At 45.9% G+C, this 57,671-nt stretch carries 52 protein-coding genes and 1 pseudogene (2 of these 53 only partly in view); 32 read left to right on the top strand and 21 right to left on the bottom strand.

Annotated features, from left to right (window positions below; genetic code table 11):
• Positions 1-209, top strand: partial view of a cupin domain-containing protein gene (locus SHAL_RS05015; protein WP_012276108.1) — the 3' portion only. 163 nt of this gene lie to the left of the window's left edge; 209 of the gene's 372 nt are visible here — the last part of the coding sequence; the start codon falls outside the window, past its left edge; its stop codon occupies positions 207-209.
• Positions 210-375: 166 nt separating this feature from the next.
• Entirely contained in the window at positions 376-1,110 is a 735-nt protein-coding gene (locus SHAL_RS05010) for a TorF family putative porin (RefSeq protein WP_012276107.1), read from the top strand.
• Between the two features lie 77 nt (positions 1,111-1,187).
• On the opposite strand, the gene SHAL_RS05005 is transcribed toward SHAL_RS05010, so the two are convergent.
• Positions 1,188-1,370, bottom strand: coding sequence for a hypothetical protein (locus SHAL_RS05005; RefSeq protein ID WP_041415852.1), 183 nt, complete (start codon positions 1,368-1,370; stop codon positions 1,188-1,190).
• A 182-nt stretch (positions 1,371-1,552) separates the two neighbouring features.
• On the opposite strand from SHAL_RS05005, the gene SHAL_RS05000 reads away from it, so the two are divergent.
• The gene (locus SHAL_RS05000; RefSeq protein ID WP_012276106.1) at positions 1,553-1,897 is read left to right on the top strand and encodes a DUF3634 family protein; all 345 of its coding nucleotides are present in this window, start codon (positions 1,553-1,555) and stop codon (positions 1,895-1,897) included.
• 142 nt (positions 1,898-2,039) lie between these two features.
• Here the strand turns inward: SHAL_RS05000 and SHAL_RS04995 are convergent, their stop codons facing one another.
• On the bottom strand, positions 2,040-2,957 hold the full coding sequence (locus SHAL_RS04995) for a polyprenyl-phosphate transporter (RefSeq protein ID WP_012276105.1): 918 nt from the start codon (positions 2,955-2,957) through the stop codon (positions 2,040-2,042).
• A 167-nt stretch (positions 2,958-3,124) separates the two neighbouring features.
• Between SHAL_RS04995 and SHAL_RS04990 the strand changes: the two genes are divergently transcribed.
• The 3 genes from SHAL_RS04990 (at position 3,125) to SHAL_RS04985 (ending at position 4,767) form a co-directional block, all read left to right on the top strand.
• Entirely contained in the window at positions 3,125-3,616 is a 492-nt protein-coding gene (locus SHAL_RS04990) for a hotdog fold domain-containing protein (RefSeq protein ID WP_012276104.1), read from the top strand.
• A 111-nt stretch (positions 3,617-3,727) separates the two neighbouring features.
• Positions 3,728-4,021 carry an ArsR/SmtB family transcription factor gene (locus SHAL_RS22520; RefSeq protein WP_012276103.1) on the top strand — a complete coding sequence of 98 codons (294 nt, stop codon included), beginning with the start codon at positions 3,728-3,730 and terminating at the stop codon, positions 4,019-4,021.
• Positions 4,022-4,137: 116 nt separating this feature from the next.
• Positions 4,138-4,767, top strand: coding sequence for a DUF1294 domain-containing protein (locus SHAL_RS04985; RefSeq protein ID WP_012276102.1), 630 nt, complete (start codon positions 4,138-4,140; stop codon positions 4,765-4,767).
• Between the two features lie 88 nt (positions 4,768-4,855).
• Here SHAL_RS04985 and SHAL_RS04980 read toward each other — a convergent pair whose 3' ends face one another.
• Both SHAL_RS04980 and SHAL_RS04975 read right to left on the bottom strand, forming a co-directional pair.
• On the bottom strand, positions 4,856-9,880 hold the full coding sequence (locus tag SHAL_RS04980) for an Ig-like domain-containing protein (RefSeq protein ID WP_012276101.1): 5,025 nt from the start codon (positions 9,878-9,880) through the stop codon (positions 4,856-4,858).
• A 2-nt stretch (positions 9,881-9,882) separates the two neighbouring features.
• The gene (locus SHAL_RS04975) at positions 9,883-10,953 is read right to left on the bottom strand and encodes an OmpA family protein (protein ID WP_012276100.1); all 1,071 of its coding nucleotides are present in this window, start codon (positions 10,951-10,953) and stop codon (positions 9,883-9,885) included.
• A 297-nt stretch (positions 10,954-11,250) separates the two neighbouring features.
• Between SHAL_RS04975 and bamJ the strand changes: the two genes are divergently transcribed.
• Positions 11,251-11,721 carry a BamJ family beta-barrel-assembly machinery protein gene (gene bamJ / locus SHAL_RS04970; protein WP_012276099.1) on the top strand — a complete coding sequence of 157 codons (471 nt, stop codon included), beginning with the start codon at positions 11,251-11,253 and terminating at the stop codon, positions 11,719-11,721.
• 267 nt (positions 11,722-11,988) lie between these two features.
• Here bamJ and SHAL_RS04965 read toward each other — a convergent pair whose 3' ends face one another.
• Both SHAL_RS04965 and SHAL_RS23025 read right to left on the bottom strand, forming a co-directional pair.
• Positions 11,989-13,206 (bottom strand): M24 family metallopeptidase, encoded by a 1,218-nt coding sequence (locus SHAL_RS04965; RefSeq protein ID WP_012276098.1) that lies wholly within the window; start codon positions 13,204-13,206, stop codon positions 11,989-11,991.
• A 185-nt stretch (positions 13,207-13,391) separates the two neighbouring features.
• Positions 13,392-13,511, bottom strand: a pseudogene (locus SHAL_RS23025) (MFS transporter); the annotation flags it as partial.
• Positions 13,512-13,717: 206 nt separating this feature from the next.
• Here SHAL_RS23025 and SHAL_RS04960 point away from each other — a divergent pair.
• The 3 genes from SHAL_RS04960 to SHAL_RS04950 all read left to right on the top strand — a co-directional run bounded on the left by SHAL_RS04960 (position 13,718) and on the right by SHAL_RS04950 (position 17,853).
• Complete coding sequence (locus tag SHAL_RS04960) at positions 13,718-15,505, top strand: aminopeptidase P family protein (protein WP_012276097.1); 1,788 nt, start codon at positions 13,718-13,720, stop codon at positions 15,503-15,505.
• 195 nt (positions 15,506-15,700) lie between these two features.
• Complete coding sequence (locus tag SHAL_RS04955; RefSeq protein WP_012276096.1) at positions 15,701-16,999, top strand: DEAD/DEAH box helicase; 1,299 nt, start codon at positions 15,701-15,703, stop codon at positions 16,997-16,999.
• Between the two features lie 215 nt (positions 17,000-17,214).
• Complete coding sequence (locus SHAL_RS04950; protein ID WP_012276095.1) at positions 17,215-17,853, top strand: DUF2913 family protein; 639 nt, start codon at positions 17,215-17,217, stop codon at positions 17,851-17,853.
• Between the two features lie 110 nt (positions 17,854-17,963).
• Here SHAL_RS04950 and SHAL_RS04945 read toward each other — a convergent pair whose 3' ends face one another.
• A complete protein-coding gene (locus SHAL_RS04945; RefSeq protein WP_012276094.1) occupies positions 17,964-19,787 on the bottom strand; it encodes a S8 family serine peptidase in 1,824 nt (607 codons plus the stop codon).
• Positions 19,788-20,292: 505 nt separating this feature from the next.
• On the opposite strand from SHAL_RS04945, the gene SHAL_RS04940 reads away from it, so the two are divergent.
• The 4 genes from SHAL_RS04940 (at position 20,293) to SHAL_RS04925 (ending at position 23,214) form a co-directional block, all read left to right on the top strand.
• Entirely contained in the window at positions 20,293-21,783 is a 1,491-nt protein-coding gene (locus SHAL_RS04940; RefSeq protein ID WP_012276093.1) for a carboxypeptidase M32, read from the top strand.
• A gap of 69 nt (positions 21,784-21,852) precedes the next feature.
• Positions 21,853-22,332 carry a GNAT family N-acetyltransferase gene (locus SHAL_RS04935; protein ID WP_012276092.1) on the top strand — a complete coding sequence of 160 codons (480 nt, stop codon included), beginning with the start codon at positions 21,853-21,855 and terminating at the stop codon, positions 22,330-22,332.
• 45 nt (positions 22,333-22,377) lie between these two features.
• Positions 22,378-22,632, top strand: coding sequence for a DUF2960 domain-containing protein (locus tag SHAL_RS04930; protein ID WP_012276091.1), 255 nt, complete (start codon positions 22,378-22,380; stop codon positions 22,630-22,632).
• 72 nt (positions 22,633-22,704) lie between these two features.
• The gene (locus SHAL_RS04925) at positions 22,705-23,214 is read left to right on the top strand and encodes an RDD family protein (RefSeq protein WP_086020047.1); all 510 of its coding nucleotides are present in this window, start codon (positions 22,705-22,707) and stop codon (positions 23,212-23,214) included.
• Positions 23,215-23,366: 152 nt separating this feature from the next.
• Here the strand turns inward: SHAL_RS04925 and lptG are convergent, their stop codons facing one another.
• Positions 23,367-24,425, bottom strand: coding sequence for an LPS export ABC transporter permease LptG (lptG, locus tag SHAL_RS04920; RefSeq protein WP_012276089.1), 1,059 nt, complete (start codon positions 24,423-24,425; stop codon positions 23,367-23,369).
• Entirely contained in the window at positions 24,422-25,537 is a 1,116-nt protein-coding gene (lptF, locus tag SHAL_RS04915) for an LPS export ABC transporter permease LptF (protein WP_012276088.1), read from the bottom strand. The genes lptG and lptF overlap by 4 nt, the downstream gene beginning before the upstream one ends.
• A gap of 222 nt (positions 25,538-25,759) precedes the next feature.
• On the opposite strand from lptF, the gene pepA reads away from it, so the two are divergent.
• Positions 25,760-27,268, top strand: coding sequence for a leucyl aminopeptidase (pepA, locus tag SHAL_RS04910; RefSeq protein WP_012276087.1), 1,509 nt, complete (start codon positions 25,760-25,762; stop codon positions 27,266-27,268).
• Between the two features lie 294 nt (positions 27,269-27,562).
• On the opposite strand, the gene paeA is transcribed toward pepA, so the two are convergent.
• Entirely contained in the window at positions 27,563-28,885 is a 1,323-nt protein-coding gene (gene paeA / locus SHAL_RS04905; RefSeq protein WP_012276086.1) for a polyamine export protein PaeA, read from the bottom strand.
• A gap of 314 nt (positions 28,886-29,199) precedes the next feature.
• Between paeA and SHAL_RS04900 the strand changes: the two genes are divergently transcribed.
• The 3 genes from SHAL_RS04900 (at position 29,200) to SHAL_RS04890 (ending at position 30,890) form a co-directional block, all read left to right on the top strand.
• Positions 29,200-29,469, top strand: a complete 270-nt coding sequence (locus SHAL_RS04900) for a hypothetical protein (protein WP_012276085.1) — start codon at positions 29,200-29,202, stop codon at positions 29,467-29,469.
• Between the two features lie 248 nt (positions 29,470-29,717).
• On the top strand, positions 29,718-30,254 hold the full coding sequence (locus SHAL_RS04895) for a nuclear transport factor 2 family protein (protein WP_012276084.1): 537 nt from the start codon (positions 29,718-29,720) through the stop codon (positions 30,252-30,254).
• 102 nt (positions 30,255-30,356) lie between these two features.
• Positions 30,357-30,890: a redoxin domain-containing protein gene (locus tag SHAL_RS04890; protein WP_012276083.1), complete on the top strand. Its 534-nt coding sequence runs from the start codon at positions 30,357-30,359 to the stop codon at positions 30,888-30,890.
• Between the two features lie 83 nt (positions 30,891-30,973).
• On the opposite strand, the gene SHAL_RS04885 is transcribed toward SHAL_RS04890, so the two are convergent.
• Positions 30,974-31,882, bottom strand: a complete 909-nt coding sequence (locus SHAL_RS04885) for a LysR family transcriptional regulator (RefSeq protein WP_012276082.1) — start codon at positions 31,880-31,882, stop codon at positions 30,974-30,976.
• A gap of 184 nt (positions 31,883-32,066) precedes the next feature.
• Here SHAL_RS04885 and SHAL_RS04880 point away from each other — a divergent pair, with 184 nt between their 5' ends.
• Positions 32,067-33,104, top strand: coding sequence for an alkene reductase (locus tag SHAL_RS04880; RefSeq protein ID WP_012276081.1), 1,038 nt, complete (start codon positions 32,067-32,069; stop codon positions 33,102-33,104).
• A gap of 73 nt (positions 33,105-33,177) precedes the next feature.
• On the opposite strand, the gene SHAL_RS04875 is transcribed toward SHAL_RS04880, so the two are convergent.
• Positions 33,178-34,419: a DEAD/DEAH box helicase gene (locus tag SHAL_RS04875; RefSeq protein WP_012276080.1), complete on the bottom strand. Its 1,242-nt coding sequence runs from the start codon at positions 34,417-34,419 to the stop codon at positions 33,178-33,180.
• A 228-nt stretch (positions 34,420-34,647) separates the two neighbouring features.
• On the opposite strand from SHAL_RS04875, the gene SHAL_RS04870 reads away from it, so the two are divergent.
• The gene (locus tag SHAL_RS04870; protein WP_012276079.1) at positions 34,648-35,151 is read left to right on the top strand and encodes a DNA polymerase III subunit chi; all 504 of its coding nucleotides are present in this window, start codon (positions 34,648-34,650) and stop codon (positions 35,149-35,151) included.
• Positions 35,152-35,170: 19 nt separating this feature from the next.
• Positions 35,171-38,086: a valine--tRNA ligase gene (locus SHAL_RS04865; protein ID WP_012276078.1), complete on the top strand. Its 2,916-nt coding sequence runs from the start codon at positions 35,171-35,173 to the stop codon at positions 38,084-38,086.
• Positions 38,087-38,221: 135 nt separating this feature from the next.
• Here the strand turns inward: SHAL_RS04865 and SHAL_RS04860 are convergent, their stop codons facing one another.
• Positions 38,222-39,943, bottom strand: coding sequence for a methyl-accepting chemotaxis protein (locus tag SHAL_RS04860; protein ID WP_012276077.1), 1,722 nt, complete (start codon positions 39,941-39,943; stop codon positions 38,222-38,224).
• 397 nt (positions 39,944-40,340) lie between these two features.
• Between SHAL_RS04860 and SHAL_RS04855 the strand changes: the two genes are divergently transcribed.
• The gene (locus SHAL_RS04855; RefSeq protein ID WP_012276076.1) at positions 40,341-43,304 is read left to right on the top strand and encodes an ImpA family metalloprotease; all 2,964 of its coding nucleotides are present in this window, start codon (positions 40,341-40,343) and stop codon (positions 43,302-43,304) included.
• A 129-nt stretch (positions 43,305-43,433) separates the two neighbouring features.
• Here the strand turns inward: SHAL_RS04855 and amrS are convergent, their stop codons facing one another.
• Entirely contained in the window at positions 43,434-44,543 is a 1,110-nt protein-coding gene (gene amrS, locus SHAL_RS04850; protein ID WP_012276075.1) for an AmmeMemoRadiSam system radical SAM enzyme, read from the bottom strand.
• A gap of 73 nt (positions 44,544-44,616) precedes the next feature.
• On the opposite strand from amrS, the gene amrB reads away from it, so the two are divergent.
• The 3 genes from amrB (at position 44,617) to SHAL_RS22515 (ending at position 46,322) form a co-directional block, all read left to right on the top strand.
• Entirely contained in the window at positions 44,617-45,426 is an 810-nt protein-coding gene (gene amrB, locus SHAL_RS04845; RefSeq protein WP_012276074.1) for an AmmeMemoRadiSam system protein B, read from the top strand.
• On the top strand, positions 45,404-45,997 hold the full coding sequence (amrA, locus tag SHAL_RS04840) for an AmmeMemoRadiSam system protein A (RefSeq protein WP_012276073.1): 594 nt from the start codon (positions 45,404-45,406) through the stop codon (positions 45,995-45,997). The genes amrB and amrA overlap by 23 nt, the downstream gene beginning before the upstream one ends.
• 160 nt (positions 45,998-46,157) lie before the next feature.
• Positions 46,158-46,322 carry a YqaE/Pmp3 family membrane protein gene (locus tag SHAL_RS22515; protein ID WP_012276072.1) on the top strand — a complete coding sequence of 55 codons (165 nt, stop codon included), beginning with the start codon at positions 46,158-46,160 and terminating at the stop codon, positions 46,320-46,322.
• Positions 46,323-46,550: 228 nt separating this feature from the next.
• Here SHAL_RS22515 and SHAL_RS04830 read toward each other — a convergent pair whose 3' ends face one another.
• On the bottom strand, positions 46,551-47,453 hold the full coding sequence (locus tag SHAL_RS04830; RefSeq protein WP_012276071.1) for a LysR family transcriptional regulator: 903 nt from the start codon (positions 47,451-47,453) through the stop codon (positions 46,551-46,553).
• 108 nt (positions 47,454-47,561) lie between these two features.
• On the opposite strand from SHAL_RS04830, the gene SHAL_RS04825 reads away from it, so the two are divergent.
• The 3 genes from SHAL_RS04825 to SHAL_RS04815 all read left to right on the top strand — a co-directional run bounded on the left by SHAL_RS04825 (position 47,562) and on the right by SHAL_RS04815 (position 50,692).
• On the top strand, positions 47,562-48,047 hold the full coding sequence (locus tag SHAL_RS04825) for a CidA/LrgA family protein (protein ID WP_012276070.1): 486 nt from the start codon (positions 47,562-47,564) through the stop codon (positions 48,045-48,047).
• Positions 48,044-48,733: an LrgB family protein gene (locus SHAL_RS04820; protein WP_012276069.1), complete on the top strand. Its 690-nt coding sequence runs from the start codon at positions 48,044-48,046 to the stop codon at positions 48,731-48,733. The genes SHAL_RS04825 and SHAL_RS04820 overlap by 4 nt, the downstream gene beginning before the upstream one ends.
• A gap of 426 nt (positions 48,734-49,159) precedes the next feature.
• Positions 49,160-50,692 carry an MFS transporter gene (locus SHAL_RS04815; protein WP_012276068.1) on the top strand — a complete coding sequence of 511 codons (1,533 nt, stop codon included), beginning with the start codon at positions 49,160-49,162 and terminating at the stop codon, positions 50,690-50,692.
• A 110-nt stretch (positions 50,693-50,802) separates the two neighbouring features.
• Here the strand turns inward: SHAL_RS04815 and SHAL_RS04810 are convergent, their stop codons facing one another.
• The 3 genes from SHAL_RS04810 to SHAL_RS04795 all read right to left on the bottom strand — a co-directional run bounded on the left by SHAL_RS04810 (position 50,803) and on the right by SHAL_RS04795 (position 53,244).
• On the bottom strand, positions 50,803-51,405 hold the full coding sequence (locus SHAL_RS04810) for an acetate uptake transporter (RefSeq protein WP_012276067.1): 603 nt from the start codon (positions 51,403-51,405) through the stop codon (positions 50,803-50,805).
• Between the two features lie 498 nt (positions 51,406-51,903).
• On the bottom strand, positions 51,904-52,608 hold the full coding sequence (locus SHAL_RS04800; RefSeq protein WP_012276066.1) for a 16S rRNA pseudouridine(516) synthase: 705 nt from the start codon (positions 52,606-52,608) through the stop codon (positions 51,904-51,906).
• A gap of 6 nt (positions 52,609-52,614) precedes the next feature.
• Positions 52,615-53,244 carry a helix-turn-helix transcriptional regulator gene (locus SHAL_RS04795; protein WP_012276065.1) on the bottom strand — a complete coding sequence of 210 codons (630 nt, stop codon included), beginning with the start codon at positions 53,242-53,244 and terminating at the stop codon, positions 52,615-52,617.
• A gap of 137 nt (positions 53,245-53,381) precedes the next feature.
• Here SHAL_RS04795 and SHAL_RS04790 point away from each other — a divergent pair, with 137 nt between their 5' ends.
• Positions 53,382-53,990: an NAD(P)H-dependent oxidoreductase gene (locus SHAL_RS04790; RefSeq protein WP_012276064.1), complete on the top strand. Its 609-nt coding sequence runs from the start codon at positions 53,382-53,384 to the stop codon at positions 53,988-53,990.
• Between the two features lie 91 nt (positions 53,991-54,081).
• The gene (locus tag SHAL_RS04785; protein WP_012276063.1) at positions 54,082-54,501 is read left to right on the top strand and encodes a VOC family protein; all 420 of its coding nucleotides are present in this window, start codon (positions 54,082-54,084) and stop codon (positions 54,499-54,501) included.
• 505 nt (positions 54,502-55,006) lie between these two features.
• On the opposite strand, the gene SHAL_RS23205 is transcribed toward SHAL_RS04785, so the two are convergent.
• Entirely contained in the window at positions 55,007-55,204 is a 198-nt protein-coding gene (locus tag SHAL_RS23205; protein ID WP_041415849.1) for a hypothetical protein, read from the bottom strand.
• 353 nt (positions 55,205-55,557) lie between these two features.
• Between SHAL_RS23205 and SHAL_RS04775 the strand changes: the two genes are divergently transcribed.
• The gene (locus tag SHAL_RS04775; RefSeq protein ID WP_012276062.1) at positions 55,558-56,442 is read left to right on the top strand and encodes a universal stress protein; all 885 of its coding nucleotides are present in this window, start codon (positions 55,558-55,560) and stop codon (positions 56,440-56,442) included.
• Between the two features lie 43 nt (positions 56,443-56,485).
• Here the strand turns inward: SHAL_RS04775 and SHAL_RS04770 are convergent, their stop codons facing one another.
• Positions 56,486-56,821, bottom strand: coding sequence for a TehB family protein (locus SHAL_RS04770; RefSeq protein WP_012276061.1), 336 nt, complete (start codon positions 56,819-56,821; stop codon positions 56,486-56,488).
• Between the two features lie 136 nt (positions 56,822-56,957).
• On the opposite strand from SHAL_RS04770, the gene SHAL_RS04765 reads away from it, so the two are divergent.
• Positions 56,958-57,443 carry a YcxB family protein gene (locus SHAL_RS04765; protein WP_012276060.1) on the top strand — a complete coding sequence of 162 codons (486 nt, stop codon included), beginning with the start codon at positions 56,958-56,960 and terminating at the stop codon, positions 57,441-57,443.
• On the opposite strand, the gene SHAL_RS04760 is transcribed toward SHAL_RS04765, so the two are convergent.
• Positions 57,440-57,671: the end of a GNAT family N-acetyltransferase gene (locus SHAL_RS04760; RefSeq protein ID WP_012276059.1), read on the bottom strand. The gene runs 305 nt beyond the window's last position; only the last 232 of its 537 coding nucleotides appear in the window; its start codon lies beyond the right edge, outside the window; the stop codon is at positions 57,440-57,442. The two genes, SHAL_RS04765 and SHAL_RS04760, sit on opposite strands and share 4 nt — an antisense overlap.

Here is a 57,671-nt window from a genome sequence, read left to right as displayed (position 1 = left end):
GCGATATAGGTACTTGGAAAGTTAGCTATAGCGAACATGAATATTGTGAAATTTTAGCCGGTGCCAGCAAGGTCACCGATAAAAATGGTCACAGCATAACGGTAAAAACGGGTGACAGGTTTGTCATTCCAGCAGGGTTTGAAGGCACCTGGGAGGTGCTAGATAACTGCCGTAAGGTATATGTGATTTTCGAATCTAACGCGCAGTAATACCGATAGGTATAGGCACTAGAAAATCGCTTATCAGCCATGAGGTCGTAGCAATATGCTGCTGTTTGGCAAAACAAATTGATGCTCAATATCGATGTGCAATATGCCTTGATATTAACAATAACAACCAGCATCAAAGTCAACATAGTAAAATGGAGAAACTACCGTGTATAAAAAACTCAATAAAAAACGGATCGCCCAAGTTGTCGGCCTAACACTTTCAACAGCGCTAATTGCCCCTCTAGCTCAAGCGGAGTTCTCTGGCGAAATAGGTGTTACTAACGATTACCGCTTCCGCGGTGTGTCACAAACAGCGGGAGACTTTGCTGTTCAAGGTAGCTTAGATTACAGCCTGGAAAATGGTCTTTTCTTTGGTGCTTGGGCGAGTAATGTTGATAAAGATAGCTATGATGCCGATGTAGAAGTCGATATTTATGCGGGTTATTGGGGCGCTTTCGGTGCCGATGAAGAGTGGGAATATGACGCAACACTGACCTACTACACCTACCCAGGACAAGATGAAAATACTGGTTATTTAGAAGCGAATGTGGGTCTCTACTATTCAGGCTTCCACCTTGCACAGTGGTATACCAATGACTACGCTAACGCCGATCTTTCACTAAACTACACTGAGCTTAACTACTCTTATGAGATCTTCGAGAACTGGAGCATCGATGCCCATGTGGGTTACAGCTATGGTGAAGGTGTGAATGATCCAGAAATGGGTGACTGGGGTGAGGACTATGTCGATTACTCTATCGGAGTCTCTACTGAACTTGGTGGTGTAGGCCTGTCTCTAGCTTGGCTAGACACGAACTTAAGCGATGACAATATTATCGACTCGAAAGAGCCATGGAGAAACGACGGTACAGTGCTAGCTACCGTAAGCTATGCATTTTAAGCTTGCCTAAATAGTTTCCCTGCCAATAAAAAAACCGCCAACTGGCGGTTTTTTTATTGGCAGCTGTTGTTTGAGCACTATTTTAGCTTGGCCATACTCTCAAACTCCCCTTGCGTAATATGTTCGGCAACTTGCCGCCAGCGTTCGCTCAAGTGCACATGTTGATGGTTACGTTCGGGAAAGGTTTTAGATAAATTTTCAAGTAGTTGAGCCTGTTTCTCACAGAGCTCAAGCCAGCGATCGGTATTTGATATCGACATAGGGTGTTGTCCTTAACAGTAGACAGCTGATTTCAGATGACTAATTCCGCATAAGCAATTCATTCAGGGTAGTTTGAATCTCGTAAAAATTCCAATCTCGTGAGCTAACAAGCTTTTAAATCACCATAGGGAGGAGTATGTTAACTTTAGGGCTATAAGTGATTTACAGAAAAGGAAAGCGCATGACCCCAACCCTACTTAAAATTGTTTTTATTGCTATCGCTATTTTCATTGTCTACAAGCTTATCTTCAGTGGCAAAAAAGGATTAACCCTGTTTGAAATGCATTTTAAAGAAGGCCGCCTGACCTCCCATAAAGGCAAGATCCCCGATAAGTTTGCCAAAGAATGCCGCGCGATTGCAAAATCGGACAAGCTGACTTGCACTGTTAGAGCTGAAAAGCTTGGCGATGTACGCCTACATGTGTCAGCTAACGTCAGCGAGTCGATTACTCAGCGCATTAGAAATGTATTTCCGTTTGAGTATTACGACAAGAAGCAGGTCGATAACAGCCGTAAGATGTCATAACGCCTACTTGGCCTTCACTCTTTAGTCGCTGAAGGCCTAAAACTACAATTACGCATTTCTATCTACAACCTACAGCCAAAAAAATGCCAGCTCGTAAGCTGGCATTGTAAATACGTACTTATACCGACTGGTATAAAAAGTATTAGCGGCTCTTTTGCGCGAAACGCTCTAGGCCCCATACCAATAAAATACCGGCAAACATAGCGATAACCGCATACATCAACAGCGAAGGTTGACCGGTAATATGCTCATACTGCATTGGTGATAGTACACGCTCATCGAGTGGCACCATTTGTCCTTTTGAGTTTTCGCGAAAAGTCATCACCTCTTTCCATGGCCAGATCTTACCTAAAGTGCCGAGCATCAAACCAATTAAAAACATCAGTGTCGCATCATGGTACTTTCTAAGTAATGCCGACAGTACGTGACTAAAACAGAGTATGCCTATTGCTGCACCCGCCGCAAAGGTGGCCATAATGGCGATATCAAAATTCTTAACGGCGCCAATCACTGGCGTGTATAAACCAAGAAGTAGCAAGATAAAGCTACCCGAAATACCCGGTAGGATCATCGCAGTGATCGCAATACAGCCGCCTAAGAACACGTTGAGATAGGTCATCTCAAGCGCTATAGGGTTGAGCATGGTAATCCCCCACGCAAACACCGCCCCCAAGGCAAACAAAACCAAGCGTCCTAAGGTAAAGCCCTTCACTTGCTTGAGCATATGAATCACTGAGATCAAGATCAGGCCGAAAAAGAATGACCACACGGGAATTGGATGAGTGTCCAGTAAATAAGTGATCAATTTGGCCAGACTGAGAATACTGGTCAAGATCCCACCGAATACACAGACTAGGAATGGACCATTAATATGCATGAAAGCCGCTTTAATGCCCTGCTCTTTAATCACGCCCAGTAAAGAGGGTCTAATTTTTTTGATACTTTCCAATAACGGGTCAAGAATCGCCGTAATAAAGGCGATCGTGCCGCCAGATACCCCAGGAACAACATCGGCTGCGCCCATCGCCATTCCCTTGAGGTAAGTCTTTAAATAGTTCACTTTATTCCTTAATTTACTCAAAACTACTCGCCGGCAAAATTATACGTTCCAACCCTATAAGAAAGGAAATGAAGTTTACGTTTATAAAGGTTAATTAACCTACGGCTGGCATTTTATGTTAATTCGATGTTAATCTCATCAGGCCAGTTACACAAACAGGTAAGAAGATGAGACACCCCGATCAAAACAACAGACCGACAAAGGTCATGTCACTCTATAATCGAGTCACCCGACTGCCCTTTGGAAACAAACTCTTTTCCTTGATGGTTAGCCGTATGGCACCTTATTTTGGCACAGTAAAGCCCATCATAAGTGAATTAAATGTGAACCGCTGTATCTGCCAGATAAAAAAGCGCAAAGCCGTGCACAATCATATTCAAACTGTGCACGTTATCGCGATCTGTAATGGGCTAGAGATGGCGATGGGGGTGATGGCAGAGGCCTCTATACCACATCACTTAAGATGGATCCCAAAAGGAATGAGCGTGGACTACACCGCCAAGGCTGGCAGCGATATAACCTGTGTTGCCGAGGTGAAGCCAGAGCAGTGGGTACCCGGTGATATGTTAGTACCGGTAACGGCCTATGACACCGAAGGCGTCGTAGTAGTACAAGGTACAATCAAGCTATGGATCTCAGAAAAGCCAATAAAAAACTAATCCACATCAAGCCTTACTCAATGGGTGAGAAAAATTATCGTTTGATAGAAGGTTTTTCCCTGCTACTATTTCCAAAACTACCGAAACATATTTTTCTTTGTGAGTAAGCGTATGGACACTGAAGTTGCAGCAAAAGCACTGAAAGAGCTAGGTCACCCTACTCGGTTAACTCTATTTCGATGCTTAGTCAAAGCAGGGCGTAAGGGTCTGCCAGTAGGCCACCTACAAGAAAGGCTACAGATCCCAAACTCGACACTATCACATCATCTCTCAAGTTTAATGTCTGCTGGGCTGGTCAAACAGCACAGAGAGGGACGTGTGCTTCACTGTATTCCTCAATTTGACTGCTTGGAAGGACTTATACAGTTTTTACAAGAAGAGTGCTGCTCTGAAGAGTCTTGCTGACTCTGTTGCAATCGCCCCTCTATTCACTAACTGCGATTAAGTACACTGATATAAGCAGTGATGTTATCAATAATATTACAGTACGTAATGCTGCGAATAAATACAGATAAACCTCGATGACAAAAAAAGTAGTGGTATCAAGCGGTGTAATAGACAGTTGGGATGATGCTAAGGGCTTCGGTTTTATCCAAATAGCGAAACAAAAACAGCAGGTCTTTTTACACATTTCAGCCTTTGCCAGCAAAGGAATACATCCACAAGCGGGCAACCGAGTTCAATTTCATCTCGTTAAGGATAAGCAGGGTAAATGGCGCGCCGACAATGCGCAGTTGCTAAGTGGCGGCGCAATAAAGTCGAGTCGAAAAATTAGCTGCTCACCGAGCCGGTTTAGTATCGCTATTGCGTTGAGCTTTATCGCCATTTTGGCCATTAGCTACTCACTACAACATATCCCTCTTTGGCTGTTACTCTATTTTATCTCTGCTAGCCTAGTGACATTTATCGCCTATGGCTGGGATAAACACTCGGCACGTAACAATCGCTGGCGAGTGAGTGAATTAAAGCTTCACCTATTAAGCTTGGCTGGAGGCTGGCCTGGTGCCCTACTTGCTCAGCAGTGGCTCAGGCATAAATCGGCCAAGGGCCGTTTCAAATTCATCTTATGGTTAACGGTGCTTTGTAATCTGTCACTGATTTATCTGCTGCATAGACCGGAGCTTGACGTGCTGTTTATACAACCAAAATAATCTTTATTAATCAGTAGGTAATAATAAAAACGCAGCTTATTAATCGGCTGCGTTTTTCATTTTAACTGAGTCTATCCTTTTAAAAACCTTAAGGTGTCACGGTCACCTCTGCCGAACCAGACACCATACCCATAGTCGCGGTCACGGTGGCGTTACCGACACCTTCGGCGCGAACCACCTCTTGATGACCATAGGCGACGCTATCATCAGTTGAGCTCCAATCGACATATTTAGCGTAGTCATACACATCGCCATTGCTATAGGTCACCATCACCTGAACAATTTGATAATCTCCATTATTAAGTGTCAGTACATTTGGAATGATTTCAATAAGCTCTGGCATATTGGGTTTAACACTTAACAACAAGCTATCAGTAAGCCCCGCGTAAGACACAGAAATAGTTGCAGAGCCATCCTGCCCGACTCCCATGGCCTCGCCAGCACGGGAGTTCCCCGTTTGGATTGATATTGTATAGATGTCGTCACTTTTCCAATCCGCATCTAAGGTAATATCGACCACAGTGGCATCAGAAAAATACGCATTGGCATAAAACTGCTGCATATTTTCAGAGTAAATCGTATCGACTCTAGGGGTGATCTCTATGCGCTCTATCACGGCGGCAGTAACTTGCGCACTGACACTATCGACAGCGCCATCAAATTGAGCAGTGATCTCACTCATGCCCACGGCTTTAGCCGTTGCCGTGCCGCCATCGCTTCCCGAGGTAACGATATGTACCACATCTGAATGACTCGAAGACCAGGTGGCTAGCTCTGTCACATCCTCATCGGGCCTATCGATATAAGTTGCAACCGCTTTATAGCGTCCCTTAGTACCAATGGGCGCCGACAGGTTATCGGGGCTGATAGTCAGCCCAACAAGCTCACTATCATACACAGTAATTCTGCCTTGCCCCTGAACACCTTGATAAATCGCAAAGGTATCCGTTGCCCCCACTTCTATACCGTATGCAAGCCCTTTATCATCAATAGAGACTTTACTCGCATCTCCTGGTCGCCAATCACTGATATTTGTAACGTCTTTTTGAGTTATCGCTCCGCTATCATTTCTATAAACAGCAAATGCCTGTAACGGGGTCGTTTTATTCACGATAACATGAGTATCGGCAGGCTCGACTTGCACACCTAAGTATTCTAAATCACTGACTATAACTTGAGCCTGAGCGTCCATACCGTAGTAATGCGTTTTTACACTCGTCTGTCCGTGAACATCCCCAGTGACCTGACCTGCAGAGAACCCAGATGGAACAACATGTGCTATAGAGTCATCCGCTAAGGTCCATGTTGATACCGTCGATACATCATTTGAATAACCGTCAGAATAGAACGCCCTCGCGACATATTGCTGACTTTCATTAATATTTATCGTCGAGCTTACTGGCGTAACCTGAAGATCCACTAAAACGGGTTCATTAACTAAGAGTGAAGCCTTAGCCGTGAGTGATTTATAACTCGCTTGGATCTCTGTGTTACCCGCCAATAAAGTATGTGCGACACCTTGAGAGTCAACAGTGGCAATATCGGTTTCGCTGCTCTGCCAACTCGACGCTAACGTCACCTCTTTACTGCTGCCGTCGGAGAAGCGAGCAAAGGCTTGATAGGCTTGATCTAGCCCGGCTGCAACCGATGCATCCGGTGGGGATACGGTCAATTCGACTAATTCGGCTGGCGTTACCTTTACCACTGCGGTATCAGTTGCCGTTAAATATTGAGCCGTGATGAAAGTCTGCCCTAGTCCCATGGCGCTGGCAAAACCGCTGTTCGGTGCACCAGTACCAATATGCACTATCGCATCATCATTCGATGTCCAAGTTGCAACCTTAGTGATACCTTCTGAGCTGTTGTCGCTATAGAAGGCACGGGCAGTAAACTGGCCTTCAGTCCCTAACGGCACACTGATTAAGCTTGGTGTGACACGAATATAGCTCAGTTGTGCATCGGTCACATTCAGTTCAGCCGTTGCCTTAAAGCCTATATAGCTGGCACTGACGACAATATTGCCAGCCTTATAGCTTTGAGCAACGCCCAATCGATTAAGGGTTGCAACCTCACTATCTGAGCTGTTCCAACTGACAACGTCTGTAAGGGATTTATTGCTACCATCAGAGAACACGCCTGTCGCTTGATAGGGCTGATTGAGTCCTGCTGCAATACTGCTATAGGCTGGTGAGATCACAAGCTTTTCGAGTATGGCATCGGTTACCTTCACATTGACCTTATCGCTCTGCCCTTCAAAATCGGCTTGAACTTTTGTCATCCCAACCGCAATAGCTTCAGCAAAGCCCGCATCGCTTCCCGTTGCCGCAATATTAACTAGGCTTGGATCAATTACACTCCAAGTTGCTAAATGGGTGACGTCACTCGTGTGGCCATCGGAATAAAATGCATCGGCGCTATACTGCCCCGTCGTCCCCAACGGAACCGAGAGGTTTGCAGGAGAGACTTGAAGACTAGTCACTTCGGCATCGGTCACCTTAAGCTCTGCAACCGCAGAGAAACCGATATAACTCGCCTGGATCTGACTCGTCCCCTGCTGGTAACTTTGCGCTAAGCCATATTTATCAATCGTCGCAATCGCTAATGCGCTAGATTGCCAACTTGCCACATAGGTTAACTCTTTATGACTACCGTCAGAAAATATGCCAAACAGTCGATATTGTTGAGTATTACCTGCAGCCACCGTTGCCGTTGCAGGCGTTAAAGTAACCGACTCGAGTATTGCACTGGTGACATTAACATTGGCGCTTGCTTGCATGCCTTGATAGCTGGCCTCAACGGTCGAGCTTCCTTGAGCCACTCCTTCGGCAAGACCGGTGGCGTCAACTTGAACAATAGAGGACGACAGCGAACCCCAATTGGCTAAGCTAGAGACATCGCTACTATGACCATCTGAGTAATAGGCCGTTGCAATCAGTTGCTGGCTATAACCTACCGCGATGTTGCTCTCTGCGGGTGAGACCTGCAACTGAGTGATCACCGCATCAGTCACCACTAAATCGGCACTGACCTGCATGCCAAGATAACTGGCAACAATCTTTACCTGTCCCTCAACAAGACTATGCGCTAAGCCGAAGCGGTCAATGGTGGCGATGGCTGCATCACTGGTTTGCCAATAGGCGTAAGGCGTCACCTCTTTACTGCTACCATCAGAAAAGAGCGCGAACAATTGATAAGGCTGATTATTACCTGCTGCGATGCTCGCGCTAACAGGTGAGATAATCAGGCTCTGTAAAATTGCAGGGGTGACCTTGGCCGTCGTTTTACTGCTAATAGTTGACGATGCCCCAGTCTCAGCTACGGCTTGTGAATCACGTGGCGTCAATGCTGAGCTTTTTACTGAACTGACTCCTGAACTGAATCCAGAGCTTAGCCCTGCATAGGTCGCAGAGATCTCTACTAGTCCCTCGGTTAGTCCCATGGCATAACCGCCATCGACTCCTGAATTAACAATACTCACAACCTTTCGATTACTCGACAGCCAACTCGCCTGCTGAGTAACATCATTGCTATGCCCATCGGAATAATAGGCTATTGCAATATATTGGCCCTGTGTGCCTATAGGCACCTGCAGATCTATCGGTGAGATCTGTAAATTAACCACATTCGCTTGTGTAACGGTTAACTCTGTTGCCTGATTCTGCCCCAGATAATCGAAGCGGATCTCTGTAACTCCCGCTTGATAGGTATCAGCGATGCCTGAAAGCCCACCCGTTAAGCCAACTGAAGCGATTTGTGGCTCACTACTTTGCCAATACCCCAAACTCGTGACATCTTTGATGCTACCATCACTAAAACTTGCATGGGCATGATATTGAACCTGAGTGCCAGCCGGTACCTGAGTATTTACAGGAGAGACCTGCAGCGAGGTTAACACCGCATTGGTAACTTCTAACTGCGCATTTGCGCTTAGCTCTTGATAGGTGGCGGTAATGCTTGAGCTACCAAGCGCTTTTGCGGTGGCATCGCCAGCATTTTGCCCTTGTGCTGTGATGTCGACAACATCCGTCTGCGATGCAGACCAGAGTGCATCACGGCTCACATCTTTCACCTGACCATCTGAAAAATAGGCCGTTGCAACATAACTGCCTTTGGTTCCCACAGGAAATATCCCTTGGGCGGGAGTCACGATTAAGTTACTGACCTTTGCATCGACAACCGTTGCACTGGTTGTATCTAACAAGCTAATACCAGCAAATGAAAGTGTCGCCGTCACTCGTGTTTGCCCTAGTGTCTTAGCGACTAAAAAGCCTTGATTATCGATAGACGCAATATCGACAGAAGAAGAGTGCCACGCCGACTGCGTCGTCACATCTATACTCAAACCGTCTTCTAAGATAAGGTGCGCTTGGTACTGCAGACTGGTGCCATTAGGTAATACTTCATCTACGGGGTTAATCAATAACTGACTTGGTTTGGTCGCTAGCACAACTAATGTTGCTAATGCCTCTTGAGCAGAAAAATTCGCTTTCACCTGCGTCACACCAACAGTAACCCCTGTTGCGAGTCCGATTGATTCTCCAGCGGACTCTATTGTTGCGGTAGCAGTGTCTAAACTTGTCCAACTCGCATCGTTAGTCACATCTTGTTGATGGCCGTCTGCAAACAAAGCCAAGGCGCGATAACTCTGACTCATTCCAACCAATATCTGCGCCTGTCCAGGTTCAATATTCAGCGCCATCAGAGCGGCATCCGTCACTTTAAGTGCCGCGCTATCGGTTAATACCATGCCTCCTTCCTGCACGGGTGGGAGACTAGCAGTTATCTGCACCTCTCCTGCTAAGGCTCCCATAGCGACACCATTTGTAGAAATAGTGGCAAGTGTTGGCTCACTGCTCGACCAACTAACTTCTTGGCTGACATCTTTCGTTGCGCCGTCACTGTACGTCGCGAATGCTTGGTAGATTTGATGAGTGCTTACAGCGATAACACTGTTGCTTGGAGTAATATCAAGAGCGACCGCATAGGCAGGGCATGGATTATCGGGTCCACCGCAGGCCCCCGTTGGAAAGCCATCGTCATCGCCGCCACAACCAGCAAGAATCAATAAGGTCAGCAAAATCAACTGGCGATATACTTGTTTAAATATGGACATGTTTAGATCTCCGGCTTCATTTCTGATGTCGTTGATTGGATGTGTATTAACACCCGGCGGTTTTCATGGCGATGCTCAGGGGTGTCATTTTTCATTAGCGGGAACTGCTCACCATAACCATGGACCTCTATCTGCTCAGGTTTAATACCCGCTGCAATTAAGTAGTCGGCCACAGCTTGAGCCCTACGCTCCGACAGGGCTTGGTTGTATGTAGCGTTGCCTTTGGAGTCTGTATAGCCCTTTATGTTCGCTATAGCCTCTGGTGATTGTTTCAGTCGCTCAATCACCGGCGCTAAAGAACCAGAATGGGTTAACTCGCTGCTATCAAAATCAAATAAGCTGATTACCGTTAATGCTGGTAATACAATCTGTTTTGGTGTTACAGGGATAATTTTTTCAGGTAAGGTTACCGGAGTTTCTTTAACGGGCGGCTGAGCTTTAGTCGCTGATTGACCAAAACGATAACTAATACCTAAAGTCGTTAGGTGGCCGTTACTACCACCAATCAGATCACTGCCTAAGCTATCGATATATTGATATTCGAGTCGTGCGACCCAAGAAGGCGATAACTGATATTCTACCCCAGCCCCGAGCATAGGAGCCCAGTCTGAATCTGAGTTACGACTCTGAGGGCCGCGGTTGTCACCATCCCAATAGACGCTACCCGCCTTGGCAAATAGCTCAAAACTTTCACTTAAACTAAACCGGGTCACCGCCGAAATTTCCCAACCTTTCATGCTACCAGTATAAGTGTTATTTACACCGCTCTCTGAGTAATGCGCCACCGCCTCCCCCAAGTCGAGGTAAGCGGTCTCAAAACCTAAATATTGCCACGCTTGATAACCGACAAAACCGCCAAAACCTACATCGTTACCATCACAACTTATGCTCCAGCTTTCACAAGCATTTTGATAATGCATCTGACCAGCCTTTGCCCCAAGATAAAAGTAAGGATCAAACTCATTTGCAGCTTCAGAGTTGTCAGTTTCTGCCGCATAAACTGCGCCTAAAGACAGATATAGCAAAGTTGAAAAAACAATTGAGACATTCGCTATTGATCTCAGTTTAACCATGACTTACTCCTTGATAATGACGCGTTACAAACAGAGGCATAACTAAACACAATAACCCTAACGCGCTACAACACTCCATTGCCCGTAACAATAATCCGTATTAGCAGTGCTTATCAATCATTTATTCAATAACTTGATTAATACTTGATTAAACACTTGATTTCCTCACAAACCAAGTTCATATCATCAAGATGCCAAGCTCTATAAACTGCACTCTTAAAGAGAAGTACTGAGATTTACCTCTAGAGAGGGATTAGTTATCATGGGCAGTCGAATCAAAACAAGGTGACTCAAAAAATGAAGATGGTTTTAGCTGTTGTGGTAATTGCTTGTGTTGTGTTTTACTTTTTTTCGTCGATGAACAACCAAAAAGCGGCCAAAGAAAACATCGCGATAGGCAGTGCTTATTTAGCTGATAACAAACTAAAAGATGGCGTAACAACCACAGCTTCAGGTCTACAATATCAGGTACTAGAACCGGGTACAGGCACTGTGCACCCGAAAGCAAGCGATACCGTTACCGTGCATTATCATGGCACTTTGATTGACGGCACCGTTTTCGACAGCTCAGTTGAGCGGGGTGAGCCAATAGCATTTCCACTTAATCGCGTGATTAAAGGCTGGACCGAAGGTGTACAGTTGATGGTTGTGGGTGAGAAAGCGCGTTTCTTTATACCAAGTGAGTTGGCATACGGTAATCGTAGTGCAGGTAAAATCTCTGGTGGTTCAACCCTGATTTTTGATGTTGAGCTAATCAGTATCGATTAAGAAAGAACTAATAAGTCATAAAAAAGCCCGAATACGTAAACATTCGGGCTTTTTTTATTTGGCATAAAATTAGAAGCGTTACGCTTCGTAGCCAAATGGGTCATCAATTGAGTGCGCTGGCTTTGTAAACCACACAGGACCTTGTTCAGTCATATACTCTTGTTTAGAGAAATGATCTTCATTACGTACACCAAACTAACCCTATACACATAGCCCTTTCTACACAAAAATAGATGTCTCATTGCTTATGACGAGATATAACAATTATTACGCTTCATATCCAAACGGATCGTCAATTGAGTGCGCAGGCTTAGTGAACCAAACTGGTCCTTGCTCAGTCATGTAGAAGTGGTCTTCATGACGTACACCGAACTCGCCCGGTACACACAACATAGGTTCATTACTGAAACACATACCCGCCTCAAGGGGAGTATGATCGTTTAGCACTAAGTATGGCCATTCATGGATATCTAGACCAACACCGTGACCAGTTCTATGTGGTAGACCTGGTACATCATAACCTGGGCCAAAACCTGCCGCTTCGAGTACATCACGGGCAGCGCGATCAACACTGGCACAGGTTGCGCCAATTTGCGCCGCTTCAAATCCAGCGATTTGTGCGTCTTGCTCAAACTGCCACAACTCACGTTGGCGTGGGCTAGGCTCACCATATACATAAGTACGGGTGATATCTGAGTTATAGCCATATAACTGACAGCCGGTATCGATTAATACGGTATCATTAAGCTCTAACGCTTTGGGTGATTTAACCCCATGTGGATAAGCACTGTCTTCACCAAAGAGTACGATACAGAAGTATGAACCTGCTGGAATACCCACTTTAATGTGAGCCGCGTTGATAAAGGCTTCCACTTCGCTGGTGGTAATGCCTTCATGCAAGATGCGCGCTACGGCTTTATGCACCTCAAGAGTCATATCTTTAGCACGCTGTAGCAGGCTCAGTTCAACAGCCGACTTAATCATGCGACAACCGGCGGTGACGGGTTTAGCATTTATATAGTTATATTGAGGATGCGCTTGGCGAACGCCATCGAAAATAAAGAAAGCGGCAGACTCATCGATACCGATATCACCAGAGGCAATCCCCATATTAGCCAGCACTGCGCCAAACAATGCAAAAGGGCTTTCATCTTCTTGCCAAGTATTGACCTTACCTTCGATAACCATATAGCCGTTTAAGGTATCAACTTCGAACGCAGGCGCGATATATTCAACATCGCCATTAGCAGGAAGAATTGCGCCAACCATACGCTCGCTGGCATACCAACGAGTACCGGTGTAGTAGTAAAGGTTAGTGCCGGCGTTAAGGTAAATAGCAGCAATCCCCTGCTCACTCATGATGCCTTGCGCCTTAGCGATTCGAGCTTGATACTCTTCACGACTGATAGGCTCTACGCCTTGAGTCATATCGGTTAGTTTTGCTAATTCCTGCTCTGCGGTAGAACCGCCAACACCTAAGGTCATATGCTTACCCTTTACATTTAATTATTTATACTTAAATACAATAAAACCTTAAACAAGGCTCTATGGTTTGACTCAATCACAACGGCACACTTATCAGCCCCACTTTCTAGCATAAAATATACAAAACGTCAGTAACTAATAATCTAAAGTGCAAATAATTACTGACTAAATAACAGTAAAACTTACGTCGCCAATTCAGGAGATGGCGCAATTTCGGCACCAATCAAGCCTCCGAGTAGCATCATAAAAGTGGCACTCATCGCAAACGCCTGTGCTAACGTTAGCACCCAAACATTAAATGGCATAAATAAGCCTAGCCATAGTGGCCTGTTCACTTAGATGGAAAACCATTCCCCATTCTGCTTCCCTCCCTCATTAATGGTTCCTGAATAATTTCGGTCGCTAGCCTCCCAAGCAAATGCGCTTTATGGTAATCTCCGCGCTAAATTCGTACAAAAATAAACTGCCTCTAGTGAGTACAACAAGCTTTTGCGCAGATAACGGAGTTTGAATGTCAAATACAATTGCAGCACGTCTCAATGCCATCCGCACAGAAATGGCTAAATCAAATCTCGATGCTTTTATTATTCCTCGTGCCGATGAATACTTGGGCGAGTATGTCCCCGAGCATAATGAGCGCATGTTATGGGCCAGTGGATTTACCGGTTCTGCGGGAACAATTATCGTATTGAAGGACAGTGCCGCAATTTTTGTCGATGGCCGTTATACCGTGCAAGTGCGTCAACAAGTCGATCCGAGTCTATTTGAATACTTAAGCTTACACGATACCCCTCAAGCTCCGTGGTTAATTGAACAACTTGGCGCAAATGCAAAAGTCGGCTTCGATGCTCGCCTGCATACATTAGCTTGGTTTAACCAAACCGAAGCTGAACTTAATAAAGCGCAAATAGAGTTAACTCAAGTCGAGCAAAACCCCATTGACGTGCACTGGACTGACAGGCCTTCTCCAGCAAGTAGCCCGATTATGCTGTTTAGCGAGCAAAGCGCGGGGAGAACTAGCCTTGAGAAACGCAAAACTATTGGCTTAGAGATCAAAAAACAGGGCGCCGACATTGCGATTATCTCGGCCTTAGATTCTTTCTGCTGGTTACTCAATATTCGCGGCAAAGATATTCCATGCCTGCCCATAGTATTAGGCACTGCGCTACTGCGCACCAATGGCGATATGCTGTTATTTACTGACACTAAAAAGTTACCGGAAAACATCCTCGAGCATGTAGGTGAAGGCGTCAGCTTTAAAGCGGAATCTGAGCTCGCCGCAGAACTCGTCAGCTTAAACGGCTGTAAAGTGTTAGCAAGCCCAGAGAGCTGCAACGCTTGGCTGCAACTAACCGCTCAAGATGCTGGTGCACAGCTTATTGCAGGTAGCGATCCGGTCGCCTTACCTAAGGCGCAGAAGAATGAAGCTGAACTTACAGGCATGAAAGCCTGCCATATTCGTGACGGCGTGGCAGTAAGCCGCTTTCTTGCTTGGTTAGACCGCGAAGTTGCCGCTAACCGCCTATATGATGAAGCCGTACTTGCAGATAAACTAGAAAGCTTCCGCTTAGCCGATCCACGGTATCAAGAACCAAGCTTCGACACCATTTCAGCAACTGGCGCAAATGCCGCCATGTGTCACTATAACCACAATAACGGCACACCTGCACAGATGACGATGAACAGCATCTACCTTGTCGACTCTGGCGCACAATATCTAGATGGCACCACAGATGTGACCCGTACTGTTGCCATTGGTGACGTTACCGATGAGCAGAGAAAGATGGTGACCTTAGTACTAAAAGGCCATATAGCAATCGATCAAGCCAAGTTCCCCAAAGGCACTAGCGGTATGCAGCTAGACTCCTTTGCCCGCCAATATTTATGGCAGCATGGTTTCGACTTTGACCACGGTACAGGCCATGGCGTGGGCCACTATTTAAGTGTGCATGAAGGTCCACAGGGTATCGCAAAAGGCCGTTCAAACGTGGCTCTTCTCGAAGGTATGGTGCTGTCAAATGAGCCCGGTTACTACCGCGCCAATGAGTTCGGTATTCGATTAGAGAACTTAATCGCCGTACGTCCTTGTAAAGCCTTAGCTAATAGCGAACGGGAAATGTTGGAATTTGAGGCATTAACCTTTATTCCAATGGATGCTCGCTTGATCGATAAAAGCTATTTAACTGATGCAGAAGTTAGCTGGTTTAACCAATATCATCAGCAGGTTAGAGAAAAACTCTCACCATTTATGCGGGGCGATGATTTAACTTGGCTAAATAAAGTGACCGCAGCGATTTAACTCTGCCATAAACCGCTTCAATAACAGCAGCGCCCCGGCGCTGCTTTTTAATGGAAATTACCCAGAGTCTCCAACAAAAAGTGCAGGTTTTAAGCTAAAAGTTTGCTATACTCCGCCACCGCCATTTTAATGGTGTCGATAGATGCTAGCTTTACCTGTTAGCAATTGAATTGTTGAACATAGGACTCCTCAATCATGAGATTTGAATCTTTTAGTTTTGCTCCTGAGATTTTGCGCGCAATCTCTGAATGTGGTTATGAAAAAATGACACCAATTCAGCAGCAAGCGATCCCTGCCGTTCGCCGCGGTCAAGATGTACTTGCTAGTGCCCAAACAGGTACCGGTAAAACAGCCGCTTTTGCACTGCCAATCTTGCAAAAGATGCTAGATAACCCAAGCACGACGGGTCGCTCAAATGCTCGCGCATTGATCTTAACTCCAACTCGTGAGCTTGCAGCGCAAATTGCCGATAACATCAATGACTACGCTAAATACCTCGACATGAAAGTCGTAACAGTATTGGGCGGCGTAAAAATGGATAGTCAGGCAACTAAATTAAAGCGTGGCGCCGATATTATTATCGCAACACCGGGTCGCCTGCTTGAGCATATTGTGGCCTGTAACTTAAGCTTGTCGAATGTTGACTTTTTAGTACTCGATGAAGCTGACCGCATGTTAGATATGGGCTTTAGTGCCGATATTCAAAAAATTCTGCAGGCTGTAAACAAGAAGCGTCAAAACTTACTGTTCTCAGCGACCTTCTCTACCGCAGTAAAACAACTTGCCAACGTAATGATGGTTAAGCCGAACATTATTGCCGCTGATAAGCAAAACACGACCGCCGTTACGGTAAGCCAAGTGGTTTACCCTGTTGAGCAGCGCCGTAAGCGTGAGCTTTTATCTGAACTCATTGGTAAGAAAAACTGGAAGCAAGTATTGGTCTTTACTGCGACCCGAGATGCCGCTGACAAGCTAGAAAAAGAGCTTAACCTTGATGGTATTCCAACGGCTGTGGTTCACGGCGAAAAAGCCCAAGGCAGCCGTCGCCGTGCATTGCGCGAGTTTAAAGAAGGCAAAATGCGCGTACTAGTGGCAACTGAAGTTGCGGCTCGTGGCCTTGATATTCAAGGTTTAGAGTACGTGGTTAACTACGATCTGCCTTTCTTGGCTGAAGATTATGTTCACCGTATTGGCCGTACTGGCCGTGCTGGTAAGTCTGGGGTGGCGATCTCTTTCGTTAGCCGCGAAGAAGAACGTACCCTTGCCGATATCGAAAAGCTAATTGGCCAACAACTGCGCCGCATTAGCATCCCAGGCTATGAAGTCGGTAGCCGCGATCTTTTGATCAAACAGCTTCAGAAACGTCGTAGCTTTGCCAAGAAACAGCAGCGCGTCGATAATGCTGGTGCACAGGTTATTGCAGAGAAAAATATGCAAGGTCGCCGTGTAAAAGTAAAAAATGCATCACCAGCAAAGATAAAGAAGATAAAATAATCGCAGTACGGACATCGAATTATTTTATAAACAGAAAAGGCACCATTGGGTGCCTTTTTTAATCACAAAGTAGAATCTTTAGACAAATAATTAGTTCTACACATATCGAATTGATCGCGTTTTATATCGGAAACACAAGTTAATTTATACTTACAGCCCCATTAGGTATAATCCGTTTGCCGTCTCCTTTATTACTTCAACACGGCGGAGAGTCCATGCCAGATACCACCTATAACCAAGCTGTTTTAGAGTTCGCGATTGCGGGCCTAGAAGCGCTTTCACAAGCAAGTGCTAAGAGTAGCAGCGTCAGAACACCTACAGCCGAGAGTCACTTCCTTTGCAGCTGGATGGTAACCGCGTTAAAACAACGCACGTTTTCAAAATTAGTCGCCGACGACCTAACGCTGTGGGTCCGTCAAGGTCGCAGCATGGGGGCTGGTGCCGAACTAAAAACACTGCTAGAAAAAATTAAGGCTCAATATAGCTTTATCGCCGATAAGCAAACCGGCCTAGGCCTGTCTCTCAAATCAATGTTAGCGGAGCTTGAGAGCCAAGATTGGATTGTCATCACAGATGAAGAAGTGACTAAGAAGCTAAAGCTTGATAGCGATGGCTGTAATAGCTTAGTCATTTCAGATGAACAGTTTAGTCAGCGCATTGATGGTGATGAGATTATCAAACCTATCACCCTTTACGTTCGTGCCGATGAGATTGAGTTCGCTAAGCTTGCTTATCGCCACAACTTACTGTTAAGCCCTGGTAATAAGAAGAGCTCTTTGATTAAGCACCATAAAGCCTATCAAGTTTGGCCAAAGAACCTTCAGCCTGCACTCACGATACTGCAAACACTTTAAGCCCTATCAGTATCAAGATCAAAATATGCAAACACACATTTAGAACTGACTATAGCTTAAACATAAAAAAGGCCTGCATCAGCAGGCCTTTTGCTACTTGAGGTTAACTCTTAGAAGGTCACGCTGACATCGGCACTACAAGTTGATGTTCCGCTATCACAGGCCTTGTAGGTATAGGTACCACCACCTTTACTGGTAATGGTATCGGTATAGGTCGCGGCACTAGAAGCACTATCGATTTGCGTACCGTTACGGTAAACATCGATACTACTACCCGCTGCGCCACTGAAGCTAAGCTCCACAATCTTAACACCTTTTTGCTTATAGTGGTTGGTGGTTACGCTCAGGCCATCGCCCGTACTAGGCTCACCACCATCGCCACCAGAACAACCGTTTGTCGTTAGGTAGGTATCGGCGGCAGCCGCATCAGCAATACCGTGCCCAAAGTAGACATCGTGTCCGCTAGCACCAGAGTCTCTAGCACTCGCATTTAGCGCCGCACGGATCTCTTCACCTGTACATTGGTTATGGTTAGACCAAACGCGCGCGGCAATGCCCGATACAGCCGGAGTCGCCATTGATGTACCACTCATAAAGCCGTAATCAGAGGTACCAATTGAGAGGTTCGCACTGCTTGCTGCAATGATAGCAGTTCGGTCTTCAAATGTAGCACCGGCTGCAGGGATCGTCGTAGCATTGGTATCACCTAGCGTGCCATACAGCATACCTGGCTCATTGTTGATGATAATGGCACCGATCCCCCCCGAGTTCTCACAATTAAGTACCTTGTCATGGAATGAGATTGCGCCGCGATCAATCACACACACCTTACCATTGGCCGACGAATCTTGCGCTTCAGCGGTGCCCATATGATAAGTACTGCCGTTGACTGAACCCGAGTTCTCCATCGCTGAGCTGGCTAGCGGGTTACCATCGGCACTCATATTAGAGGCCGTCGCCATACCCGCAGGATAAGTCGAGAGGGTATCTACGCCACCTGCGGCGATCTCGACACAGATACTAGTGTCTGTGCGTTGCTTCTTGCCTCGGCCAGTCGTACAGCCTGGGTATTGTGAGAAGTCTGCAATCGTATCCGTCGCATCATTTGCCCCCACCATCATCACAGACGGATAACCTGCTGGATATGAACGTACGCTATTACCATCATTACCCGCAGCAGCCACGACTAGACCACCTGCATCACTGAATGACTGGAAAGCGTTAGACTCGGTAGAGTTAGAGCCTCCGCCACCTAAGCTCATACTAATAATATTCGCCCCCGCATCACTACATAGATTGGCTGCATGGGCGAGATCCGATGAGTAGCCCCAACCATCGGCATTGAATACTTTAATGATATGCATATCGACGCCAGGAGCCATACCCACAACGCCGATATTGTTGTCAGCCGCACCAATTGTACCCGCGACATGTGTACCGTGTGGCCCACCATTTTCGTCCCAATTACCGGTGCCACCATCGTTGTCACCACTAATATTGTTCCAAACAAAATCACCGTTACTTCTATCTAAACCTGAGTCGATTATACAGACCTTCATACCTGCGCTGGCATTGAAGCCTATATCATTAACGTTTGATTGATAAACAGCATAAGGGGTGATTTGCTGCGTCATTGGGTTACCCGCATCATCGCTAAATGACATTAAGAAACGAGGCTGATCCACTTCAACTAATTTTGCATGAGGGTTATTCAATAGGCCTTTAACCTGAGCTAAATCTTTACCCGAAAAGGTCGCAGCGATAAATCCATTACCATCCAAATTAAGCTCACCACCGACCTTCTTAGCAAGCGCCTTAATCACGCCTTTGTTATCATTATCAACCTGAATGACATACCTTTCGCTAGCCGAAGCGCCTGCTGATACGCCTAGAGACAAGGCGACTAGGGCCGTAGCTATTTTTGTTAATCTCATATTTATTCGCTCCAAAATCTTGATATTAGGCCGTAAACCCAAGCCAATTTATTGTTAGTTTTTTAAACTTAATTTTAGTGGTTTATTGGTTAAAAAAACCAGAACACGAAAATCAACCTAGCACAGCCCACAACTGATAACAATTTATTAACACACGTAAAGACCGATTGTTACATTTGAGTTGAATAATAGTTCAAAAGTATTCGTTAGGAGCCCAATAGGACAAGGGCAATACAAATTCATCTATTTAACGGTAAAAATAAATCAGCTCAAGCGAGCTCACCTTGAATTTAAATGCTGACAGTACGAATAAAAACTCAGTAATTTATTTTGCTTTAATTCTGGCTGGCTCGCAGCAGTAAAACCCGTTTTTAGCAGTGCTTTGCATCAATCCCGCGAGCCCATCAAGCTGAGCTGCAGCTCGGTTAGCGCTGGGGAAATAACCATTGGAAAACAAAATTGTGTGCTAGCATAATGGCAAATTCTCGGATTGAATTCAGACACTATGAGCACGAAAAGCAACCGGCATTACGATACCTTAGTTAAACACTTTCAAAGCATTAGCCACTTCGAGCACCTGAGCGCACTAGGTGATTGGGATCAGGCCACCATGATGCCGATGGGAGGTGGTGAAGCACGCGGCGCGGCAATGGCTGAACTTGCTAAACATATTCACTCCCTAAAGACAGCCCCCATGTTGGCGCAGACAATTAATGACGCAAAAGAGTTGCCACTGACAAATCATCAACAAGCTAACCTTGCCGAGATGCGTTACCAATATCTTCAGGCGAATCTTGTACCTGGCGATCTTGTTGAGGCTAAGACGAAGGCTGCCTATCACTGTGAGCAAGCTTGGCGGCAGCAGCGCAGAAATAATGACTGGCAAGGTTTTAAGCCAAACCTCGAAAACCTAATGCTGCTCGTCAAAGAGGAGGCCAATATCCGCGCCGAGGCGCAAAATGTCTCCCCTTACGATGCGCTACTCGATAAGTTCGAGCCTGGCATGACGACTGCTAGCCTTGAGCAGATCTTTGGCAACCTAAAAAGCTGGTTACCACAGTTGATCCTGCAGGTGCAAGAAAAGCAGAAATCAGAAGCTAACTTCACTATCCCTAACACCTGCGCAGAGAGTCAGGCCAAGCTGGGGCGTGAGATCATGAATATCCTCGGTTTCGATTTTAACCACGGTCGACTCGATATCAGTAGCCATCCTTTCTGTGGCGGTGTTGCCAGTGACGTTCGTTTAACCACCCGTTACGATGAAGCTGACTTTACCAGTGGTTTGATGGGAATTGTCCATGAAACGGGCCACGCTAAATATGAGCAGGGCTTACCCCTAGCATGGCGCGGACAACCTGCCGGTGTCGCTCGTTCGATGGCGCTGCACGAGAGTCAGAGCCTATTTTGCGAGATGCAAATTGGCCGCGGCCCCGCTTTTCTCAAGCTGATTGAGCCCCATTTAACCTCTACATTGGGCAGCCAATTGACTCATAGTCAATTGGCCAACATCTACACTCGAGTCAATCCAGGGCATATTCGAGTCGATGCCGATGAGGTGACCTACCCTTGTCATATCCTCCTGCGATTTGAGGCGGAAAAAGCACTGGTTAGTGGCAAGCTGGCCGTTGCTGATCTACCCGACTTTTGGTCGTCGCAGATGCAGTCACTACTGGGGATCAATACCGATGGTGATTACAGGAATGGTTGTATGCAAGATATCCATTGGGCGGTGGGCGAACTCGGTTATTTCCCCAGTTATACCTTAGGCGCCATGTATGCGGCGCAGTTTAGAAGTGCGATGGAAACAGAGCTAGGCTGCGTAGAAAGTTTGATTAACACTGGTAAACTGTCGAGCGTTATGGACTGGCTAAACGATAAAGTCTGGTCTCAGGGCTGCTTACTCAGTATCGATGAGCTAATGTGTCAATCAACAGGTGAGACTCTCAATCCTGCTCACTTCAAAAAACACCTAGAAACCCGTTACTTGTCGCGCTAGAGTATCAATATTCCCATTAGCAGCTCTCTGTTAATGGGAATAATAAGCGCCCCTATTTAGGATCTTTTTATGCAATTACGCACTATCGGGCCATCTGATTGGCCACACATTTTGCAAATCCAACTCGAGTGCTATCCACAGATAGAACCCGAGTCACTTGAAGTGCTGCAGAGTAAATGGCAAGCCTCACCTCAAAGCTGTTTTGTACTTGAGTCGCAAGATGACGTGATAGGTTATTGCCTTGCTCACCCCTGGGTTCAAGATAGCCCGCCGTCTCTCGAGCAAATGCTGGCTAAGGTAGATAAGCCTAATACTCTCTACTTACATGATATCGCTCTGTCTTCAAAGGCGCAGGGGAAAGGAGCTGGCCGCGCAGCATTAGCGATCTTGATTGAGTTTGCCCGCTGTCATCATTACCCCAATATCTCTCTAGTGGCAGTGCAAGGGGCACACCATTATTGGGCTAAGCAAGGCTTTAAAGCGAAAAGCATAAACAAGGACCTTTCATGTTACCCAGAGGACGCTTGCTATATGGTTTATACCTTATAGCCAAGATTTGCTATCATAGAGGCAATTTCATTAGAGAAGCTAAAAATGGCAACCAGAATTACCTATAAATTTAAGAACCAAGCAAAAGAGATTAACTTTGCTTACGACAAGTTTCACGACATCTACGAGGCCGTTGCCGCTGCAGAAGGGGTTGATTTAACACAATACCTGATGATGGAGCAGCAAGTTGCTATGACCTCGAAAGGCTCTTCTGCTGTTAAAGACTTTCGCGCTAAAGAGTTCGCTCGATTTGGCTTTAGCGACATCTACTACCATAAAGATGAACCGAAAAAGTCATAACGTTTAAGCCGATAACTGTTTATCACCATCCAATAAACCTAATAAAAAGTGATATTGATGACGACTTCTTATATGCCCAATAACGAACACGCTAACTTCCCACGCGCAAGCTTTATTAAGCGCTGTGGTGCAGGTGTTTATGACCTTCTTCTCGCTGTTGCCGTTTATATGGTTGCGGGCGCGATTGGCTTCGGTATCTTTACTGGATTGACTGCAAGTGGTCTAATCGATATGGCCGGATTTGAGCATGTCTCAGATCTGCTCAATGGTACTGCGCTATATAAAGGCATTTATCAGTTTTGGATTGTGCTGTGTGTGGGTCTGTTTTATATCAGTTTTTGGAGCAAGGGGGGGCAAACATTAGGTATGCGAGCTTGGCGACTTAAGATCCAGCATCCTAATGGGCAAAACCTCAGCATGGTGACTGCAGCAGCTAGACTTATTTGGTCACTGCTTGGAATTGGTAATTTATGGATCCTTATCAATGGCGATAAGCTTGCGCTGCAGGATATGATGACCCGCTCAGAAGTCGTCGAGTTGTCTAAAGAAGCTAATCAGATGCGTAACTGGCACGGTGTTTAACCTACAAGCCAGCGCCTCTAGTAAGACTTCTAGCTTAGCGGCTTAATGCGACAAAAAAGCCAATCGACAGTAATCTGTTGATTGGCTTTTTTAATGACCGCTTTTTCTGCACGCAAACTCAATCACGATTAAGCCGTGCAACTTAGGAAGCACTACTTCCTAATAAAGTAGAGCGCGCCGACACTGAAGATGAGCGCTGGCATCCCAGCACTAATAAAGGCGGGTAAACCGTAAACAATGCTTAATGGTCCGAAAATTTCGCTGCAGATATAGAAGCTAAACCCGGCAACGACCCCTAGCAATACTCTAGCGCCCATAGTGACCGTTCGCAGCGGCCCGAATACAAATGACAAAGCCACTAACATCATGACAGCGACTGTGACGGGTTGTAGCAGCTTACGCCACAAGGCAAGCTCATATCGCTCTGATGCCTGATTATTGCTCTTTAAATAGTCTAAATAATCGAGTAACCCTTCAATCGATAACGCTTCAGGCTTAACCGACACCACGCTCAGTTTTTCAGGTGTCAACGACGAGACCCACTTTTCCTCTTTAAGGTTGGTTAATACCACCCTATCATCAGTCAACGTGGTTCTTCTAACATCATATAGCTGCCAATATTTATCTTTATATTCAGCGGAATCGGCATGTATGGTGCTTGTTAGTGTCGTGGTATCATCAAACTCATACAGGGTAATATCGCGCAGATTATTAATATCGGCGGCACCGCCAATATTAACAAATAGATCGCCATCTTTTGCCCAGATCCCACGGTTTGAGTCGATTAAACTGCCACCAGATATATTGGTTCGTTTGATCTCTTTAGCACGCAGTTCCGCTACTGGAGCCACCCACTCGGTGAGCATCATTACGATGATCATTAGTGGAATAGCGGTTTTCATCGCCGACATGGTGATTTGCAAGCGAGAAAGCCCCGCTGATTGCATCACCACCAGCTCTGAGTTTGACGCTAACATGCCCATACCAATCAAAGCGCCAAGTAACACGGCCATAGGGAAAAATAGCTCAATATCTCTTGGGATCAAAAATAGTACGTATACACCAGCATCCATCATGGTGTAAGTGCCGCGGCCAACAAGACGAAGTTGGTCAACCCACTTGATAATTCCTGATAGCCCAGTTAATACCAATAATGCTAATGATGAAGTGCTAATCAGCGTTCTGGCAATATAGAAGTCTAATATTCTCATGCTCTGGCCGCCTTCTTACGCTTAAACAAACCAGAGACTTTAGCCCCTAACGGTCGCTCTTTCCCAAGCAGCAATATACCAATCGCGAGGGCGGAAGCATGGATCCACCACATCCCTAGATATTGAGGGATCACGCCATCTTCTAACGACTTACGACCAGCAACCATCAAACCAAAATAACCGAGATATAACAAAATAGCCGGGAACATCTTGGCAAACTTACCCTGACGGTTATTCACTCGCGCCATTGGCACCGCAATTAAGGTCATCAATGGAATAGCCAGTGGTATCGCTAAACGCCAGTGGAACTCAGCCGAAGCCTCAGGCGTATCAATATCCATCAGCTCACCAATTGGCATGGCTGATAATTTACGCCGACGCTCGCCAACCTCTTGCTCTTTAATCTGCATCTGGTAGCCGCCAAACTCAACAACCTGATAGTCAACACGCTTAGGACTGCCCTGATATTGCACCCCATCTTCTAGCTGCAAACGTTGACCGCCAGTCTCATCTTCGAGCACTTTGCCTGTGCGTGCCACTACCACGTTGGCGACGCCCGTTTCATCATCGGGCTCAGGTAACTGGGCAACAAAGACTTTATCTAACTGATTATCACGACCAATGCGCTCAACAAACAGCACTGCTCTGCCGTTAGGGCTGGTCTGGAAGCGACCTTGAGTCAATGCCGCCAAGCCAGCTTCAGACTGTGCATGTTCAAGCACTTGGTTTTGTCGTTCCTCTGCCCAAGGGGCGACATAAATAGATAGGAACGCGGTAAACACCATATTCATCACAGCAAGCAAGAGTGTGACTCGGGTGATATACCACTCGCTGATCCCTACGCCATGAAAAATAACCATCTCATTTTCGGCATACATACGTCCATGGGCTAATAAAATGCCCAAAAATAGACTCAGCGGTAAAACTAAAACAGTAAGAAACGGCATGTTAAGACCCAGCAGGGTCATAACTAGCGAGGCAGGAAATTCGCCGTCAGAGGCATCAGCAAGCACGCGTACAAAATGTTGGCTAATAAAAATAGCTAACAACACCAAAAGTACCGCAATTTGCGCTTTAAAAACTTCTCGAATCAGATATCTAAATACAATCACAGTGAGGATCCGGTCTCCAAACTTTCATTTATGCTGGTATCAATACAACTTTCATGTAGACTGTCTACTTTTAGTAGTTTTGTGACCAACAATTACATAACATGGCAAGGAAAACACTCGAAAAGAAAATTCTTGAGAGCGCCATATCTAAGCCCTTTTTGGGCACAAGCAGACATTATCTAATAAATAATAAAATTTGTCTTTAAGAATCTAGGAGAGCTCATGGAGTTTAGCGTAAAGAGCGGTAGTCCAGAGAAACAACGCTCAGCTTGTATCGTCGTAGGTGTATACGAACCAAGACGCTTGTCCGGTATTGCCGAACAGTTAGATAAAATTAGTGAAGGCTATATCAGCAATTTACTTCGTCGTGGTGATTTGGAAGGGAAGCCTGGACAGATGTTATTACTTCATCATGTCCCTAACGTACTCAGTGAACGTGTTTTGCTTGTCGGTTGCGGTAAAGAGCGTGAGCTAGATGAACGCCAGTATAAACAGATCATCACCAAAACAATCAACACCTTGAATGAAACGGGTTCAATGGAAGCGGTTTGCTTCCTTACCGAGTTACATGTCAAAGGACGCGATACTTACTGGAAAGTACGTGAAGCGGTTGAAACTACGCAAAACAGCTTATATAGCTTCGATGCACTCAAAACCCGAAAAGACGAAACCCGTCGCCCACTGCGCAAATTGGTATTTAACGTACCGACACGTCGTGAGCTGACTGTTGGTGAACGCGCTATTGAGCACGGCATGGCGGTTTCAGAAGGAATGCACCTTTGCCGCGACGTGGCAAATATGCCGCCAAACATCTGTAACCCAGCTTACCTTGCCTCACAGGCTCGCCAAATGGCGGAAAACACAGAAAACCTAACGGTGACAACTGTCGGTGAAGAGCAGATGGAAGCGCTAGGCATGAATTCATACCTCGCGGTTGGCCGTGGTAGCGATAATGAGTCAGTAATGACTATTATGGAATACAAGGGCGCTGTTGATAATACTGAAAAGCCAATCGTTTTAGTCGGTAAAGGACTTACTTTTGATTCAGGTGGTATTTCCCTTAAGCCTGGCGAAGCCATGGATGAGATGAAGTACGATATGGGCGGCGCTGCGGGTGTTATCGGTGCGATGAAAGCTCTGTGTGATTTGCAACTCCCTATCAACGTAATTGGTATTTTGGCTGGTTGTGAAAACATGCCATCGAGTAATGCATACCGTCCTGGTGATATCCTCACGACTATGTCAGGTCAAACTGTTGAAGTACTCAATACTGATGCCGAAGGTCGCTTAGTATTATGTGACGTTCTCACCTATGTTGAGCGCTTCGACCCAGAACTGGTTGTTGATACAGCAACACTAACGGGCGCTTGTGTTATTGCACTTGGTAAGCATGCATCAGGTTTGTTCTCTGGCCACAATCCTCTGGCACATGAACTACTCAATGCGGGTGAGCAAAGTGGTGATCGCGCATGGCGCATGCCTTTATGGGATGAGTATCAGGAGCACTTGGAAAGTCCATTTGCCGATATGACAAACCTAGGTGGCCGTGCAGCGGGGTCAATTACCGCTGCTTGCTTCCTGTCTCGCTTTGCTAAGAAGTATAACTGGGCCCATCTAGATGTGGCTGGTACGGCTTGGAACAGCGGAGCGAATAAAGGCTCAACCGGTCGTCCGGTGCCTTTGTTGACTCAATTTTTAATCAATCGCGCTGGAGTTGACCAAGGCGAGTAAGCCAAAGTTAAGTGCCACGACTTTGAAAGGCTAAACCTCATTGGTTTAGCCTTTTTTATTTCAAACTCCCACATAGCGACTCAACCACGATTTCCCGACCATGAACATTCGAAAATAGTTTGTTTAAAAATACTTCAAAAAGATGAGATGACTTGCATAATGTTTGTGATGCGTAGGGGCTAAAAAAGAGCAATTAGCAAGTCAGGAGTAGGTGGATATATGATCGGGAATAAAATAGAGGTGAGTCAAGACTGACTCACCTAGGTTTAAGACTATCGCTACAGCGGATTATCCTTAGGCTTTAAGGTCTAACTCTTCACCCTTACTCGACTCATCGATGCGGGTCACGAGTAACTGATCCACTTTGTAGCTATCCACATCAACGACCTCAAACTTAAAACCAGCATGGTTAACGGAGTCGGTACACTTTGGAATTTTGCGCAGCATAAACATCATAAAGCCAGCAATGGTTTCATAGTTATGGTTTTGTGGGAACTCTTCAATATCTAAGGCTCGCATCACATCGGTAATCGGTGTTACGCCATCCATCAACCATGAATGCTCGTCACGGGCAATAATCTGCTCTTCACACTCAGGTAATGACCAAGCGCCCATCACCGCATCTTGCAGATCTTTGGCCGTCACCACCCCCACAACTAAAGAGTATTCATTCATCACTATTGCGAAATCTGCTCGACTATTCTTAAAGTAATCCATCGATTCAGACAGGCTTAATGTGTCAGGAATGATAAAACAGTTGGTCACCAATTTTTTATCGGTAAGACTTATGCTTTCACCGTTAATTAAGCAAATCAGTAATTTTTTTGCATTAACGATACCCACGACTGTGTCTAACTGCTCATCACAGACAAGAAAGTTTGAGTGAGGCTGTTCTGCGATCTTAGTTCTAATTTCATCTTCACTATCTTGCAGTAAGAAGTAAGCCAAACTCTCACGTGCGGTCATCGCTGCAGTGACAGGAATGGTTTGCATCTCAAACACTTTTTCCATCATCAGCTGATCGCCTTTATCTAATACTCCCGCTTCTGCGCCCGCATCCATAACGGCATAGATATCATCGGAGGTCACCGCATCGTTACGCGCGGTTTGCACTTGAAACACACGAAAAACGAAGTTAGCCGAACCATTAAAGAACCATACCAGCGGTTTAAGCACCACGATGCAGACCATCATAGGGCCAACAAAGGTCATCGCCACCTTTTCAGGAAAGGCCATCGCTAAACGCTTAGGAATTAGGTCGGCAATCAAGATAAATAAGCTGGTCACAATCACAAATGACAACAGGAAGCTCATTTTGTCTAGCCAGGGGCCGGTCAACCAAGACGACAAAAATGCGTGAATATGAGGAGTAAAAGCTGACTCACCCACGATACCGCCCATAATAGCGACGGCATTTAAGCCTATCTGTACCACGGTAAAGAAGTTACCTGGCTGTTCTTGCAGTAACAGCACTTTATTGGCTCGAATATCACCCTCAGCCGCAAGCTGACGCAAACGAATTTTGCGTCCCGCCGCTAAGGCAATTTCAGACATAGAAAAAAAACAACTGACTCCAATTAGGAGCAATATAATCACAGCATTATCAAAGAAGCTCATTTAGCACCTTTCTAAAAACTTAAAACAGACTTATCCCTTTACTGCGTATCATTATTTCTACTTGGTGGTGTTCACCTTTCTCCAAGTAAATCTTTGTATAATGACCAACCACTGTTGGCGCGATCGCGGAGTATATCCGCAATATTGGCTTCTCACCAGCTAATAAATTGACCAATGTGAGCGATTAATTTTTTATCACTTAAACTTACCCCATTTGATGAAAGCAAGTCATTGGCTGTACACAAAATAGTCAACGACCAATATTCAACCGTGATAGTGTATGGCGTTCCACAAAATGAGATTAAGGATAATCTATGAAGTTTATTGCAGGGTTTGTACACACTTTACAATGGCTGGCAATTGCCGCGTCGCCAAGCCTATTAGGGGCAATGATTGGCGTACTGATGAGCTTACAGTCCGAGCAACTGTACTCAAATCTTGTACCACTGTGGACGGTTATCGGCTTTGTTGTTGGTGCATTTTGGGCTGAGCACGTTCGTAAAACCATCGGCCTTTCATCTTTTTTTGGTCGTCTTGTAGGCGCAAGAGACCTTCCAAAAACAACCCCCCTAAAAAGTAAGTAGGCCAAAAAAGTAAATAGCCAAGTAACCTTAGTCTTGGTTGCTATCTGTCCGCGCCGTACATCTCCCTCCCCCAAGTCATTCCAAAATGGAATAGCTACTATCAAGCTAAGCCTTATTATCAAAGGTAAAGCGAATAGTTAATATATCCTCATCGCTTTGAAAGCTCACATAACGATTTAACCGTTAACACAACAATCTTGAGCTAAGCCAAATTTCAGTACATCAAAGATAATATGAGGATTGATACCATGGATATGCAGCAGAAACTTCAGCAGTTATTAGATAAGCAAGAGATGACAGAGCTGATGTATAAGTTCGCTCGCGCACTGGACCGAGTCGATGGCGAACTGATGAAGTCAACCTACTGGGAAGATGCGATTGAAGAGCATCAAGATCCAATCTTCCCGGATCTGTTCTTTTATAATGATAATGCTCATCAATTTGTTGAGCCTGCTATGGAAGGCTTTAGAGCCCTAAAAACAACCCAGCACAGAATTAGCAATCCCTTGATAGAAGTTAATGGAGATGTTGCTACCGCTGAAGCTTACGTATGGGCATACCATGTACATGAGGAAAATGGGGTTGATAAAGAGGGAATTTTAGGCGGCCGCCACCATTTTCGCTTCGAACGTCGAGACGGTATCTGGAAGATTAAACATCGCTCTACCGTGTTTGACTGGAACCAAAACCAGAACGCGACAGCAATTTGGGCCGAAAACTTCAGCGATAAATATCGTGGCAAACGCAATCATCAAGATGACAGCTACAATTACCTCTCAATCTAACCTTTTTGACTGAAGTAAGTGATGAAGGTCGTCATCGGCCTTCGTCCTTCATTAACAGATAAGTACACATTAGCGGCTATCCGCCTAATTAAGGATAATGATATGTCATCAATGAAGTTTACCGCCGGCGCGCGCTTTCCTGATATTCAACTGCCCACCCTAGCGGGAGAATCAATAGCTTTAGGGACTCCAGCACAGGGAAGTGATTGGCGATTAGTGATTATTTATCGAGGAAAACACTGCCCACTATGCACACGCTACCTCAACGAAGTGGAGAAGTTAGCGGCCGATTTTCTAAAATTGGGCATAGATATCGTTGCCGCCTCAGCTGATTCTCTAGAGCAGGCGCAGTTTCATAAGACCAATTTAACGGCCAACTTCCCTATCGCTTATAATCTAACAATAGAAAATATGCAGCAGCTTGGGCTTTACATCTCCCATCCACGCTCAGAAAAAGAAACCGATCACCCTTTTGCCGAGCCGGGGCTATTTGTCATCAATGATAAGGGGCTCGTTCAAGTACTCGATATTTCCAATGGACCCTTTGCGCGTCCTGAACTGGCGACTTTGCTATCAGGCTTATCCTTTATCCGCGACCCAGAAAACAACTACCCGATCCGTGGTACTTACTCTTAATTGAAACAGGGTAAAATAAAGCTAGCCTAGCTTTATTTTACTTTTAATAACTGAAAAGCCAACACTTCTGTGTTGGCTTTCGCTTACCGATAGTTGGGGCTTTCGGCTAGACGCTGCTTAAGGTAATCAATAAAGCAGCGAGCTTTTAACGGCACATAGCGGCTCTGAGGATAGATAGCATTAAAAGGCAGTGGTTTAGCAATGTAATTGGACAGTAACACTTTGAGCCGTCCTACTTTTACATGCTCATCGACCATCCATATAGGTAGCTGAACAACGCCTAAGCCGTCGAGGGCGAGCTGTAATATCGCCTCACCATTATCACAGCGACAATTACCACTCACTGGCACAGAAATCTTATCATCGCTTTCTTTAGCTTGCTCAAAGTGCCATATATTGACCGACTTTAACATCGAATAGACGATACAGTTATGGGATCTTAGTTCCTGCGGCTCTTTCGGCTCGCCAAAACGCTTTAAGTAATCTGGCGATGCAACCACAACCATCGGGTTATCGAATAGATGTCTTGCGATTAGAGATGAGTCCTCAAGCTGCTTAGCTCGAATAGCCACGTCGACTCCCTCAGCAATCAAGTCCACGTGCTTATCACTGAGCATCAGATCCACTTTTATCTCTGGGTAACACTCGAGAAAATGACTCAAAAATGGCGCGATAAATTGGCAACCAAATACAATCGGAGCCGCCACGCGAAGCACACCTTTAGGCGATGCCTGTTGCGATCGTACTTGCGCCTCTGCTTCATCAAGTTCACCGATAATCGCCACACAACTTTCATAATATACGGCGCCGACTTCGGTCATCGAATTCTCTCTGCTACTGCGGGTGAGTAATTTAGCCCCTAGCTGACTCTCCAGCGCAGCGACTTTCTTGCTGATTGTCGCCTGAGTCGTATTTTGCTCTCTGGCTGCGGCAGAAAAACTGCCACTTTGTACCACTCGAATAAATGCCCTCATTGCGCCTAACTGATCCATCTAACCTCCAGAATTTAAGCCTTTACCCATGCAGGTATGCTTAGTGACGAACAGGTCTTTGTTTTATTTATATTCCAATATGGAATTAACACTATTCATTTCAGTCTAGTTCTATTCGCATTTACTGTCACCTATAGTTATCTAACACAATCTAATTTCTTTTCATCTTCTCAGAGATCCTCTAATGAAATACGCCCCCTTGTTTGAACCATATAAGCTAAGCGAACAACTGACACTAAAGAATCGTATAGTGATGGCGCCGATGAATCGTAGTATGGCTGATGAGGAATTTCTCCCTACAGCAGCGATGATGAACTATTACGCTGGTCGGGCCGATACCGGTTTAATTATTTCCGAGTCGCTTATGATCTCCCAAAATGCCCAAGGCTATCCCAATACACCCGCAATCTATTTAGCTGAACATGTCGCTGGCTGGAGAAAAATCACCGACAAGGTACATGAAAACGACGGTAAAATTTTTGCTCAGTTATGGCATACGGGCAGAGTTTCGCACCCTATTTATTTAGCAGGCCAGCAACCATGGGCTCCCTCAGCAGTGCCACTTGAGGGGCGTGTGCCTCGCACCGATAATTTGCAATATGGCATCCCCAAAGAGATGACGGAGCAGGAGATAAAGCTAATCATTACTGAGTTTGCTAATGCCGCAGCCAATGCAAAAGAGGCTGGTTTTGACGGGGTCGAGATCCATGCTGCAAACGGTTATCTACTCGATCAGTTCTTACATTGGGATACCAACCGACGCACTGATGCTTGGGGGGGAAGCGAAGAGAATATGAGCCGAATATTGTTTGAGGTTATCGATGCGGTAAAACAAAACATTACTCATGTTGGCGTCCGCTTGTCTCCCGTTGCTTATCTGAATCTTAAACATGATGAACGGGATATTCTTGTTTCTAACTACCTACTTCAACGTCTAAATGATTGTAATTTAAGCTACGTTCATACAGGTATGTTCGAAGACACTTATCAAGCGCACTTACAAGGTAGCGTAACCCAGTACATTAAGAGTCTATATCACGGAACCATTATCGCTTGTGGTGGCTATAACGCAGAAAGTGGCAGCATAGCCATAAATCAAGGTGATGCTAACTTAGTCGCAATTGGAAGACCACTGATCGCTAACCCTGATTATGTTGAGAAAATACGCACTAAAAAGCCACTAACCGTCTACGATGCAGAGATGTTAAATCAACTCATTTAGGCCTTGCCGATGATTAAAAACAACCGCGACAAGGGAGTCCTATTTTCCAATCTAGACCGCTATTTTAAACTGATTATTTAGCGGGAAATTTTGTCCGTTTAGCGGCAAAGTCTTTGGCGCTGCGCTTATTCTGGCTGCGCCTGTTTGCCTTCTTGTCCCGTGGAGCCCTTTTTCTCTCACCCGATGACGGCTGATCCGTCACCTCAAACCCGCCAAGAGCCTCAAGTTCAAGCTCTCGCCCAGTTAACAGCTGAATCGCCTTTAGGTTATCAGCCTCACCATGACACACCAGCGATATCGCTATGCCGTTATCGCCTGCTCTCGCGGTGCGGCCAATGCGGTGCACATAGACTGGAGCACTACTTGGCAAGTCGATATTGATCACCACAGGCAGTGCATCGATATGAATGCCACGAGACAACAAGTCAGTAGTCACTAACACCTGCAGCTCACAGGCCTTAAAGGCCTCCAGTGTTTGTTGTCTTTGCTGATGCTCTTTATCACCATGTAAGGCCATCGCATTAATATCCGCTTTAACTAACCTCTTGGCGAGTTTATCGGCGTCATCTCGTCCATTAATAAACACCAATACCTGTGACCACTTATGCTGTTTTATTAAGGCAATTAATGCCCTCGCCTTATCGCCCTTGTTAACTATGTAAAGCGACTCATTGATATCCGCCACCACACTATTAACCGCTTGGGCAGCAATCTTTTTGGGGTTATGTAATAGCTTAAGCGCCTTGTCATTAAGTTCTGGCGCAAGGGTTGCCGAAAACAATAAGGTTTGGCGTTTAGCGGGCACAAACTCAAGTATACGTTCGATGTCAGGCCAAAAGCCCATTTCCATCAGCCTATCCGCTTCATCGAGCACCAGCTGTTTTACCGACTTAAGTGAGAGCTGTTGCTGACGCAACAAGTCCAGCAGTCGTCCAGGTGTCGCCACGATAAGTTGAGGGCCTTGCTCAAGCTCTTTAAGTTGCTCAGCCTTATCGACTCCACCGCATAATACGGTTATCTCTGTGCTAGCCGACACCAGCTTAAGCGCCTCAGCGACTTGCAGTGCCAGCTCCCGAGTTGGAACCAGAACTAGCGCCTTAACTTCCCGCGACTCGACAGCATCATTGATGATAGTTTGCAGCAGTGGCAGGCCAAAGGCATAGGTTTTACCGCTGCCCGTTTGCGCCAATGCAAGCAGATCTCTTCCCGCTAATACTTCAGGTATCGCTAACCCTTGTATTTCGGTTGCAGCAGTCAAATTAGCAGGTAAGTGGTCAACAATTGTGGCTGAAAGCTTAAGGTCAGTAAAATTCATGGTAGCAGGCTGGTAGCAGAACAGACGCGAAGTTTAACCGCAGGCAGCGCAATAGTAAAATAGCCACTGCAAAGCCCAAATTCACTCCTAAAAATCCGCTTACCGCAATGATTTAAGCTGCTGCGGATCCGAGCATAAATAAATCGGTGATTATAGGCTGATCTCTGACCTACTTTTAGTGTAAAATCTCCTCTTTCGTCAGCCAAAAAGCCAAGCCATTAGCAAACTATGTTTACGAGCCAATCGTCAAGCCAGTCGCAAGCCCAGTTTTATCTGATGCCAAAGGACGTTAATCGAGCATCCAATGCGCCTAAAACAGCGTTAGAGCAAGTGTACCTGCTTGCCTGCCAATTGGCCGAGCGAGCGTTTACCGCACATGAGCTCGTTTATATTCATTGCCAAGATCAACAGCAAGCTTATGCCGTTGATGAGCTTCTCTGGCAATTTGAACCGCAATCATTTGTGCCCCACAACCTTAAAGGTGAAGGCCCATTAGGCGGTGCACCGGTAGAAATTGGCTTTGATAGACTTGGCGCCAACAAAAAACGTCATCTTCTTATTAATCTTGCAGACCAAGTGCCGCAATTTGCGGTAAACTTTGGACAGATTATCGATTTCGTTGCCAACGACGATAGCCATAAAGCGATTGCTCGCGATCGCTATCGGCAGTATCGCGCACTTGGAATTGCATTAAGCACCCAAGATATAGCAACACAACCTATTAATTTTTAGTTTGAGATAAACACGCCCCATGGAAAAAACATATAACCCGCAGTCTATAGAACAGTCTCTTTACCAAAACTGGGAAGAGAAAGGTTACTTCAAGCCACACGGCGATGAGTCTCAAGGCAACTATTGCATCATGATCCCGCCACCAAACGTGACGGGCAGCTTGCACATGGGCCACGCCTTCCAAGATACCATCATGGATACGTTAACCCGTTACCAGCGCATGAAGGGTAAGAACACCCTTTGGCAGGTCGGTACTGACCACGCGGGTATTGCCACACAGATGCTGGTTGAGCGTAAAGTAGCAGCGGAAGAAGGGCTAAGCCGCCACGATCTTGGCCGTGAAAACTTCATCGACCGTATCTGGGACTGGAAAGAGCAATCTGGTGGCACTATCACTAAGCAGCTACGTCGTCTTGGCGCATCTGTAGATTGGGATCGTGAGCGTTTCACCATGGACGAAGGCATGTCTGAAGCGGTACAAGAAGTGTTTGTACGCTTGTACGAAGATGACCTTATCTACCGTGGTAAGCGCCTAGTGAACTGGGATCCAGCCCTGCACACTGCTATCTCTGACTTAGAAGTTGAGAACAAAGAAAAGCAAGGCAGCATGTGGCACTTCCGCTATCCACTTGCCGATGGTGCTCTAACAGCCGATGGTAAAGATTACCTAGAAGTGGCCACTACGCGTCCTGAAACCATGCTAGGTGACAGTGCAGTTGCGGTTCATCCTGACGATGAGCGCTACCAATCTTTGATTGGTAAATTCATTTTATTGCCAATCGTAAACCGTCTTATCCCAATCGTTGCTGACGATTATGTTGATATTGAATTCGGTACAGGTTGTGTGAAAATCACCCCAGCGCATGACTTTAACGACTATGAAGTCGGTAAGCGTCACGCATTGCCTATGTACAACATCTTAACTATCGACGCGGCAATTCGTTCAAGCGCCGAAGTGGTTAACACCGATGGTACTGCAAACAACGACCTAGATAATAGCCTACCTGAGCGTTACGCCGGTCTTGATCGCTTCAAGGCGCGTACCGCCATTGTTGAAGAGTTTGAAACCTTAGGCCTACTTGGCAAAATCGATCCACACGGATTGAAAGTACCTTACGGTGATCGCTCTGGTGTAGTAATCGAGCCATTACTAACAGACCAGTGGTATGTTGCCGTAGCACCTATGGCAAAGACTGCGATGGAAGCCGTTGAAAACGGTGACATCAAGTTTGTACCTCAGCAGTACGAAAACATGTACAACTCTTGGATGCGCGACATTCAAGACTGGTGTATTTCACGTCAGCTTTGGTGGGGTCACCGTATCCCAGCTTGGTACGACGAAGCCGGTAAAGTTTATGTTGGCCGTGATGAAGCGGAAGTGCGTGCTAAACACAAGCTTGACGATTCAGTGGTACTTCGCCAAGACGCCGATGTACTCGATACTTGGTTCAGCTCTGCATTGTGGACTTTCTCGACACTAGGCTGGCCTGAAGATACTGCTGAGCTTAAAGCCTTCCACCCAACTGATGTGTTGGTAACTGGTTTTGACATCATCTTCTTCTGGGTTGCCCGCATGATCATGATGACCATGCATTTCATCAAAGATGAAAACGGTAAGCCACAAGTGCCGTTCAAGACGGTATACGTGACAGGTCTTATCCGTGATGAAGCGGGTAACAAGATGTCTAAGTCTAAGGGCAACGTACTTGACCCACTAGACATGATTGACGGTATCGATCTTGAGTCACTAGTGACTAAGCGTACTGGCAACATGATGCAGCCACAGCTTGCCGCTAAGATTGAAAAGAGCACTCGTAAAGAGTTTAGCGATGGCATTGAACCACACGGCACTGACGCACTACGCTTTACTTTGGCATCTATGGCATCAACTGGCCGTGATATCAACTGGGACATGAAACGCCTAGACGGCTACCGCAGCTTCTGTAACAAGATCTGGAACGCGTCACGCTACGTGTTAATGAACACAGAAGTGCAAGTTGAAGGCGCTAGCGACGATGCAATTGGCGAAGCCTTAGATTGCGGTCAAATTCTTGTTGACGGCAAGCCGGGCGAGATGGAACTGTCGATTGCCGATCGCTGGATTATCGGTCTGTTCAATGAAACCGTTAAAGCCTATGACGAGCACATGGCGAACTACCGTTTCGACCTAGCGGCTAACACTATTTACGAGTTCACTTGGAACCAGTTCTGTGATTGGTACTTAGAGCTAACTAAGCCAGTGATGCAAAGCGGCACTGAAGCTCAGCTTCGTGGTACACGCCATACGTTGGTTAACGTGCTTGAGCAGATGCAGCGTCTGATGCACCCAATGATGCCTTATCTAACAGAGACTATCTGGAAGCGCGTTCAGCCATTAGCAGGTGTTGAGGGTGACACATTGATGTTGGCCGCCTTCCCAGAGTATCAAGCTGATAAAGTTGATGCTGTGGCAATGGAAGATCTAGAGTGGGTTAAGCAAGTGATCACTGCGGTACGTAACATCCGCGCCGAGCTTAACATCGCGCCATCTAAGCCGCTTAATGCATTGCTACGTGGCGTGAGCTACAAAGACAGAGCACGTCTTGAAGCGAACCAGATATTCTTCACTACACTGGCAAAACTTGAGACGATCACCATTATGTCTGAAGATGATGTTGCGCCGATGTCGACCACACAGCTGATTGGCGATATGGAGCTGTTGATCCCAATGGCAGGCCTTATCGATGTGGCTAAAGAAGTCGCCCGTATCGACAAATTACTCGAGAAAGCGGCAGCTGAATTTGCGCGTATCGAAGGTAAGCTATCTAACCAAGGTTTCGTTGCTAAAGCTCCTGCTGCCGTAATTGAAAAAGAGCGTGCTAAGCAAGCTGAATACCAGCGCGATATGGACAAGCTAACTGAGCAAAAAGCTGAGCTGGCTAAGTTAGAAGGTTAAACTGAAAGGCTGGTAGCCTCGAAGTTATCCCATAAAAAAGGGCTGTCATCGACAGCCCTTTTTGTTATCTCAATTTCAGCCTCTAGCCTCTAGCCTCTAGCCTCTAGGCTCTAGGCATAGGTATAAGCACTAAAATCACACTCGGTAGTAGGCGATCTCTTGCTGCATACTTTCAGCAAGCTGAGCTAACTCATGGGTGGCGGCTTGTGTTTGCTCAGCACCTGCAGCGGTTTGATCCGAAATATCGCTAATATTGATGATATTACGATTGATCTCTTCCGTGACTAAGCTCTGCTCTTCTGACGCCGTCGCTATCTGAGTATTCAACGCATTGATCTGTTCGATGCTGGTCATAATTTGCAATAAAGCAGCGCCAGCTTGCGCCGATTTCTCCACGCTTAATTTAGCTTGCTCTGTACCGCGCTCCATCATCAACATTGAGTCACGTGCACCTTGCTGTAGACGTTGGATCATTTGTTGAATTTCCTCTGTCGAGTCTTGGGTGCGTTTGGCAAGCGAGCGAACCTCATCGGCCACTACGGCAAAACCTCTACCCTGCTCACCAGCACGCGCAGCTTCAATTGCCGCATTTAAGGCAAGTAAGTTAGTTTGCTGCGAGATCCCCTGAATAACATCAACGACTGAGCCAATCTCATCGGAAGACTTAGACAATAACTGCATCGCTTCTGTCGCACCATCCATCTCGGTAGATAGAGTCTCAATCACCGAGATACTCTCATCGACAACAGCCTGACCGTGATGCGCCGCATCGTTAGCCTCTAACGACGAACTTGCTGCTGCTTCTGCGCTTTGCGCCACCTCTCTCACAGTCGCAGTAAACTGATGAATCGCAGCGGCGATCTGCTGAGTTTGCTGTTGCTGCTCAACCACATTACGTTGAGTCTGCGTCGATACCACTGAGTTCTCTTCGGCCGCACTGGCTAAACGTGAGGTCGATTCATGGGTGTTTTGCACCGCATGCTGAAATCTTGCTGCTATCCGATTAACGTAATCAGCGATATGAGTAAACTCATCATCACCACTAATCACGATGCGTTTTGTCAGATCGCCATTGGCAATATCGTTGGCCGTCATCTCAATCTCTGTCATCGCCTTACCCATACGGCGAACGATTAACGATGAGCTAATGCTGATCACCAGCATACAAACACTCGAGAAGATCGCTACCAGCAAGATATACACTCGCATATCTTGATTAAACCCTATATAAGTCTCTTCACCGCCTGCAACCTGCAGATCTAAGAATGATTGCGCTTCGGCAGTAATGCTCTTAAAAAGCGGGTTAATCTGGGTCAGTAATACTCGGTTTGCCGCTTCATATTCGCCTCGCTGTAAGGCATCGATGGTTGGCGTGAATCCCAGAGCAACCACCTTGTCGAGCAGGCTCTTTAAACGGTTAACTTGCAGGCGCTCTTCATTATCTAAGTTTGCTCCTAAGATCTCATTATCTATGATGTTATGCAGCTGGGCGATTGCCGCTTGAGCCTGCGAAATATGTAACGTCAGTGGGTGATTATGCATTTCAGAAAATTGACTACTTGGGTCATGCTGAAATGCCAATAACAGTTCGCTACGTGCAATTGCGAGTTCATTAAGTACCTTACCCGCACGAATACTATGCTGCATACCTTGGGCATGCAGCTCGCCTATCGACTCCCCGGCATCTTGCATACCGGTAATGCCTTTATAGCCTAAGAATAAAAATGATATTACGGTCAGAAATACGATGAATTTAAGTTGAAATCGTACCGATTTAAAAAGCGAGATAAAGCCGGACTGTGATTGATGAGATTGGCGAACCTCATCTTGCCCTAACTGTTCGATTAATACAGACATATTAATTCCTGTTCCCCACCAGTATTGATGGAATCATGAAAACAAAAGCACTCTAACGCACTCGTCCTACCACAGGTAAAACGCTGCTGCTGCAGCATAGTTAAATTGTCCAAATTTGGTACTCAAATATAAAACATGTGTTTAAATTATTGATATTGCTCACAAGAGTAAGATTATTTCACTCAGAGTCGCTATCTTGGTCGCCTTACTCTGCAGGAGTTAAACTATTTTATAGGCTTTCGCTCAACTCCCCCCAATAGTCACAATCGACGTCAATTTGATGACAACGTCAACAAACTGCCTTACCCATTGTTTATTAAGGTTTATTCGCTGGATCCATTGATTTCAGTATCAAAAACACTCAAGATGTGAGCAAATCTCAATATGTGTTAAAAAAATGAAACCTTGGTTACTGTCGAGTTGCATATTACTAGGCTTATCGGCCTGCGGAGGGTCTGATGATTCAGATTCCGATGATAATGGCGGCGTAACACCGCCCTTAGCTCAAGCACCAAGTGTTGAACTTGGTGGCGGGATTACCGCATGGAACGATAAGCTAATGAGCTTAACGGCCACAGTGAATATCTACGCCTCTGGTAGCTCAACATTTGAGTGGCAACAAGTCTCAGGGCCGGAGGTGTCACTATCAAGCGCCAGCGTTGATGGTGTGACTATCGATGCTAGAACACTCATGCAAGACAGCAGCATAACACTCAGCCTAACGGTTACCGATAGCAGTAATCAAACTGCTAGCGATCAGGTAACTATCCAGCTCAACGATAGAATTAGCACCGCGATGGCAACTGGCGATGCCAGTATTGCCGCCGACCTCTCACCACAAATTGCCAAGCGAGCATTGACTCATATTGAGCAATATCGCTCAGATGGCGAAACACTCATCAACAACATCTATCAAACTGGCGTAGTGGAGTATGACCAAGGTCGTCACTCACAGATGATCCAACTTGCTGGCGCTGAGCATGCCTACCCGCAAAATAAAGCTTACGCCATCGTCACAGGCAACAAAGGCCTGACCTTTGCAGCCACCAATGATAAATCAGGTCAGCGCAATGCCGCTTTTGGTACCGATATCATTTCCAGCATGCAGCAAGGCAATAACGCCAGTTTCGAACCAAGCTTTAAGCGTTTGCTCGGTTGGATGTTAGAACAAGATCAAGCAACCCTTGCAGAGCCTAAGCAGATAAGGTTGTTTTTGATGGGCGGTAGTACCGTTAATCGCATCAATAGCTGGATTGGCGAGCATTACCCCAATTGGCAAGTTGAAACCTGTAGCGATGAAGCAACACTCTCAAGCTGCTTGGCCGAGGCGAAACTGGTAATAACAGGCTCATCAGAACTCTTCTCTATCGAGACCGTAGAGCCGCTTATCGCGCAAATACAAGCTGATAAACAACCACTGATCTATCTGCATCTACACAGCTGGAATAGTGTACCCTTAACCCAAACCGTGCTTAACCCTATGGGATTTAGTATGCAGGGGCCTGGCGGGCCGGGGAACTACTTCGCTCAAGACAAGGCTGATTGGCGCTCTGCAAGCACCATGCTTGAAAGCTACAGCGCACTCGACAGTGAGCAACTATGGCTAACACTGTTTGACAATGAGCGAGTCGACTTCAATCTTGCCAACTGCGCCAGCAATTGTGACGCTAGATTTAACGATGACTACCGTCCAGCTCTAGCGAGTATTCGTAGTAATATCCAAGCGATAGAAACAAGCAAACTTGATATCTTTAATCAGCCAGACTATTCCCTCTATAAGCTGCTTATTCTTTTAGGTGACAACTATCGTCAAGCTATCCTGTACCCGATGGATGTGGCCACCAGCGATAGCCTCCATTACCTTAAAGCCTATTACGCCGATCATAGCGTATATAACTTCCGCGATATTAATCCCGTACAAAAAGATTTAGGTAACTTTAGCCGCAGCGACTTTAGCCATATCACAGCCGTTGACCAAACCGTTAACTTAACGAGTAAGAAAGGTTTCCGCTCTGTAGGCGTGTACGCCCTACCGGGGCAAACAATGAGTGTGACCCGCAGTGACAGCAGTGACGTGCGCACTTGGGTGTTTATCAACACACTACGCTCAGGCTCAACCCATGAGTTTGCCAGCAACGGTTACAATCGCCCAAAACTACTGCAATCGACCCATATCGAAGTCAAAGCCGGTGAAACCATTAAATTCACCAGCCCTTATGGCGGACCGCTGCAGATCCGTTTTGATCAAACCGATCTGCCGACGCAGTTTAGCTTTAGCCAAGTTGGACTGCACCCATACTGGCGCGAAGGCATGGATGGCAATAAGTTCATGCAGGACTTAGCAGCAAACCAATATGACTGGAGCGAGCTGGCAACAGCGCATTTTGAGGTGCACTCCAAGCTCGATAAGATGCAAAAGACCATGGAACATGAGCCACTTTGGAATACGCCAGAGAAGATGGCAAGCGCCATCATGACGCAGGTGCATAACTACCCGCATCTGCTGGCAGGCTTTAAGGGACCCTTTATCGATGAGGTCGCAGAGATCAACGATTTTGCCGTGAACCAAGGCTGGCAAATCGATACCCTCGACACGGTCAAGCATATGAATGCCGACCAAGCCACCTGCGGCGCAGGCTGCTCAGGTAATCCATATGATGCTAGCTGGTCATTTAGTCCGACGGGCCATGGCGATATCCATGAACTAGGTCACGGGCTTGAAAAAGGCCGTCTGCGCTTCGATGGCCATGACGGTCACTCATCAACCAACCCATACTCCTACTACACTAAGTCTCGCGCTTATACTGAGCTAGGTAAACTGCCTTCTTGCCAAGGGCTCAATATTGATGATGAGTTTGCGGTGCTACAAGCGAGTATGAATCAAGCTGACCCGTTCGCTTATATGCAAGAGGCTAAGCTTACCAGCTGGTCAAACGGTATGGCGACCATGCTGCAGATGATGGTGGCAGCGCAAAAACACGGTGCATTGGAAAACGGTTGGCATCTGCTCGCTAGATTGCACATCTTACTGCGAGAGTTTGAACGGGCTAAGGGCGCTGAGGAGCTTTGGCTAGAGAAGCGTGCTCAGCTAGGCTTCAGTCAATTTAGCCTAGACGCAGCCAAGAACATCTCAAATAACGACTTCTTAATGGTGGCCATGAGTTACGCCACTAAACTGGATTATCGTGAGCTTTATCAGATGTGGGGCTTAGCTACCAGCCAAGCGGCCAAAGATCAGGTTGCAAGCTTTAACTTCAGTGTTATCGACAGGAAAATATATGTCTACAACCCAGGGGATTACTGCCTAAGTTTAGATCTGCTGGCGGTTGCCGTCGATGGTCAGCAGCCGTGGCCACTGTAGGCGGTTAGCCATACAATAAGCCGCTTTTAATAAAAAGCCATCTAATCGCAATCAGCATAATATTAGATGGTTTTTTTGTTTTACTTTCTGTTTTCGATGCTCACAGATGCTGTTATCAGTCTCATCGACTCAGCTAATTGAAACGGGGATCCTGCGTCGGCCAAAATGTTCTGGCGGCCCATCGAAGCAACCGGGGAGCTGAGTGCCACAATAGTCACACCGACCGCTATTATCTAAGTGATACTCGCCCAGTTCGTACCAATCTCTAGCTATCAGCAACTTTTTACAGTTAGCGCAGTAACTGCTGCCACCACTTGGATCATGAATATTACCGGTATAGACAAAGTTTAATCCCTGATTGATGGCTATCTCCCTTGCCCGTGTCAAGGTTGAAGCGGGAGTCGCGGGGGTATCCATCATGTGAAAGTCGGGATGAAAAGCACTGAAATGCAGCGGTACATCTGGGCCTAGATTATCGCTTATCCAGCGACACTGGCGCTCTAACTCTTTGCTGGAGTCATTTTCCCCGGGGATCAGTAAGGTGGTTAGCTCAAGCCAGACCTGAGTTTCATGATGCAGATAGAGCAAGGTATCGAGAACATCACTTAAGTGCCCGCCGCAGATATTATGGTAAAAATCTTCAGTAAAACCTTTAAGATCGACATTGGCAGCGTCCATAAACTTAAAAAACTCAACTCTGGGCTCAGGGCAGATATAACCTGCGGTCACTGCGACCGCCTTGATCCCGAGTTTATGGCAGGCCTTTGCAACATCGATGGCATATTCATGAAAGATAACCGGGTCGTTATAGGTAAAGGCAACGCTCTTACAGCCCATGCGTTTAGCGGCAGATGCCAAATCTTCGGGCATCGCTTTTGCTCCTAAGGTATCGAACTCTCGCGATTTGCTGATATCCCAATTCTGGCAAAACTTACAGCTAAGGTTGCAACCCGCGGTGCCAAATGAGAGTACTGAGCTTCCAGGATAGAAATGATTTAGCGGTTTTTTCTCGATAGGGTCGATACAAAAGCCACTGGAGCGACCATAACTGGTGAGCTTTATCTGATTATCGATGTTTTGCCGGATAAAACAGACCCCACGCTTACCCTCTCTGAGCTGGCAATGCCGAGGGCAAAGATCACACTGCACTCGGCCGTCATCGAGCCTGTGCCAGTACTGAGTCTCTACCGTAAAAATATCGCTATTATCGGTCGTAATCACTCCGTGGTTTGTAGACATAAATACGTCCCAAGGGCGCTATCTCAGTGAGCTATACTTAAAGCCTAGTTTAAAATCTTGAGCTCATCAGCCTATGTTTACTTCAATTCGCCCCGCTGCGGTTGCGGGTCTATTCTACCCAGCTGCTCCTGATGAGCTTAGGGCAATGCTCGAGGGCTATTTAGCTCGGGCTAGAATGAGCCTTATTAGCCAAGCAAATACTCAGCACTCCCAAGCTAAAGTCATTATTGTGCCCCACGCAGGTTATATCTATTCAGGCCTAGTCGCAGCCCATGCTTACGTCTTGATTGAGTCGATGGCTGCTACCGTCAACAAGGTGCTGCTAATCGGCCCTGCCCATCGAGTTTACCTACAGGGAGGCGCGCTGCCACAAAGCCAATATTTTGAAACGCCATTGGGTCAGATAAGCATTGATAAGCGCAGCGTGGAGATGTTGGAGTCTAATCCGCATATTACTGTCTCAGACCTTCCCCACCAGCAAGAGCATTGCCTCGAGGTGCAACTGCCGTTCCTGCAGCATTGCCTCAATCAATTTGAGCTAATTCCACTATTAATTGGCGAGAGCGATCCCCAAGAGACGGCAAAGCTATTAGAGCAACTATGGGGAGGAGAGGAAACTTTAGTGGTGGTAAGCACAGACTTAAGTCATTTTCATCGATATGCTGAAGCGACTCACCTCGACAAGCTAACTTGCCAGAAAATTTTACAGGGGCTGGAAACTATCTTCCCCGAGCAAGCCTGCGGAAGCTTCTGCCTCAACGCACTAATGCTGCAACTTAAACGTCACCAGCTGTGCCTTACCCAATTGAGTTATCAAAACTCCGGCGACACCGCCGGAGACAAAAATCGAGTCGTCGGCTATGCCAGCTTTGCCAGCCGTTAAACTCAGCCAATCAGAGAAGCGGCAACTGCTAACTATAGTCCGTGACACGCTTATTGCAGCCTTTTACCCTGACTATGTTGTAAAAAAACAACGGCAACTCGATGGTGGGCTTGAGCAACTAAAACTTGGCTGCTTCGTTACCCTAACCTTAGATGGAGAGCTCAAGGGCTGCATAGGTCATATTGAATCTGACCGTCCGATTACCGAGCTACTGCCCGCACTCGCAACCAGCAGCGCCTTCAACGATCGACGCTTTCCCCCCTTAGTCGAATCTCAACTTAACTCCCTTCGCATAGAGCTCTCCCTTCTGTCAGAGATGCAAGGGGTCGAAGTCAATGAGCAGGCGGAACTGCAGCGCTATCTTAAGGGGAACTCATTAGGCTTAGTGTTAAGTGAAGGCGATAGAAGAGCCGTGTTTCTGCCACAGGTTTGGCAGCAATTACCTGAGCCTAAAGAGTTTATCGAGGCACTCAAAGCCAAGGGGGGCTGGGACAGAGACTATTGGTCTTCTAATATGAAGGTCGAAGTCTTTAGCGTGACTCATTTTAGCGAAAAGCAGCAGTACAGCTAATACGGTTCCCCTTTTTAAGCTTTATCCATTCAACCTGCAAGGCAAGGCTATCACGTTTACACAAGCGCTAAATTATATTAAATTTAAATCAATATCTATTACTGGCAAGCGCCTGTACCTAGCGCAATAGGCTCTCGAAACTGAAAAAGGGAATGACGACATGGATACCAACAAGCTGTTACTCATCATCATCGCGATTCTACTACCACCTGTGGCGGTTTTTTTAAAAAGTGGTGTAGGTAAAGACCTATTGATCAACATTATTCTCTGCCTGCTTTTCTTTGTGCCAGGCGTATTACACGCGCTCTGGGTCGTTACTAAGTAGCTAATTACTAAGTAGCTACTTGCGAAGTAAAGACCCGATATCCCCCCCAAAAGCCTAGCTTTTACGATAGATGTAAACCGAGCTAGGCTTTTTGTTTTACCCACTCTTTATTTTGCTTAGCCCAATTCGGGGGGAGCTCTGCATTATGCGGGTACGGCAGTCTGTTCTAGTTGCAGCTTAACTAGCTCTATCATCGCCTTTGCCACACAATTCGAGGGGAGCTCTGCATTATTCGGGCACGGCAGTCTGTTCTAGTTGCAGCTTAACTAGCTCTATCATCGCCTTTGCCGCAAAAGAGAGGCTCTGCTGCTTGCGCCAAAATAGCGACAGCTCCCACCTGAGATCATGTGCCGCAAGCGGCACATTGACCACCGCATCGACGCGATAACGCTCGGCAATGATTTGCGGTAACACCATAATCCCAGTGCCTGCCGCGACCAGTGCGATACCAAAATCGGCATGACTGACTCGTGTTATTTCCGCGGGAATAAAACCGGCTTTATCGCAAGCGTTTAAGATCAACTCATAGAGGGCATATTCAGGCTCAAACATCACCTGCGAAAGAGACTGTAAGTCTTTAAGTTGCAGCTCCTTACATTCAGCTAGGGCATGGGTTTTAGGCACAACCACGACCATAGGATCATTGCGGATCCTTAACCCGTCGAATTCACCATCAAACTCGATAATCCCGGTCGCCAACTCAATCTCATCTTTCTGTAGGGCTAAGGTTTGCTCAATACCACCACGAACCAACAACCGCATATCCACCTTAGGGTATTGCAGCCTAAACTTGGCAATCACCGGGGCAAATAACTCGGCGCTGCCAAGGGGCGCCAAGCCTAACTTCAATGTACCGCCCGTCAGGTTTTTCAGTGCGTCCAGCTCAGATAGCATGGATTGGCGCTGTGACATCAACAGCTCTGCGTGACGATATACCACCTCCCCAGCCGCAGTAAGCTTAATCTGGGTGCCGCGTTTTCCTCGCTCCAGCAACACCATATCTAGCTCCTCCTCTAAGGCTTTAATCGCCTTAGAAAGTGCGGGTTGAGTGAGAAATACATTGCGACTCGCCTTGGCAAAACCACCTGCGTCAACGACCTGGGTAAAATAGTGCAGCGCTTTAAGATCCATTTAGATAACCAAAATTTATAGATTACATTATTAATATTCATTTTTTTTATTAATTAAGCAAGCGTAAACTCATGCTAAATCATCCTATTTGCTCACTTGGAACTCATCATGGCAAGCCTTGCCAAACGTGCTCAGGTTAACCTTAAACACCAAGCCCTTACTGGCACACAGATAGCCCTTCTTTGTTTGTTTGCTTGGGGCTGTCAAATCTTGGCGGACCAGGTTAACTCCCCGATCCCCGGTGGTGTTATCGGCCTTGGGATCTTATTGTTACTATTGGCCAGTAAGTTACTGCCCGAGACGAGTGTCAATCTAGGTTCAAGCTGGCTAATTGGCGATCTGCTACTGTTTTTTATTCCTCCCGTGGTTGCTGTGATTAAATACCAAGATCTACTTGAACATTATGGCGTGGTGCTTATTGGCTCTATGCTAATTGCGAGCAGTTGCGTGCTGTTAGGCACAGCATTTACCGTAGATAGGCTATTTAAATATGAGCGTAAAAAGCACCTAAGAAAACACTTAGCGTCTTCAAAAGCTCAAATTATACCGCTACAGCGTGTCGATTTACCGAGTAAAGAGAGGAAAGCAGCGTGAGCCACTCAGCCATAGGTATATTCTGTTTGGTCTTAACATTGGTAGGCTACTACGCCAGCAAGGCCCTCTATCGTCGTCAACGCAAAGTGTGGTTTGCCCCAATTATTGTTGCCCCGGTACTTATCTTGCTGGTCGTGATTAACTTAAACATTACGGTTACAGATTACTTTACCTATACCCATTGGTTAGCCGCAATGCTCACTCCCGCAACGATAGCGTTTGCGGTACCAATTTACCGTGAGAGGCAACTTATCAAACAGTACCCCTTAACCTTGACCCTAGGGGTGATCACTGGACTATTGCTGGGGGTAACCTCATCATGGGGATTGGCCCATTTAACCAATATGCCGGCACAGATCTCCCACAGTTTAATGGTGCGCTCGGTATCGACGCCTTTTGCCATCGAAGCCACCGGGGCGTTTGGCGGAGTCCCCGAGCTGACAGCCATGCTGGTACTGCTTACAGGAATTATGGGGATGTTAATCTGTGAGCCACTGTTTAAAGTGGCTAAAATTCGCAGCTCAGTGGCCAAAGGGGTAGCCTTAGGCGCATCGGCACACGGTGCGGGCGCAGCCAAGGCGAGTGAAATAGGCAGACAAGAGGGGGTTATTGCCAGCCTAACCATGATCTTTACCGGGATAGCCATGGTCTTAAGTGCCCCCCTATTTGCCGCCATATTAAAATAGCGTAGCCTAGCTGACAGCTCAGCAATACAGGCTACCCTCAGCTAAATTCAAGGCGACTTCAATATTTTTCACATCACTCACTTTAGGCGCTAACACTCGGCGAGCAACGACAACAAAACACCCCTTTTTTTATAGCAACTTGTTGACAAACCAATGCTTACCTAAGCAGTCCCTCCCTAATTTAGTGTTTCATTTAGGCTAATTTTTGCAGCATCTGCTCACGTTTTATTCTCGTTTAAAACATTCAGCCTCAATAGAACACAATTAACACTTTGGTGTTTAAAGCAAATTAGGTAAAGTGTCTGCTGCAATTACAAGCTTGCAGCGTTTTGGTAAAGAATGACACGGTCAATAAACCCAAAACCAACACAATAAAAAAAACATACAAAATAAATATAAATAATTAAAACATTTGAAGGGATAGTTATGAGCGATTCGAACGATGCTTATGCAGATAACGACCTAAGGGAAGTTAAGCAGCTAGGTATGTGGGCTTCTATTGCCAGCTTAAGTTACATTTTCTGGATTGTCGGTGGCATGGAGCTGGTTGAGCGAATTGCCTATTACGGCGTCAAGGCCAGTGCAGGCTTATATGCAAAGGCTCCCGTCTCTGAAGGCGGTTTGGGCATTAGCCTAAGCGATTACGGTATTATTATTGCCATCTGGGCATTTATGCAGACCTTTATCCCTGTTTTTACTGGCGGGATCTCGGACCGAGTTGGCTATAAAGAGACTATTTTCGCCTCGACTATTATCAAGATTGCAGGCTACCTAGTGATGGCCTTCTTCCCCAGCTTTTATGGTTTCCTTTTTGGTGCCATATTACTTGCGGGCGGTACCGGTATATTTAAGCCCGGGATCCAAGGTACATTAGTCCTTTCTACAGGTCGACAAAACACCTCGATGGCGTGGGGAATATTCTACCAAGTCGTCAATATCGGTGGTTTCTTAGGACCACTCGTTGCCGTACATATGCGCCAGCTATCATGGGATAATGTATTTTATGCCTGTGCCGCAATTATCTCGCTTAACTTCCTATTCTTACTCGCCTATAAAGAGCCAGGTAAAGAAGAGCGTATGGAGAGAAACCGTAAGATTAAAGCCGGAGAGATCCACCAAGAAGCACTCTGGCGTGATGCCTTACACGAACTCAAAAAGCCTATCGTTATCTACTATATGTTAGTTTTTGCGGGTTTTTGGTTCCTGTTCAACTCGCTATTTGATGTGTTACCAATCCATATTTCTGAGTGGGTCGATACCAGTGTGATTGTGACGTCACTATTTGGACCAGACGGTACCTCTAATGGCTTCTTCCAATTCTGGCTTGGACTCGATAATACCGGTACTAAGGTGATGCCTGAGGGCATGCTAAACCTGAACGCGGGTATGATCATGACAACCTGTTTCTTGGTTGCCGCATTAACCGCTAAATATCGTATCACGACAGCCATGCTAGCCGGCTGCTTGTTGAGTATTTTGGCGTTCGTATTGATTGGTGCGACAAACGCGGCATGGATGATTGTTCTTGCGATTGCGATGTTCTCATTCGGTGAGATGATGATCAGCCCAAAGAAAAATGAGTTTATGGGTAATATCGCACCAGAAGGTAAAAAAGCCATGTACTTGGGCTTTGTAATGTTACCGCAGGGTATCGGTTGGACGCTTGAAGGTTACTTTGGCCCTAAACTGTACGAGATGTATGCATCAAAAGAAGTTTTTTCTCGCGAACTATTGGCCGAACGCGGAATGAGCGCAGCAGATATCAGTGCGATTCCACAAGGCGAAGCCTTTACAACTTTGGTTGCCTATACTGGTGAGAGTGCACAAGCACTGACAACGCTTTTATATAACACCCATGACATAGGTATGGCTTGGTATATTATCGCCGCAATCGGTAGCATCTCAGCAATTGGTATTTACCTTTATGGTAAGTGGTTGTTTAAGCTTCAGCAGCGTTAAACCAGCACTGAGTCTTAGTGTGAAAGAGTAAAAATCAGATACAAAAAAAGCTGACCTAGGTCAGCTTTTTTTACGTCAATTGCTTATATCAAGCAATCAGCAAAAGTGAATTAGCAACACGCTTTCTTCTCTTCAACTGGCTCAAATGCAGCAACTGCAACTGGACCAACTGGTAAAATAACGCGGCCAAACTCAGCATTTAATACTTGTGCCATAGCAAAGTAGATTGCGCTTAAACCACAGAAGATACCTTCGTAGCCAGCGATAGTGCCGATTAACTCGCTACCAGTGAAATCACGTGCCGCTAGTAGGAAGAACAGAATAGTTAATGATGCAAATACAACTTGCTTAGCACGTGGGTAACGTAATGAGCCAACAAATAGTGCCGCAGTAAACAGACCCCATAGTAGCAAGTACCAACCCATGAATGCAGCTGGGCTTGCAGCAAAACCCATCTTAGGCATAACTAATAGGCCTACTAGCGTTAGCCAGAATAAACCGTAAGAAGTAAATGCTGTTGTACCGAAAGTATCGCCACGCTTAAAGCACATGATACCAACGATAACTTGAGCTATACCGCCGTAGAAAATTCCCATAGCTAGGATCATAGAATCAATTGGGAAGAAGCCAGCGTTATGGATGTTTAGTAAAACCGTAGTCATACCAAAGCCCATTAGGCCAAGTGGAGCTGGGTTAGCTAGTTGTGTCGACATTGAGTTCCCCTACAGGAAGTAGTCAATAAATATATGCGCACCGCTAAATGCGAATATTAAATTAAGTTAATTTGAGCGCGCGCATTCTAGTTGAAGCCATGGCGCTGAGCAAATCTATTAAGTTATGTAGGGAAAACCTTTACGAGGAGGTGAAACACCAAATACATGACAATAATCAACATGTTACCCAGAATAAACAGAGAGGGTGGCAGGCTGAAGACGTCGCGGTGACATTCATCACGATAACCTACCGTTTTGATAGGTTGAACACGCTTTATCTAATTTAGCACATTAGCAGCTAGTGAAATTGCCTCAGTAAAAGTGTCGAAAAATTGCACCAGCTCACAAACTAATAAAATGGATCTTTTTCTGTTGAATTTACATTTTAGTCGGCAAAAACTTGCAGTATTGCATCCTGAGAACTGATTGCTTACCTACAAGGTAAGCTAACACCGAGAGAGTAAAACACTGGACTATCCCTCCTAGGAGGAATAATCGTTAAACATTTTGAATTTCACTCTCCGACAGGTCCCGACTCTCTCCAACTGCCAGTTGCAAGCCCAGTTCAATCGTACCAACCGATAATCGGTGTAAACCAATAACCGGGTTGCGAAAACGACCAAACATCCGCTTAATCTGATGATAGCGTCCCTCAACCAAGGTCACTAAGGCAGTATGGTCATCGACAATCTCAAGTTTAGCGGGTTGAGTAGTGATATCCTCAAACGCAAAGTACATCCCAGCAGCAAAGGCTACGATATAGGATTCATCGATAGGGTTTTTAAGCGTCACTCGGTATACCTTATCCACCTTGTGCTGCGGCGACATTAACTTCTTCGACCAACGGCCATCATTAGTCAGCAACAGCAAGCCCGACGTATTCAAGTCAAGTCGCCCTACGATGTGCAAGCTATGCTTATCTTCTCTATCTAATAGATCGATAACCGTCTTGTGCTTATCATCGATTGTAGCACTCACCACACCGACAGGCTTATACAGCATCACATAGCTAGGCGCATTCGCTTGTAGCACCTGGCCATCTAAACTGACATGGGAAAACTGATCGATAATCAAATCGATATCGCGCGCAATTTCACCGTCCACCAGCACTTGCCCTTTAGCCAACAGTAATCTAACGTATTTTTTGTTAATGCCTGTTTTAACGCTGATAAATCTATCTAGCCGTGCACGTTTCGATTCCATAAAGCTCTATTTCTCATCTGGGTGGGGCTGTACTTTATAGGCACAGCGACGTGCACCTTCGATAATGTGTTCTTCGCGGCTCACTATCGCCTCATCTTGCAGCAAAGCCTGAAATAACTGTAACTCTGAGCGGCAAAAGTTAACACATGCTGATGCCGCGGCGCAGATAGGACAGTGGTTCTCAAGTAGCCAATAGCAACCGTCACTATATTTAACTGTCGCCATATAACCTTCGTCTGTACGTAGCTGAGCCAAGACTTGTAGCTTTGCCGCTAAGGTATCTGTAGCGGTTAATGCATTGCGATACAGCGCAAGTGACGCTCCTTCTCGGTGAGCAATAAGCTGATTTAAGCCACTGTCACCAAACACGGTTTTAACCGAATCAATCAGCTGCACGGTCAGCTCTTCGTGCCTATCTGAAAAGTGGCTATTACTTTGCGGCGTCAGTGCCCAAAAACGCGTAGGTCGTCCCCGAATCGCCTTTCTATCTTCAAAAATCACATCGCGACTTTCTTCGAGGCTTTGTAGATGCTGACGCACGCCCATCGTAGTTAGCCCTAACTCACTGGCAATCACTTTGGCGCTTAACTCGCCTTGAGTTTTTAACATCTGCAAAATCTTATCGCTGGTTTTCATTTAATTTCCTACAGCTTAGCTCATTGGCCACCGAACCATTATTGCTAAACCGAGACTTAAGTAAACTTTTTTCTTTACTTTGTTTTGTAAGGCGATTACTTTACCTAAAGCTTAAATAAACAAAAAGGTTTACTTAAATGGAATTAGTCATCGTAAGTGCCAGCCAGAGAAGCCAGTCACAAAGTGCAAAAGTTGCGCGTTATCTTAACGAACGAGTCGAGGGTTTTAGCAAGGTTAATCACATCGAGCTTTACCAGTACAACTTACCCTTTTGGGATGGTTCAGCGGAAACCAAATCTGCCGCAGGTAGTCGCTGGCCTATCATTTCTCAGCAAATAAATAAGGCTGATGCCTTAGTATTAATCACACCTGAATGGGGCGGTATGGCTTCGCCATTAATGAAGAACTTTTTGTTGATGTGTGACAAGCAAGATACCGCCCATAAACCAGCACTTTTAGTGGCCGTTGTCAGCGGGATCAGCGGCGCCTATCCCATCGCAGAATTGAGAATGAATGCCTTAAAGAACAATAAGCTTGTAGCAATACCCGATCACTTAATCATTCGAAATGTCGAGCAGGTGCTTAACCATGATAAGCCAGATGATGAGCGAGAGTTACATTTACGAGAGCGTATAGACTACAGTTTGCATATGCTAGAGCAATACAGTGAAGCCTTAAAAACGATCCGTTATCAGCACCAAAACCAACCTTTTCCAAAACAGCAGGAGTATAGCTACGGCATGTAGTCACAAAACAAATTATCGACCCGAACAGCGAGAATACAGTTACGCCATGTAACCGTAAGTCAATTTAGGACAATAATACAAGGAGTCAATTATGATGCGTTTAGAGCATTTAAATTTAGTGGTTAGAGATATTCCAACGACCTTGGAGTTTTACCAAGCAATATTTCCACATTGGCAAATACGCGGAGGCGGCAAATCTAGCTGGCATGGCGTAGAGCGTAACTGGGTTCACTTTGGCGATGATTATCAATACCTAACATTTAATGATGACGGTAATGAAGATAACCGCGACTTAAGCGGGCACCAAGTGGGTTTAGCCCACTTTGCTTATGTCACCGATGATCTTGATGGGGTAATTGAGCGCCTCAAAGCTAGCGGCTACCCGGTAGATAAAGCTGGTGCAGAAGAGCCCTATCGTCGTAATGTGTACTTCATCGATCCCGATGGCTACGAAGTTGAGTTTGTCGAATATCTCACTGATATCCCGACAATGCGCAATCGTTATGAGTAGTCACCGCGGTGTACTATAAGCGGGCAAACAGAGCTTGGATAAATATAACCTTTAATCAATAGCGAATGCTGTAAGTCGATGAGCCTGATCAACTCATTTTTCTTATCCAGCGACTCGGTATCTCCCTATGTAAGCAGTGAAGTATTGTCCAAGGCCAACCTCTGTTGAAGATGATGAAAGTAAACCTAGGGGCTAACTAGCGTGCATTGAATAGTCGGATTCAACTCAACCAGATAGCGAGCGAGAATAAGCCGATATAGAATGCAAATCCTACGAGAAAAGGTTTATCGGTTGCCGAGCGGCCTCTTATTTTTGCCTAAATAGAAACCTTGTCGGAGACAGGGGATGGTTAATTTTGCCAAAACTGGCCACTAGAGCCCACAGCATCACTTTGCGAGTTATCTATTCTTGATTGCATTCTGCACCTCCCTGTATCGCCCTTTCCCTACGCATAAAGCCATACCCAAGCTATAGATTATACCAATCAGTATAAAGATTTGGTCGCTCAGCGAGAGTTTAGCGATTTTGAGGCGAGGTCATTAATTGCTCCTGCATTAATGACATTCACCACATCCATGTGGTTTGCAACGAGTGAAGAGCATAGTTGTTCTACGGTTAAGCTCGTTAACACTGCATCAGAACCGCTAAAACTCGCCATTCTGGAGCGTTTTTGGCAGCCTTCTTCTGCGTTGAACAGCCTCATAAGGGAATAACCATTCTTTCAGCTATTCGCCTTGAATTAGTTTGCCAAAAAACGCTCCGAGTAGATCAACTTCTTATACTGATTGGTATTAATGTCAGGTTAGAATTTGTTAACAACAATAGTAGGCGTATTTGATTGAAAAAATTCATTGAAATAGTTTGAATGAGAGCTTCACGGGAGCGGGCTAAATCAATAACTTATGATTATGTAGATCAGAATGCGCTTACAAACCTTGCTTTAAGTGTGATTTAGTATTAGCAAACCCGTGTTTTTACCGGGTTTTGGGCTAAATTTACAGGATTACGGACAAGCGATGATCGCAAGGGAGTGTAAGGCTGACGGAGTACCTCCCTATGATTGCGTACCACCATACATTAACGGTGATAGATAATGACTCACCGGCACAATTTGCACTAAACAAGGCGTTACAGCTTGCAAAAAAAACCAACTCTAAAGTCACAGCATTAAAAATCGATCGCCCCTACAGCAACCTATTAAGCAAAATAGGGCTAATTCCAAATAACGCCCTTGACCCTATGCTTTTTGTAAAAAAACTTTTAGCCAAGTACCAACGTCAAGGCGTAGAGGTAGAGATAAAAAGCATCAATAACCTCAAAGATCATGTCGCGCTCCTCAATGAAACACAGAGTGGCGACTACGATTTAGTCATCATTAACAATAAACATCACAATGCAATCTTGAGTGAATTTATCCCTCGTGGTGAAGCCCATCTTCTGCGTGATTGCGAGCAACCCATTATGATTGTGGGCAATAAAAGCTGGCGACCTCAAGGGCATATCCTCACAGCCTTAGAAACTGCTGACTCCAATACCGAACACAAGGAATTAAACCAGTGCCTAATCGATGATAGCCAACAACTCGCATCTCTATTGGACAATGACATTCACCTACTTAACTGTTATCAGTTGGAAAACTGGAGTATGTCGGTCACTAAAGTGAGTCACCAAAGCTCAGATGAAGAGCAAAAAAAGCAACATTGGGACCGCTTAGTCAACAGCGCTAAAAGCTACCATCTAGCAGATGATCACCTGCACCTTGAGCAAGGGTTACCGGATCATGTCATCCCCACGGTAGCAAACCAATGTAATGCCAATCTTTTGGTTATTGGAGCCGGTGAGCACCATGGGGTAATCGGTGAGTTAAAAGGTCACACATCATCAGTACTCGTCGATGAACTTAAATGCGATATCTTAGCGATCAAGCCCCACCTGCACTAATTCCCCCAACTTTCTCCCAATAAAGTCGTAATAATTGAAGGCTTCAATCACGCTCAGATAGGTTTTGAACAACAATATCTGAGCTCTGTTGCGCCCAAAAATCGACTCTAAATTGTGTATCATCGGTGAGAAACTCCACCTTGTGCCAATACTGAGGAGGTGACACCCCTGTATCGCCGGCCTTGAGAATGAGCTCTTGCTCCACCTCACCTCGCCTATCTCTGAACCCGTAGAACTTAAGCGCTCCGCTTAACACCTGAATTTGACCGTAGACGCCAGCCTTAGTGTTATGCAGATGAAGAAACATCTTGGGCACATTATCTTTTTCAAATACCGGTGTGGATTTATAATTAACGTAATCAGTAGGGATCTTAGTCATACTCAATCCTTATATATAAAATCTAATTAATGCTATTTAAGCTCAAGTTAAGCGACTATCAGCAAACTAAGCACTATAATCAGCCGCACTTATACCGATATTCACTCGCAAGCCCTTGCAGTAATAATGAGAACTAATGAACGAACAATATAGCTACACCACTCAATACACATTAGATAAAAGCCATTTTAGTGAGTGCTACGATGAGTCTGTTGTGGTCGACACATCCATACGCGCGTACCGCAAGGCCATTATCTTCACGATAGTGGGTACCGCCTTAATGCTAACCAATATCAATGGTTATGCCTCTTGGTTCATCATCGCCCTAGGCGCACTCGAAGCCCTAAATGTCTACTTTAGAAAGCCGTGGTGGCTGATGCGCCAAATGATGAGTAAGGCCGCTAACAACGAAGTGACCCTAACCATAGACGAGTCAGGTATTACTAATGACTCCTTCTACGTTCAAGGCACTATTTTGTGGCAAGATATCAGTAGCATCACCTCCACAGAGCGAGGTTTCTTAATCAAACACAGCAAGGGAACCAGTTACCTATCTAAGCGCAGTCTAGATGAGCAAGCCACTCAATTTGTGCTAGCTAAGACTCCAGAGAAAAACAGTTAATCTCTGACATTTGCCATCAGAAATGCGTCTATATACTCTCCATTACGAAAAGCATATTCACGCATTTCGCCCTCAATCACGAAGCCATGTTTTTTATAGAGACTAATTGCTAAGTGATTATCGGTGTAGACTTCAAGTTCTATTCGTCTTACTGCAAGCCAATTTTGTGCAAGTGATATCATGGCTTCAAGCATTGCAGAGGCGATTCCAATTCCTCGATAGGCTTCA

The organism is Shewanella halifaxensis HAW-EB4 (genome assembly GCF_000019185.1).
GTDB classification, from domain to species: Bacteria; Pseudomonadota; Gammaproteobacteria; order Enterobacterales; family Shewanellaceae; genus Shewanella; species Shewanella halifaxensis.
This window is presented reverse-complemented; position numbering and strand designations above follow the sequence as displayed.

What these genes read in the sequence shown, in the direction of transcription:
- SHAL_RS04930 (WP_012276091.1), top strand. Translation starts at nt 22,378, where the DNA reads ATGGCAACCAGAATTACCTATAAATTTAAGAACCAAGCAAAAGAGATT.
- SHAL_RS04940 (WP_012276093.1), top strand. Translation starts at nt 20,293, where the DNA reads ATGAGCACGAAAAGCAACCGGCATTACGATACCTTAGTTAAACACTTT.
- amrA (WP_012276073.1), top strand. Translation starts at nt 45,404, where the DNA reads ATGCCAGCTTTGCCAGCCGTTAAACTCAGCCAATCAGAGAAGCGGCAA.
- SHAL_RS05000 (WP_012276106.1), top strand. Translation starts at nt 1,553, where the DNA reads ATGACCCCAACCCTACTTAAAATTGTTTTTATTGCTATCGCTATTTTC.
- SHAL_RS04875 (WP_012276080.1), bottom strand. Translation starts at nt 34,419, where the DNA reads ATGAATTTTACTGACCTTAAGCTTTCAGCCACAATTGTTGACCACTTA.
- SHAL_RS04770 (WP_012276061.1), bottom strand. Translation starts at nt 56,821, where the DNA reads ATGACTAAGATCCCTACTGATTACGTTAATTATAAATCCACACCGGTA.
- SHAL_RS04960 (WP_012276097.1), top strand. Translation starts at nt 13,718, where the DNA reads ATGTCAAATACAATTGCAGCACGTCTCAATGCCATCCGCACAGAAATG.
- SHAL_RS04825 (WP_012276070.1), top strand. Translation starts at nt 47,562, where the DNA reads ATGGCAAGCCTTGCCAAACGTGCTCAGGTTAACCTTAAACACCAAGCC.
- SHAL_RS04785 (WP_012276063.1), top strand. Translation starts at nt 54,082, where the DNA reads ATGATGCGTTTAGAGCATTTAAATTTAGTGGTTAGAGATATTCCAACG.
- SHAL_RS04935 (WP_012276092.1), top strand. Translation starts at nt 21,853, where the DNA reads ATGCAATTACGCACTATCGGGCCATCTGATTGGCCACACATTTTGCAA.
- SHAL_RS04775 (WP_012276062.1), top strand. Translation starts at nt 55,558, where the DNA reads ATGATTGCGTACCACCATACATTAACGGTGATAGATAATGACTCACCG.
- SHAL_RS04795 (WP_012276065.1), bottom strand. Translation starts at nt 53,244, where the DNA reads ATGAAAACCAGCGATAAGATTTTGCAGATGTTAAAAACTCAAGGCGAG.
- SHAL_RS04765 (WP_012276060.1), top strand. Translation starts at nt 56,958, where the DNA reads ATGAACGAACAATATAGCTACACCACTCAATACACATTAGATAAAAGC.
- SHAL_RS04900 (WP_012276085.1), top strand. Translation starts at nt 29,200, where the DNA reads ATGAAGTTTATTGCAGGGTTTGTACACACTTTACAATGGCTGGCAATT.
- SHAL_RS04975 (WP_012276100.1), bottom strand. Translation starts at nt 10,953, where the DNA reads ATGGTTAAACTGAGATCAATAGCGAATGTCTCAATTGTTTTTTCAACT.
- SHAL_RS04945 (WP_012276094.1), bottom strand. Translation starts at nt 19,787, where the DNA reads ATGAGATTAACAAAAATAGCTACGGCCCTAGTCGCCTTGTCTCTAGGC.
- pepA (WP_012276087.1), top strand. Translation starts at nt 25,760, where the DNA reads ATGGAGTTTAGCGTAAAGAGCGGTAGTCCAGAGAAACAACGCTCAGCT.
- SHAL_RS04895 (WP_012276084.1), top strand. Translation starts at nt 29,718, where the DNA reads ATGGATATGCAGCAGAAACTTCAGCAGTTATTAGATAAGCAAGAGATG.
- SHAL_RS04890 (WP_012276083.1), top strand. Translation starts at nt 30,357, where the DNA reads ATGTCATCAATGAAGTTTACCGCCGGCGCGCGCTTTCCTGATATTCAA.
- SHAL_RS04980 (WP_012276101.1), bottom strand. Translation starts at nt 9,880, where the DNA reads ATGTCCATATTTAAACAAGTATATCGCCAGTTGATTTTGCTGACCTTA.
- SHAL_RS22520 (WP_012276103.1), top strand. Translation starts at nt 3,728, where the DNA reads ATGGACACTGAAGTTGCAGCAAAAGCACTGAAAGAGCTAGGTCACCCT.
- SHAL_RS04810 (WP_012276067.1), bottom strand. Translation starts at nt 51,405, where the DNA reads ATGTCGACACAACTAGCTAACCCAGCTCCACTTGGCCTAATGGGCTTT.
- lptG (WP_012276089.1), bottom strand. Translation starts at nt 24,425, where the DNA reads ATGAGAATATTAGACTTCTATATTGCCAGAACGCTGATTAGCACTTCA.
- SHAL_RS04955 (WP_012276096.1), top strand. Translation starts at nt 15,701, where the DNA reads ATGAGATTTGAATCTTTTAGTTTTGCTCCTGAGATTTTGCGCGCAATC.
- SHAL_RS04865 (WP_012276078.1), top strand. Translation starts at nt 35,171, where the DNA reads ATGGAAAAAACATATAACCCGCAGTCTATAGAACAGTCTCTTTACCAA.
- SHAL_RS04800 (WP_012276066.1), bottom strand. Translation starts at nt 52,608, where the DNA reads ATGGAATCGAAACGTGCACGGCTAGATAGATTTATCAGCGTTAAAACA.
- SHAL_RS04885 (WP_012276082.1), bottom strand. Translation starts at nt 31,882, where the DNA reads ATGGATCAGTTAGGCGCAATGAGGGCATTTATTCGAGTGGTACAAAGT.
- SHAL_RS04990 (WP_012276104.1), top strand. Translation starts at nt 3,125, where the DNA reads ATGAGACACCCCGATCAAAACAACAGACCGACAAAGGTCATGTCACTC.
- SHAL_RS04925 (WP_086020047.1), top strand. Translation starts at nt 22,705, where the DNA reads ATGCCCAATAACGAACACGCTAACTTCCCACGCGCAAGCTTTATTAAG.
- bamJ (WP_012276099.1), top strand. Translation starts at nt 11,251, where the DNA reads ATGAAGATGGTTTTAGCTGTTGTGGTAATTGCTTGTGTTGTGTTTTAC.
- SHAL_RS05005 (WP_041415852.1), bottom strand. Translation starts at nt 1,370, where the DNA reads ATGTCGATATCAAATACCGATCGCTGGCTTGAGCTCTGTGAGAAACAG.
- SHAL_RS04830 (WP_012276071.1), bottom strand. Translation starts at nt 47,453, where the DNA reads ATGGATCTTAAAGCGCTGCACTATTTTACCCAGGTCGTTGACGCAGGT.
- amrS (WP_012276075.1), bottom strand. Translation starts at nt 44,543, where the DNA reads ATGTCTACAAACCACGGAGTGATTACGACCGATAATAGCGATATTTTT.
- SHAL_RS04860 (WP_012276077.1), bottom strand. Translation starts at nt 39,943, where the DNA reads ATGTCTGTATTAATCGAACAGTTAGGGCAAGATGAGGTTCGCCAATCT.
- SHAL_RS04815 (WP_012276068.1), top strand. Translation starts at nt 49,160, where the DNA reads ATGAGCGATTCGAACGATGCTTATGCAGATAACGACCTAAGGGAAGTT.
- SHAL_RS22515 (WP_012276072.1), top strand. Translation starts at nt 46,158, where the DNA reads ATGGATACCAACAAGCTGTTACTCATCATCATCGCGATTCTACTACCA.
- SHAL_RS04855 (WP_012276076.1), top strand. Translation starts at nt 40,341, where the DNA reads ATGAAACCTTGGTTACTGTCGAGTTGCATATTACTAGGCTTATCGGCC.
- SHAL_RS04985 (WP_012276102.1), top strand. Translation starts at nt 4,138, where the DNA reads ATGACAAAAAAAGTAGTGGTATCAAGCGGTGTAATAGACAGTTGGGAT.
- paeA (WP_012276086.1), bottom strand. Translation starts at nt 28,885, where the DNA reads ATGAGCTTCTTTGATAATGCTGTGATTATATTGCTCCTAATTGGAGTC.
- SHAL_RS04950 (WP_012276095.1), top strand. Translation starts at nt 17,215, where the DNA reads ATGCCAGATACCACCTATAACCAAGCTGTTTTAGAGTTCGCGATTGCG.
- SHAL_RS23205 (WP_041415849.1), bottom strand. Translation starts at nt 55,204, where the DNA reads ATGAGGCTGTTCAACGCAGAAGAAGGCTGCCAAAAACGCTCCAGAATG.
- SHAL_RS04870 (WP_012276079.1), top strand. Translation starts at nt 34,648, where the DNA reads ATGTTTACGAGCCAATCGTCAAGCCAGTCGCAAGCCCAGTTTTATCTG.
- SHAL_RS04880 (WP_012276081.1), top strand. Translation starts at nt 32,067, where the DNA reads ATGAAATACGCCCCCTTGTTTGAACCATATAAGCTAAGCGAACAACTG.
- amrB (WP_012276074.1), top strand. Translation starts at nt 44,617, where the DNA reads ATGTTTACTTCAATTCGCCCCGCTGCGGTTGCGGGTCTATTCTACCCA.
- SHAL_RS04790 (WP_012276064.1), top strand. Translation starts at nt 53,382, where the DNA reads ATGGAATTAGTCATCGTAAGTGCCAGCCAGAGAAGCCAGTCACAAAGT.
- SHAL_RS04965 (WP_012276098.1), bottom strand. Translation starts at nt 13,206, where the DNA reads ATGACCTTAGGTGTTGGCGGTTCTACCGCAGAGCAGGAATTAGCAAAA.